A 57,671-nucleotide genomic window follows, 5' to 3' on the forward strand; every position below is an offset into this window, starting at 1 on the left:
TCCTGTGGTAATCCTATTCAGAACAAACAAAGACCATCAAGGATCAATATGAACACGAATACTTTCATCATTCGCCCGGGCCAAATGAGTTTGTCCGATTTGCGCGCAATCTGGCGTACGGCTTTGCCGCTGGCGTTGGACGCCAGTGCTTATGAAGCGATCAATGCCTCGTCGGCGACGATACAGAGCATCGTCAAAAAAGGCGATGCGGCATATGGTATCAATACGGGGTTTGGCAAACTCGCCAAGACCCGCATCCCAGACGAACAGCTAGAGTTATTGCAAAAAAATCTGATCTTGTCGCACTCGGTCGGTTCCGGCGAATTGATTGCTGACGACGTTGTGCGTCTGATCCTCCTGATGAAAATCGCTAGCCTGGCACGCGGTTACTCAGGTATCCGCGCTAGCGTGATCGACAGCATGATCACTTTGTATAACGCGGGCATCATGCCAGCGATCCCGGTCAAGGGCTCGGTCGGCGCGTCCGGCGATCTGGCTCCCCTATCCCACATGACACTGGCTTTAATGGGCGAAGGCGACGTGCGCGTCAACGGTCAATTGGTATCAGCAAAACAGGCACTGGAAAAAGCGGGCATTACGCCGGTCGTGCTAGCGGCAAAAGAAGGTCTGGCGTTGATCAATGGCACGCAAGTATCTACGGCGCTGGCGTTGAATGGTTTGTTTCTGGCTGAACGCTTGCTGGAGGCCGCGACGATTACCGGCGCCTTGTCTGTCGATGCGGCGAAAGGCAGCGATGCGCCATTTGATGCGCGTATTCATGCTGTGCGTGGTCAACCTGGGCAGATGGCGACAGCCAGCATTTATCGCGAATTATTGAGTGGTAGCGAGATTCGTCGTTCCCATCTGGTCAACGACGAGCGCGTACAAGATCCTTACTGCCTGCGCTGTCAGCCACAGGTGATGGGCGCCTGCCTGGATATCATCAATAACGCCGCCCGTACTTTATTGATTGAAGCGAATGCAGTGACCGATAATCCATTGGTATTTCTTGATACCGGTGAAGTGATTTCCGGCGGCAATTTTCATGCAGAACCTGTGGCATTTGCGGCAGACACACTGGCACTGGCCATTGCAGAAATCGGTTCTATTTCCGAGCGCCGTATTGCCTTGCTGATTGATGCGAGTCTGTCGGGTTTGCCACCTTTCCTGGTACCGAATTCCGGCTTGAATTCCGGCTTCATGATTGCACATGTGACAGCAGCAGCGTTAGCCTCAGAGAACAAATCTCACGCGCATCCTGCCAGTGTCGATACCATCCCGACTTCAGCGAATCAGGAAGATCACGTCAGCATGGCGACCTACGCCGGACGTCGTTTACATGAGATGGCGCACAACACTGCGACCATCGTCGGAATTGAATTACTGGCGGCAGCGCAGGGTGTCGATTTTCATCAGCCTTTAGAAACCTCGGCAAGCCTGGCAACGGTGCATCATGCATTGCGTCGTAAAGTTGCGTTCTATGACAAAGACCGCTTCTTTGCACCGGATATTGCCGCCGCAAAACAGATGGTGCTGGACGGTGAATTGAGCGCACAATGTCAGCATTTATACGCGCATCTTTATCTGGCTTAAGGATAAAAAAATACAAAATTTCATAAAATACGTGTTCAAATATTTTCATTAAATCAGTCATCATGCGTAAATGGACTAAACAAGACTATAAATCCATGCCTTGGAAAAACGGCGGTGGCAGCACTACCGAGCTGGCAGTTTTTCCTGAGGGGGCAAGTCTTGATCAGTTCGTCTGGCGCATCAGCACTGCGCTGGTTAGTAGCGATGGCGCTTTCTCTCACTTTGCCCGGATCGACAGAACTTTAGCGATCTTGTCAGGTGAGGGCATGACTTTGCATGCCGATAACGATGGCATTGCTGCCGGTGCCGCTGCTCCTCTTCGTGTGACCCTGACGCGCGACAGTGTGCCGTATTCGTTTTCTGGTGAGCTGCCGATCCGTGCAGAGCTATTGGATGGCGCGGTCTGGGATCTGAATCTGATGACGCGGCGTGATGTCTGTACCCATTACATGCAGCGTCTGGAAGCCGGTGAGCATCATGTTGTTGCTCAGGACGCACAGCAGGTTTTACTGTACTGCGCGCAGGGCTCCGCAGTACTGAACCGCGATGTGTCATTGCAGGAGGCTGACCTGGTTTTGCTCGAAGAGGATCATGAGCGCGTCGGCGTGCGCCTGGTGGTGCAGGCGAGCGAAGAGTGCCTGCTTTATCTGATGCGTATCAGCTTTCTCAATCATGCAGGAACCTAAGTCATGACACAGCTCTGGATCAATATTCATCTTGCTACGATGGTAGACGGCTATGGCGAGATTCGTGATGCAGCAATTGCCGTAAAAGACGGAAAAATCGTCTGGCTGGGTAAACATACCGATCTGCCCGATGCCTATCAAACAGCGCAGACCTATGACGGGCAAGGCTGCTGGCTTACCCCGGGCCTGATCGATTGCCATACTCATATTGTGTATGCAGGCAATCGCAGTGACGAGTTTGAAGCCCGTCTTAACGGCGTCGCTTACGAAGATATCGCGCGACAAGGTGGCGGTATTCTTTCCACAGTACGCGCAACCCGGCAAGCGACTGCCGAGCAGTTAATGCAAGCAAGTCTACCGCGTGTCCGTACTCTTTTGAAAGAGGGTGTGACCACACTGGAGATCAAATCCGGCTATGGCCTGGATCTGGAAACCGAGGCGAAAATGCTGCGAGTTGCCCGCCAGTTCGCCGTTGACCTGGCGGTACGGGTGCAGACCACTTTTCTTGGTGCACATGCCTTGCCTCCTGAGTATGCAGGGCGGGCGGATGATTATCTCGACGTAGTGTGTGAGCAGATGTTACCAGCCCTGGTTGCAGACGGACTGGTCGATGCGGTTGACGCATTTTGCGAAAAAATCGGCTTCTCTGCCACACAAACTGAAAAAGTATTTCAGGCAGCGCAGCGCCACGGACTGCCCGTTAAACTCCATGCAGAACAACTCTCAGATCAGGGCGGGGCAGCACTCACCGCACGCTATCAAGGCTTATCCGCCGACCATCTGGAGTATTTGTCTCAAACAGGTATTGATGCCATGGCGCAGCACGGTACAGTCGCTGTCCTGTTGCCGGGGGCGTTTTATTTTTTACGTGAAACGACATTGCCGCCGCTCGTCGCTTTGCGCGAGGCTCAGGTTCCTATGGCGATCTCTACCGACTGCAATCCCGGTACGTCACCCATGACTTCGTTGTTACTGGCGATGAATATGGCATGCACCTTATTTCGTATGACACCGCTAGAAGCGCTGGCAGGTGTGACAAAGCACGCAGCACGTGCGCTGGGCCTGCATCGCCAGATCGGTACATTGGAAATCGGCAAGGCCGCAGACTTCGCTTTATGGGCAATTGACCGGCCCGGAGATCTCGCTTATGCGATCGGTGGCAATCCTTGCACGGGCATTGTATTTGCGGGAGCGCCGCGCCTTGGTTAAACTAGAGCCTTAGCTTAACAAGGATCTACCGTGACGACATCTGCCAAAGCGACTCTGCAAACCAGCCTGCAAGCGCAATTGAAAAAAATCTGGCAAGGTCGTACAAGGAAAATCCTGATCGGCCTGCTGAGTGCTTTGCTAGTACTTGCAGCACTTAGCTGGTTACTCCTGCCATCCTATGTACAGCGTGTCGCGACAGAACAAGTACAACAACAATTAGGACGCAAACTAGAGATTGGCGCAATCCGCTTTTCTCCGTTCGCGCTGGCACTGACGGCGGATCAGGTCACTTTGTTTGAGGCAGATCAGAAAACTGCCGCAGTCTCAATTAAAAGTCTACTACTTAATCTCTCTCTGAGTTCTGCCTGGCACCAGGCTCTGGTGATTGACGAAGTCAGATTGAGTGAGCCGCATATCCATCTGGTCCGCACCAGCGGCAAGGATTACGGGCGTTATAATTTTTCTGACATTATCGATAAACTCGCGGCGCAGCCAAAAAGTCACGGTGCTCCTCTTCGGTTCTCGCTGGCAAACGTACAAGTGCAGAATGGTCGTATCGTATTTGACGATCAGGTCGTGACTAAACAAACCCATATTGAAGCACTGCAAATTGCCCTACCGTTTTTGTCAAACTTTCCGACCGAGGTAAATAGTTTCGTACAACCGATGCTGTCTGCCAAAATCAATGGCACAGCTTTTGAGCTGAAGGCGCGCAGCAAACCATTTGCAGACAGTCTCGATACGACCCTGGCGATTGATATTGATCGCCTGGATGTGCCGACCTATATTGCTTATGTTCCTGTGCCTTTGCCCTTGAAAATACAAAGCGCCAAATTATCAAGCAAGCTGGATCTGGTCTTTAGTCGTCAGCAACATCAGTCGCAAATGCTCCTGTCCGGCGAATTGACATTGCAAGATATCCGCCTGAACGACCCTACCGATGCAGCGTTGCTGCGTAGCGAAGCGATGACGGCGCAGCTCAAACAAGTCAATATATTGACTGGTATGGTCAATGTCGAGCAACTACAAATTGATGCTCCCGAAGTCTGGATTGATCTGGATAACAAAGGGCAAATGAACTGGGCGAAGCTGGGGAGCCACGGTCAATCTGCTAAGGACAAAAAACCAACGACGGCTAAGACAGTCATCGCCAGTGCATCCACTCCTACCTCGGTACCGGCATCGACATCGGCGTCGGTCACCGATAATAAAGCCACCTCCATATTCGCCTTGCATCGCTTGCAGCTCAACAAAGGTCAGATTCACTTTAGTGATGCCTTGCACTCATCGCCTATTAGCGCCATCAATGTAAATGCGATCACGTTAACGGTTAAAGAGTTTAGTACCGATCTTGCCTCTAAACCTGCCAATGTGTCACTCAGTCTGCAAACAGAGCAAGAGGCAAAGGTAACATTTGAGGGTGAGTTTAGTACAGCGAATAAGTTAGTCGATGGCCAGTTCACCTTGACGGCATTGCCGCTTGAGGCATATCAGGCGTATTTGAATCCCGTATTGGCCGCGACACTCGGGGGCAACTTCTCCATGCAATCACATCTGCATGCTCAGGATAGCCAGTGGCAAATCAACGACCTGAGTGCGCAACTCGCTGATTTTTCGATGCAGGCAAAAGCGAAAGGTGAGGGTGGCATTGTACTCAAGTCACTGGCTGTGAATAAGCTCAACCTTGATACAGTGACTAAGCGCATCACGGTAGCGAGTGTTGATATCGATGGCGTCAAAGCCGATATACAACGCGATCAGACGGCGCAATTTAACCTGCAAAAATTTCTGATCACTCACAAGACGCCGCTTGCCGATAAGACCGCAACTCCTCTGGCAACCCCGGTGGCAGTCACGATAGCCGCTCCGGTAGCATCCTCGACACTTAGTACCCCTGCCAGTATCGCTACTTCATCCGCAGATACTGCGGCGACAGGCATGCTTCAAGCTTTGCATGTTAAGTCGGAGACCCCGGATAAGAAAATCTGGCAGGTGAGTGTGCAGAATTTTGCGCTGACTGACAGTAATGTGAAGTTTGATGATTACTCGCTGTACCCAAGCGTGCATCTGAATGTAGATGGCATTCAGGCACAGGCAAGCAATCTCAGCAGCGATTTATCGCAAGCGGCCAGTTTGAAATGGAAGAGTGTTCTAAACCGCAAAGGTAGGCTGAATTTGAGTGCCGACGCGAGCAGTGGTCTGAAAAATATAACGATCGCACTTGACGCGCAGACTTTGCCAGTTGCTGCGTTTTACCCTTATTTTGCGCAACAAGTGAATGTCACGCTGAATCGCGGAGACGCGAGTGCTAAAGGCAAATTAAGCATACAGAATGACAAAGGACAAACACCCGCAATAAGTTATGAGGGTAATCTCAGACTTAGTGATTTTCATATGCTGGAGGGTAGTGATAACGAAGATTTTCTGACATGGAAAACCGTTGATATGGATGGCATCAGTGCCAGGCTGGGGAATGCAAAACCGAGCGTACTGCTAAAAAAACTAAGCCTGGTCGATTTTTATGCACGCGCCGTGTTATCTGATAAAGGTAAGCTGAATTTGCAGAATATACTGGTCAGCAAAACAACGGCGCCTGCTGAGGTACCAACCGAGAACGTAGCAACTGGTGTGAATAATTCGCTGGTAACGCCACTTACAGTGCCGCTTGCAAATTCGATGACGGTGACAGATTCCTCCATCGCTTCTGTCGCTGCGCCTGTATCACATTCCTCGTCCGGTGCCACGTCATCGCAGACGACAAATCCGCTGATCATTCGCATCGCTCAAACTTCACTGCGCGGTGGCAATATCAATTTTACCGATAACTTCATTCGCCCGAATTACACTGCGAACCTGACCGGCGTAAGCGGTACCATCGGCGCTATTGCTTCCGATAATCCGCAAGCAGCGACGCTAGAGCTGACCGGTAAAATTGACAATGATGCGCCCCTCGTAATTTCTGGTGCGCTGAATCCTTTATCGTCGCCGATTTTTCTCGATATCAAAGGCAGTGCCAGTGGGATGGAGCTGACGCGACTCACTCCGTATGCCGCGAAATATGCAGGCTATGCGATAGAAAAAGGTAAGTTATCGGTACAAGTTTCTTATCGAGTCGAAAACCAGCAATTAAAAGCAGAAAATGAGGTTCGCCTTGATCAATTGACCTTCGGTGAAAAAATTGATAGCCCGACGGCGACACATCTTCCGGTGCAACTGGCGCTTGCGCTATTGCGCGATAACGATGGCAAGATCAATATCAATTTACCGATTTCAGGATCATTGTCTGATCCGCAGTTCTCGGTTGGCGGCATCATCTGGAAAGTCTTTGTTAATCTCATCAGCAAGGCAGTAACTGCGCCATTTTCTTTGCTGAGTTCAGCATTTGGCGGCGGCGAGGAACTTGCCTATGTCGAGTTCACCCCCGGAATGGCGGCGCTCACGCCAGATGCCGTCAATAAACTCGATAGTCTGGCCAAGGCGCTCAATAATCGCAGCAGTCTGCGTATGGATATTCTGGGCAGAGTTGATGCGGCGACGGATGCAGAAGGTTTGCGCCGTACCAGCCTGGATAAAAAAATCCGGCACATTAAATTTCTTCATTTACAAAAGAAAAATCCTCAATTGACTCTGGAGCAGGTCAGTCTTGAGGACGGCGATCAAAAAGCCTATATGGCTGACGTGTATCAATCTGAGAAATTTAGCAAGCCGCGCAATCTCATCGGATTGGCTAAAGCATTACCTCAGGAAGAGATGGAGCGATTGATACTTGCCAATATCAGCGTAACTCCCGAGATTCTTCGCGAGTTAGCACAGCGCCGGGCAGATAATGTCAGAGATTATCTGGAGCAAAAAGCTGGCGTCAGCAAAGACCGCTTGTTTTTGATCGCACCGAAATTAAGTGCAGATGGAATTAAGGATAAAGGTGCGCCAAACCGGGTAGATTTTTCTGTCAAATAGAGCTTAGTTGCCTGATACAGGACATTCTGTTAGTCACTATTTGTGTCTCTACGGCTACTTTTTCTTTTTTACCTTCGTTTTTGCTGCTTTATTTTGTAACGAGTTCTGGTAAGCTTCTCTTGTGTCTATGTTAAGCATCTGTTGCTTGAACTAATTGTTGCCATCTGCTGGATGTATTGCAAAAATGTGCCAAAGAATGTTGCTAAAAACACTCAGTATTCCCGAACGCTGCCGTTGATTTGTCTCTGCGTCAAATTTGAGCGCAATATGACACGATGTTGTAATGTTCACTGGCTCTAATGCAGATCCAAACAGGTCAAAACAGGTCATAAATAGGTTCTGAGCAGGACTGAAACAGGCCTTAAGCAAGTGTGTGTAAGGATAGCCATGAGTGAGAACCCTCTGAATAAAATACTGTACGTAGAAGACGACGCTGACATTCAGACTGTGGCTCAGATAGCGCTGGAAGTCGTCGGAGGCTTCGAATTAATTAAATGCAGTTCCGGCAGCGAGGCGCTGGCAGCGATTCATGCCGGTGCCGTCCCCGATTTGCTGCTGCTCGACGTCATGATGCCGAATATGGATGGCCCGACGACGTTGGCAGAGCTGCGTAAGTTGCCTGCCACCGAAGCAACACCCGTTATCTTTATGACTGCAAAAGTGCAGTCTGTTGAGCTCGATTATTACAAATCTCTGGGAGCGATCGGCGTCATTGCTAAGCCATTCGACCCCATGGAATTATCCGGACAAGTGCTAAATCTTTGGCACAAAGGAAGCTAAATGGTAGCGGTGAATTCTAGCTTGCAGGCAAAATTGCAGGCGTTAGAAAATTTATTTCGTGAAAAGCTGCCCTCAAAAATCGCTGAGATGGACGCAGCGTTAACTCGTTTTTTACTCAACCCGCAAGATCATGATGCCCTGACTCTGTTACATCGTTTATTGCATACGATGGCAGGATCTGCAGGAACCTTCGGTTTTCCCGAGCTAGGTGTGGACGCCCGCGAGTTTGAAAAAAGACTGAAACCCTTGTTTGATGGTGAAGTCTGGACTAAGAAAACCTTGGGCGCGTATGCCAAAGAGTTGAGAATCTATTTTGACGGCGTTTTACTCTCGGCAGAAAATAAGGCCAGCAATGTATTGGTCGAAGAAACTGCAGAAAATTTCAAAGATAACGAAAGCTCCCGCCTAGTATACCTGGTCGACGAGGATAATGAAGCCACTCAGTCAATCAAAGTCCAGTTAGAACATTTTGGTTATGAAGTCGTCTTGATCAATCAGCTTAAATCACTGGCTATTGCAATCGCCACCCGTCGGCCTGACATCGTTGTGATTGAATACGGTTCGGTTGACGGAAGAATGGCCGGAGCGGAAGAAATCGCCAAGATTAAGCAACACGGGCGCTTCCATATTCCGACCATTTTTGTATCGAATTCCAGCAGCTTTGAACATCGTCTGCAGGCCGTGCGCTCTGGCGGCGATGGCTATTTCACCAAGCCGATTGATATCGTGGCGCTGACCGAGCGTATTGATGCGGTAGTCGGACGCGAGGAGCCGAGGGGCTATCGGATCTTGATCATTGATGATGATGTGGTGACGTCGGAATATTACAGTGTTGTGCTACGCAACGCCGGAATGAGTGTCAAGACCTTACATGACCCGGCGCAGGTGCTAAATGCGCTCACCGACTTTCGCCCGGAGTTAATCTTGCTGGATGTCTACATGCCCTTGTGTAGTGGCGTAGAGCTGTCGAAGATGATACGGCAGGATAATTCTTATCTGGATATTCCTATTGTTTTCCTGTCGAGCGAAAATGATATGGGCAAACAGCTGGATGCGGTCAAAGCAGGTGCGGATGATTTTATAACCAAGCCGATAGAGCCGCAGTTTCTGGTGGCGTCATTAACTACAAGAGCTGAGCGTTATCGTTTGTTACGCGCACTGATTATGCGTGATGGTTTGACAGGTTTATATAATCATACGGCGATCAAAGAAGAATTGTCGGCAGAAATTTCTATTGCCGGTCGTAATCAGACCCCGCTGGCGCTGGCGATTCTGGATCTGGATTTCTTCAAAAACGTGAATGATACTTACGGACATCCGGTTGGTGATCAGGTATTGCGAACTTTGTCGCGCCTGCTTAAACAGCGTTTGCGTCGCAGTGATATTGTGGGGCGCTATGGCGGTGAAGAGTTCGTCATTATTTTTCCGAGCACAACGGCGATTGTTGCTCGTCGCGTGCTGGAACAGATTCGTATAGCATTTAATAAAATTGAACAACATGCCGAGCAAGGTGGTTTCTCGGTCAGTTTTTCTGCGGGAGTAGCTGATTTGGAGTCGTCCGGTGACTCTGACGAATTATTTGATGTTGCGGATGCTGCTTTGTATCGGGCCAAACAAGGTGGCAGAAATCAAATTGAGTTAGCAATAATTCGCTAGTTCACTTATACACTCAATAGATTTAATTATCTTAACATGGCACAACATTCTCGATCATCAAGCCAGTCTCTAAGCGTGCTTGTTGTCGATGACGACTACTTTATGCAGCGTATGGCGGTTACGGTACTTGAGGCATTAGGCCACACGGGAGTAGTTGTCGATGATGGACGAAAAGCGTTGGACTGTTTGTCTAAGCGGCGATTCGATGTTGTTTTAATGGATGTCATGATGCCCGTCATGGATGGCCTTGAGGCATTAGCAGCGATTCGTGGGCGCGAGCATATGGGGAGCCGGCAACGTATCATTATGGTAACGGGACATGCTGAACCGACTGATCGAATGAGGTTGGAACAGGCGGGGGCGGATGGTTACATTAGTAAACCTATCGACATAGCGCAGTTGCTCCGCGAGTTAGATCGGGTAATGCTTTTTTAGCGACGCATATTTCCATGTAACACTGTTTCACCATTAACTCATTGAGTTAGTACAAAATATCGCTTACTGTTTTCCATAGGGCAACGTCAGCTCTTCCTCTTGTGTATTTCGACACACGCTTGTTAAGCGTAAGCGCTTACGCTTAACTCTCAAAAGGCAGCCAACATGACAAAAATAGTAAGAGTCAGTCCAGAAATGCAAAAATTTCTGGCTCCACCAGAGAGCGAAGACGCACCAAAAAACAGTTTTCATAACAGTGGATTCTGGACGTTCGGTGTTGTTCTCATGAGTAAGATGTCATTTAAGTTAAAAGCGCTGATGATTTGTCTGCTCTTTACCATACCTATGAGTTTTTTGGGATGGTCCTACTATACAACTACCTTTGAGAATATCGCTTTTTCTTCAAAAGAGCGCTTAGGCGTCGAGTACAACCGCCAGATTTTTCCTGTACTTAATTTGGCGCAGCAGTTCCGTAGAGATGCTGCTAACGCGGTAATTAGCGGTGTTGCGCCTCCAACTTTGGCTGAGGTTAAAGAAAAGCTTCAGGTAGCTCAACTGAAATTGGCTGAAACTGACAAGCGTCTGGGTAACGAGTTAGGCACTGCCAAAGCTTATGCCGCAGCACAAGAAGCTTTTGCTAAAGCAAATGCTGCCACGGGGGACACTAGTCTGGTGTTTAAGGCACACACTGCACACGTCCAGGCCTTACTCGATCTGATGTCGTCTGTAACAGACGCGTCGAATTTGACGTTGGATCCTGATATTGCCAGTTTTTATTTTATGGATGCTAGCTTGGTCAGAGCGCCAGACGTGATCGAAAATACAGCCAAATTGCGCGGCATTGGTATTCGCGTATTAAAATCCGGCGCCATCACTCCTGAGCAACAGCGTACTTTGAGCGAAATGATGGCGATTGCCGATTTTCAGGGAAGGAATATGAGTGATGGCCTGGATAAAGCTATCGCAAATGACAAAACCGTCGCAGCGACAATTAAAGCTAAAGAGACTTTGGCCAATATGACGAGTTTTTTTTCCTATGCCCGCAAAAATGTCATTGACACGGATGTCTATAATAGCCAGCTAGAAGAAGAATACCGGACATTAGCCAATAAAACGATTAATGACCAATATGCATTGACATCGCGTCTCTTGGATCAACTTGATGTATTGGTGGAGACTCGCGTTAAGGGCATGCAGTCTCATTTGTATGTGGTAACGTGTATTTTGATCGTTGGCGTATTACTGGCATTCTATTTTTTCTATACTTTTTATCTGGTGACTAGCGGCGGTCTTCGCTTAATCAGTCGACATTTGCAAGAAATGGCGGAAGGTGACTTACGCAAAGCACCATCCAAACCATTCGGCACGGATGAGTCAGCGCAAGTTATTGCTGATTTGCGCAATACTTATGATTCATTACATGAGCTGATCAGGACAGTGCGCCATTCTGCCCGTGCACTTCATGCTACCAGCGCTGAAATTTCTTCTGCCAGCTATGACTTATCTGCACGCACAGAGTCCGCAGCAGCCTCGCTTGAGGAGCAATCCGCATCCATGGAAGAAATTGGTACTACAGTCGAAAACACGGCGGAACGCGCGGAAATGGCGGCAAAGTTCGCGGCAGATAATGCTAGAGTTGCTGAGGCTGGCGGTCAGATCATTTCAACTGTCGTCCAGACCATGCAAGAGATTCATGCGTCATCATCAAAAATCAATGACATCATCGGCGTAATTAACGGAATTGCCTTCCAGACCAATATTTTGGCACTGAATGCGGCTGTTGAGGCCGCCAGAGCAGGCGAGGCGGGTAGAGGGTTTGCGGTAGTTGCCAGCGAAGTGCGCAATCTGGCGCAGCGCAGCGCGGCGGCGGCAACTGAAATTAAATCACTGATTTCTAATAGCGTTGATCAGATCACAGGCGGAACGAAGGTTGTCGAGCAAGCAGGTGTGACTATGGCGACCATGGTATTGAATGCGAAGCAGATTAACGAGTATCTTAGTGAAATTTCTCAATCTGCCACTGAGCAGGCGGATGGTGTATCCCAAGTAGGGATGGCAATCAATTCTCTTGATCAAGATACTCAGCAGAATGCTGCGTTAGTCGAGGAAACAACTGCTGCATCGGGAGCGTTGACGCAACAGGCTGAAACTTTACAACAAGAGATCGCCAAGTTCAGAGTGGCCTAGATACAAAGTAATGATGTTGGAATAAAAGTATCTAAAGCGATCCTTAGATACTTTTATGCAATAAGAACCAGGCAGCGTGTTGCCTAGTTTTTTACACAACATGTTATTTCAATTTGGTTGCAATTAATCCACGTACACTAACTAGCTCTAGTGATAGTGATCGGTTTGATTTTGGATTCCAACGGTTTGCCTTTGCGTGCACGTTTGCCTATATGGATACCTAGCGCATTGGCACTCAATACGACTTCCTGAGGTTTGGCTGCGCGACCGGTGCCTGAAACTTTGACCCCTTTTTGACTAATCGCCTGTGCTGCCAGCAGCTTCTCTTTTGGTTCAAGCTCCATCAGGATGACGCCACGACCACCGCTTGCGAGCTGCTTGATTTCAGCCAGGCCAAATACCAGCAGGCGACCTTTTTCTGATAAACAGGCAATCGCACTGGTGTCGTCTGCCACTAAGGTCGGCAGCAATGGCTCATCGCCTTCATCCAGCGTCATGAAGGCTTTACCAGCCTTCATGCGTCCAACCATGTCACCTGCTTTTGCGGTAAAGCCATAACCAGCGCTGGAGGCCAGTAACAGCGTGGATTCCGCCGTGCCAGCGAAGTAATGCAGAATTTTTGTACCGCTCGCAAGATCGATCAGGGTGGTGATTGGCACACCATCGCCGCGTGCGCCGGGTAATGCGGCGACCGGGACGGAATACACGCGACCGTTTGAGCCGAACATCAGCAACTGATCGATGGTGCGACATTCAAAGGTGTTATGCAAACTATCACCTGCTTTGAAGGCGAATTGTGCGGCATCATGGCCATGTCCGGTTCTTGCGCGAACCCAGCCTTTATCCGAGATGACGACGGTGACTGGCTCATCAATCACTTTTTGTTCTATCGAAGCACGTGCCGCTTCCTCGATCAGGGTGCGGCGCGCGTCACCATATTGCTTGGTATCGGCTTCGATTTCTTTGATGATGCATTTTTTCATCGACGCCGGGTTGTCTAACAGATCTTGCAAACTGGTTTTTTCCAGACGCAATTCTTCTAGCTGCTGCTGAATCTTGATTGCCTCTAAACGAGCGAGCTGGCGCAGACGAATTTCCAGAATATCTTCTGCCTGGATATCGGACAATCGGAAGGCATCCATCAATGCCGGTTTTGGTTCATCCGATTCACGGATGATCTTGATCACCTTGTCGATATTCAGCAGTACGGCTTCGCGGCCTTCCAGAATATGAATACGGTCATCTACTTTTTTTAGCTTGAATTGCGTACGACGGGTTACCGTTGTAAAGCGGAAGGTGATCCATTCTTTGAGAATGTCGAGCAAGCCTTTTTGACGCGGACGGCCATCGCCACCAATCATCACGAGATTGATTGAGGTCGAGGTTTCCAGCGAGGTATGCGCCAGCAGCATCTGCATGAATTCGGCCTGATCCTGATTTTTGGATTTTGGCTCTAATACCAGTCGCACTGCGGCTTCGCGGCCGGATTCGTCGCGTACTGCGTCGAGTACGGATAGCACGACTTGTTTCAGTGAGGCCTGCTCCGGCGTTAATGTTTTTTTGCCCAATTTGATTTTGGGATTGGTGATCTCTTCGATTTCTTCGAGAATCTTTTGTGAGGATACGCCGTGTGGTAATTCTGTAATGACGGCTTGCCATTGACCGCGGGCGAGTTCTTCGATCTTCCAGCGGGCACGTACTTTCATACTGCCACGACCAGCGGCATAGATATCGGCAATCGCGGCAGCAGGCGTAATGATTTGTCCACCACCAGGGAAGTCTGGTCCCGGAATCATGCTCATCAATTCTGCATGTTGCATGTGTGGATTACGGATTAGCGCAACGGCTGCTTTGGCGACTTCGCTCAGGTTGTGCGACGGTATTTCTGTCGCCATACCGACGGCAATCCCTGATGCACCATTCAGTAAGACGAAGGGCAAGCGACCGGGCAGTAAACTCGGCTCTTCAAAAGAGCCATCGTAGTTAGGCTGAAAATCGACGGTGCCGAGATCAATTTCATCAAGCAGCAAACGTGAGATCGGCGTCAGACGTGCCTCGGTATATCGCATCGCCGCGGCACCATCACCGTCCCGTGAACCGAAGTTACCCTGACCGTCGATGAGCGGATAACGCAGCGAAAAGTCCTGCGCCATCCTGACCATCGCATCGTAGACGGACTGGTCGCCATGCGGATGTAATTTACCCAGAACGTCACCAACGACCGTCGCCGATTTACGCGGTTTGGCGGTGGAGCTCAGGCCGAGTTCGTTCATGGAAAACAGAATGCGGCGTTGTACCGGTTTCTGACCGTCGCAGACATCCGGCAAGGCACGACCCTTGACGACGGAGATCGCGTAATCCAAATAGGCACGCTCTGCAAAACTTGCCAGCGTCAGGGTTTCGCCAACATCGCCGCCGTTACCACCGTTATCGTCATCAGGTGCCTGATCAAATAAATTTGCTTGTTCGCTCATAGTACTTTGTTGTGTTCATTATTTTAATTTCTGAAACAGATCCCGCAATATTCATGCGGGTTTTCAGCCATTTTCGCCTTGAGAGGCTCTAAATCATTGGGCGTTCCATTTATTTTTTTACGTGAACGTCAAATATCTGCTTCTACCTCATTGCCGTGCTCTTCCAGCCAAGCGCGGCGGGCAGCTGCTTCGCCTTTTCCCATCAGCATATTGAAACGTGCTTCAGAAAAAGCTTGGTCGAATTCGCCTAGCGCAACCGGTAGCAGGCGACGGGTATCCGGGTTCATGGTGGTTTCCCATAATTGTTCTGCGTTCATTTCGCCGAGACCTTTAAAGCGAGAAATCGACCAGGCACCATCTTTCACACCGTCTTTACGCAGCTTGTCTTCAATCGCAATTAATTCGCCTGCATCGAGTGCATATATCTTCTGAATAGGCTTTTTGCCGCGCGCCGGTGCATCGACACGGAACAGGGGAGGGCGAGCAATGCAGACGTGACCGCGTGCTATCAATTTCGGGAAGTGTCTGAAGAATAGTGTCAGCAGCAATACCTGAATATGTGAGCCATCAACGTCCGCATCGGACAGAATGCAAATCTTGCCATAACGCAGATTCGATAGGTCGGGATTGTCGTTGGGGCCGTGCGGATCAACACCGACAGCGACCGCAATATCATGAATCTCATTATTGGCAAACAGACGATCGCGCTCGGATTCCCAGGAGTTCAGCACCTTGCCGCGCAGAGGCAAAATTGCCTGGAATTCTTTGTCGCGGCCCATTTTTGCCGAACCGCCAGCAGAGTCACCTTCGACCAGAAACAGTTCATTGCGGGTGATGTCGTTTGATTCGCAATCGGTCAGTTTGCCGGGTAGCACGGCAACGCCGGAAGATTTTTTCTTTTCAACTTTTTGTGCTGAACGCAGGCGCGACTGCGCTTGCTTGATGACGAGTTCAGCAAGTTTTTTACCGAGATCGACATGTGAATTTAGCCACAGTTCTAGCGGTGGTTTGGTAAATGAGGACACCAGACGCACGGCGTCACGTGAGTTCAGGCGCTCTTTGATCTGGCCTTGAAATTGCGGGTCGAGTACCTTTGCAGACAGCACGAAAGAGACGCGGGCAAATACGTCTTCAGGCAATAGTTTCACGCCTTTCGGTAACAGTGAGTGCATTTCAGCAAAGCTTTTCACCGCACCGAATAAGCCTTCGCGTAACCCGGATTCGTGGGTGCCGCCAGCCGGTGTCGGGATCAGATTTACGTAGGATTCGCGTACCGGTGCGCCTTCTTCTGTCCATGCGACGACCCAGGATGCGCCTTCGCCTTCGGCAAATCCGTCAGCGTCTTTGCCTGCAAATTGTTCGCCCTCAAATAAAGGGATTAACGGTTCTGCGTGCGAGGATTGCGTTAAGGCTTCGGTCAGGTAGCCGCGCAGACCCTGATCGTATTGCCAGGTCTGCGTGTCACCGGTCTTGGTATTGATCAGGGTGACTTTGACGCCTGGCAGTAATACTGCCTTTGAGCGCAGCAAACGCTGCAATTCTGTTTGCGAGATATTCGGTGAGTCAAAATATTTGGCATCAGGCCAGATCGAGACACGGGTACCGCTTTTTTTGTCGCCACGACCAATAGGCTCGGATGTCAGCGGTTCTATCACATCGCCATGGGCAAAAGTCAGTTTATGCAAGCCCGCTTCGCGCCAGACCGTGATCTCTAACCGGGTGGAGAGCGCATTGGTGACAGAAACACCGACGCCGTGCAGGCCGCCGGAGAACGCATATGCGCCGCCACTGCCTTTGTCGAACTTGCCGCCAGCATGCAGACGGGTAAAGACGATTTCTACCGTCGGCACCTGTTCTTCGGGGTGTAAGCCGACAGGAATGCCGCGACCGTCGTCTTCGACCGTCACACTGTTGTCAGCGTTGAGTGTTACAACGATGTTTTTACAATGGCCACCCAGTGCTTCATCCGACGCATTGTCGATCACCTCCTGAATGATGTGCAAAGGGTTTTCAGTACGGGTGTACATGCCGGGTCTTTGTTTGACCGGTTCCAGTCCTTTAAGGACACGGATGGATGATTCGCTGTAGTCGGAAGGTGTGGTGTTTTTCTTAGTGGCCATGCAATAAATACGTTTGAGTTGTGGCTTGTGTTGAAAATTAGGTACTATTTCGCAAAATTTACAGGTGTTTGTAAGATTTCACTGTATTCTGGCAATCATTTTTTTGAACAACAGATGCAAGATACTGCTGTAAAGCTACTTCCCCTGATTGTTCATTTGCGGCTATTGTAGCTGCAATGTGTTGATGGATAAACGATGTCACAAAAATCTCCTACGATCGCTATTCGACTGATTGGATTTTTACCCAAAGAAGAAGATACTTTTTCCAGTGTTCTTGCGGTTCTGCGCGAGAAGGGGTATCGCTATCTGTGCCTCAAGGACGGCAGCCTGCAAGATCCCGATCTGTTTATCGTGAATGCCGAGGATATCAAGGCACTGGCGACCTTGTCGGATATTAATCCGGGCAACGCTCAGCCAGTCTTGCTGATTGGCAAGACTAAAGTGAGCTTGCCGTATGCCGTCATGCCTCGCCCTATCCGTTGGCGCAAATTATTTGATGTTCTCGATGAGCTGGTCGACGAGCGTCAGTTGTTGCTGACGACCCTGAGCGCCTATGGTGAGGTCGCCGTTCCTGAGCGCCGTCGCCGCGAGCGTCTTGATTTCGATCTGACCGATCCCGAGGTGTATAAAAAAATGCGCAGTACCGCCCCTCCTAAGGGCGGGATCCTGATCATCGACAAGGACATGCGTTTTCGCGATTATGTCGCTGGCATCATGGATCGTTATCGGATACCTGTCGGTATGACCAATGATGCTGAGAATGCGCTGGCGCTGGATGCAGAGTATAAATATGCGATGACGATGATTAATACGTCAACGCCGGATATTGATCCTTATGGCTTGTGCCGCTCGCTCAAGGAGCAGAATCATGACCGCAGAACCAGCGTCATTTTCCTGATCGATAAGACTTATGTTTACAACCAGGATTTTGCGCTCAGCGTGAATTGCGACGGTTTTTTAAATAAACCCTTATCTCGCACACTGGTCTTATCAACGATCAAAAAATTTCTGCGCCTGATGTAGGCTCCCTTAGCACTCAGACGGAGTTATTTATCATGCCAGTGCGCTTATTTACTCAATAAGCGCATACCTCTTTCCAAGCCCTCTATCGTGACCGGGAACATGCGGTTGTTCATTAGTTGCTTGATGATCGACACGGATTGACGGTATTGCCATAAGCCTTCCGGTTCTGGATTCAGCCAGATAAATTTAGGAAAGGTCGAGGTAAAACGTTGCAGCCACTGGGCACCGGCTTCGTCATTATTGTATTCAACCGAGCCGCCAGCCTGCAAAATCTCATACGGACTCATCGTCGCATCGCCGACGAAGATGACTTTGGTATCGGGTGTGTATTTGCGTAATACATCCCAGGTCGGGAATTTTTCTGCATTGCGACGGCGGTTGTTTTTCCATAGATAGTCATACACGCAGTTATGGAAATAAAAGAATTCCATATTCTTGAATTCGGTTTTCGCTGCGGAAAATAATTCTTCAGTACGTGCGATATGATCGTCCATCGTGCCACCGACATCCAACAACATCAGCACCTTGATGTTATTTTTGCGTTCGGGCTGCATTTTGATGTCGAGATAGCCGGCATTATTGGCCGTCGCTTTAATTGTGGCATCCAGTGCCAGTTCATCTTCGGCACCGTGACGGGCAAACTTACGCAGACGACGTAGGGCAACTTTGATATTGCGGGTGCCGAGTTCCCGTTCATCGTCATAATCGCGGAAGGTACGGGCCTCCCAGACCTTGACTGCCGTGCGATTGCCACCTTTCCCGCCGATGCGTATACCTTCTGGATTCTGACCGCCATTGCCAAAGGGCGATGTGCCGCCAGTGCCTATCCATTTGCTGCCGCCTTCGTGACGTTCTTTTTGCTCCTTGAGCAGTTCTTGCAACCGGTCCATCAGTTTGTCGTAGCCAAATTTTTCCAACGCAGCTCTCTGCTCATCGCTGAGTTCGCGCTCCATGCGCTTGGTCAGCCATTCCAGCGGAATTTCCGGATGCTTCTCAAAGATAGTATCGATACCCTTGAAGTAGAGACCAAAAGCTCTGTCGAATTTGTCGTAGTGCGTTTCGTCCTTGACCATAATCGTACGTGAGAGAAAGTAGAAGTCATCCATGGACATGCTGATCAAGCCTTCGTCCAGAGCTTCTAGTAGCATTAGAAATTCCTTGATCGAGACAGGAATTTTTGCATCTTTCAGCGTATAAAAAAAATCGATCAGCACGGCTTGCTCCTGCAAATAAGTTTATTGTCAGCGGTTTACTTCGCTTGGTATTTGTCGCGCATGTACTGCAAATTCTGTTTTACACCTGGCCACTCGTTTTCAATGATGCTGTACACCACCGTATCTCTGACCCGCCCGTCTGGCAAAATCATATGATTACGTAAAACAGCGTCGCGCTTTGCCCCTAGGCGCTCAATTGCCGCTTGCGAGCGATGATTGAACCAGTCAGTACGGAATTCTACGGCGATGCAGCCAAATTGTTCGAAGGCATGCGTTAGTAATAGCAGTTTGCACTCGGTATTAATTGCGCTGCGCTGTACACGTTGTGCGTACCAGGTATAGCCGATTTCCAAGCGTTTATTATTATGATCGATATTGCAGTAGCGCGTGGAGCCGACAATCTGACCCGTCGCTTTTTCTCGGATTGCAAACGGAATAGCTTTGGTTTGTTCCTGCATTTCCAAGGCGATATTCAACCAATTCTGTGCATTGTCAGGGTGAGGAACTGAGGTGAAAAAGAGCTTCCATAATTCGCCATCGGCGGCAGCCATCTGAATTTCCGGCAAGTGCTGCTGGGACAAGGGTTCCAGGCTAACGTGATGGCCTTGCAGGGTGAATGAACTGGGTTGCATATAGAGTAAGTCCTTGATGGTGAAAGCGGCCTTGAATAACAGCTTCTAGTGTTCCGATATTTTTGGCATGGGAACAGATACAATTCCTGATTATGATGACGAATACAACAAATTCACTATATTTTTGCTAGCTGGAAATGATTTTAGCAAATTGACATAATCGTTTTGTACAATACTTGCTAACTAAAAAAAAAGCAGTTATACTGCAAAGCTGTACAGAATTATGCGGCGTGGCAATCTTGTGAGGTCACTTTGAACCCGTCGCTCTTGACCACGTTTAGGAAATCTCATGGCAAATACCGCACAAGCACGCAAGCGTGCTCGTCAAGCAGTAAAACAAAATGCACACAACTCCAGCCAGCGTTCAACGCTGCGTACAGCAATCAAAGCTGTTCGCAAAGCGATTGAAGCAGGTGATAAAGCTGCTGCTGCAACAATCTTTCAATCATCAGTTTCAACGATTGACCGCATTGCTGACAAAAACATCATTCACAAAAACAAAGCAGCACGTCATAAAAGCCGTCTGGCTTCCGCTTTGAAAGCTTTAGCTTAATTATTTAAGTTTTTTGTGATCTGATGAAGATCACAATTAAAAAGCAGTGAATAAAAAACCGCAATCATGTATTGCGGTTTTTGTTTTTCTATTCCAGATTATGAATGTTTAATACATTTAATACATGGAATACTCAATACGTGGCGTTTGTGAACAGATTGGCGGACTCACCGCCATATCGTGTTATTGCAAAGGTAATCCGTCTATTTTGGTGCCTGGCTTTACGTTTTTCTGTTTAAACCATCCCTGATTCATTTCCAGTGCGTAGCGTACGGTCTTTTTTGCGCAATGCGAATCAGTTGTTTCTGGTTGCATGTCCTCGATATTCACTATTTTGCCTTCGCTATCAATAAAGGCAACGGAAAGCGGTATCAAGGTGTTTTTCATCCACATGCAGACGCCTGCCGGAGCGCCAAAATCAAATACCATCCCTTCGCTTGCACCCATCCGGGTTCTATTCATCAAGCCTTGCTGGCGATCTGCGTCGGTTGCAGCGACTTCTGCCTGAATCACATTAATGCCAATCGATAATTGTTTAATCGGGAGTCTGGTTTGTGCACTAGCGTAAGCGCTAGTCAAGGAGAGTAAGGTAAGAACAGTAAATTTGCGCAGGCTGGAGATTGTCATAAAAGTGTCAAAACACGAATAGAGTATGAGGAATAGTGAGCCGAACTTCTGGTGTCTTACAGAGCAAGTAAGGAAGTGGCTATGTTTTTGAAAGTGTTAGTGTACTACGCAGACAGATATTCTTTTTTTGCAGATACACTTTAGAAACAAAAAAAGGCAGGAAATCCTGCCTTTTTGAGAGCTGTAAATATTATTTAGACGTAGAGGCTTCGCCGGAGGCCATTGCACTGCCGCTAGCTTTTTTATGCTTCTTATGTTTTTTTGCTGGTTTGGCAGAGGCGTCACCCGATGCGGCTGCAGATGCAGCTGGCGCAGACGCTTTAGCAGAAGGAGCTGGTGCTTGAGCAAAAGCAGCAGAAGCAAACAGACCAGCAACGAGAGCGGCGATCAATTTTTTCATTTTGTACATCCTTCAATATTTTAGTTTGGGGTAGCGATTCAATCGAATCATGGTGAACAACGCAGTGTTCCAGGGCAAGGTTGACAGATATTTTTAATTTGTCCAGAAATACTCAAAATTATTTACCGTATTTGTCTTGTTTTAGTGCATTTGGATCTACTTTGATCCATGAGCCGGGCATTAGCGGGTGATTTTCCAGAGAAAAACCGCCTATGGCACTGCGTACTAATCTCAGTGTGGGCAAACCTACCGCAGCAGTCATGCGCCTGACCTGGCGGTTTTTGCCTTCGGTTAAGCTGATACATAACCAGCTGGTTGGAATATCTTCCCTATGGCGTATTGGCGGGTTTCTGTCCCAGATCCATTCCGGTGGATAAATATGCTTCACCTCACATGGCTTAGTAATAAAGTCGCCCAGATCTAGCGGGTTGCGCAATCTCTCCAAAGCGGCGGCATCCGGTTTGCCCTCGACCTGAACTAAATAGGTTTTAGCCTGTTTCAGATCTGGATGGCTGATCGCGTGCTGCAATTTACCGTCGTCCGTCAATAATACAAGTCCTTCACTATCCGCATCGAGGCGACCCGCGGGGTAAACCCCTGGCACATCCACATAGTCAGCCAGTGTCTGGCGAGAGGGATGCGCAGAAAATTGGCACATCACGTTATAAGGTTTGTTGAGTAATATCAAATTCATGGCGCTATGATAATCTGCGTTGTCCGGAAGGTGTAGATCCCGGTACTGTAAAGTTATGGCATCTAGTAAAATACTAGTGCATAATACGAAATGGTAGTCTTGTGTCTTATATAAGAGTAAATTTACCTGCATTTATATAGAGGCAGACAAGACTTGTTATGAGCGAAGCGCGACCCGCTAAATCGCCCAAATCTACGGAGAAAAAGATGTATCAACATATTAAAGTTCCCGCTGAAGGTAAACAAATTACCGTCAATGCTGATTTCTCATTGAACGTTCCAGACAATCCAATCATCCCTTTCATCGAAGGCGATGGCACCGGCGTTGATATCAGCCCAGTTATGATCAAAGTGGTGGATGCAGCCGTAGCTAAAGCATACGGCGGCAAGCGCAAAATCAGCTGGATGGAAATCTATGCTGGCGAAAAATCGACCAAAGTATACGGCCCAGACGTCTGGTTGCCGGAAGAAACGCTGAAAGTCCTGAAAGACTACGTCGTTTCCATCAAAGGCCCATTGACGACACCAGTCGGTGGCGGTATCCGCTCCCTGAACGTCGCTTTGCGCCAAGAGCTGGATCTGTATGTCTGCTTGCGTCCGGTACGTTACTTCAAAGGCGTCCCTTCACCAGTGCGTGAGCCAGAAAAAACTGACATGGTCATCTTCCGTGAAAACTCAGAAGACATCTATGCCGGTATCGAATTCGCAGAAGGCTCTGATCAAGTCAAAAAACTGATCAAGTTCTTGCAAGATGAAATGGGCGTGAAAAAAATCCGTTTCCCTGATACTTCCGGTATCGGTGTGAAACCAGTATCTCGTCAAGGTACAGAGCGTCTGGTACGTAAAGCAATCCAGTACGCAATCGACAATGACAAGCCATCCGTGACCATCGTTCACAAAGGTAACATCATGAAGTACACCGAAGGTGGCTTCCGTGACTGGGCTTATGCATTGGCCCAAAAAGAATTCGGCGCAGAATTGATCGATGGCGGTCCATGGTGCAAATTCAAAAATCCAAAAACAGGTAAAGAAATCACTGTTAAGGATTCCATCGCTGATGCTTTCTTGCAGCAAATCCTGTTGCGTCCAAATGAGTACAGCGTCATTGCGACACTGAACCTGAACGGCGATTACATCTCCGACGCGCTGGCAGCACAAGTTGGTGGTATCGGCATTGCTCCAGGTGCTAACTTATCCGATTCTATTGCCATGTTCGAAGCAACTCATGGAACAGCACCGAAGTACGCTGGTAAAGATTATGTGAACCCAGGTTCATTGATCTTGTCCGCTGAAATGATGTTGCGTCACATGGGTTGGTTGGAAGCCGCTGATCTGCTGATCAGCGCGACAGAAAAAGCAATCACGGTCAAGAAAGTGACTTACGATTTCGCCCGTCTGATGGAAGGTGCTACACAAGTATCTTGTTCAGGTTTTGGTGATGTCATGATCGAAAACATGTAATAGCAGCGTCTTTGCTTGTTTAGCAAAAAAGCCGGTTCACTGATGTTGAACCGGCTTTTTATTTGTGCAACTGACGTAATTAACGTAACCGACGTAATGATTACCGACAGAATGATGCCAGTTAATTTACTAAATTAATCTGCATGGCACGCGTCGCTCGAAAAAACGTAAAGCGACATCTTCAATCCAAGCTGCAAATGGCTATGTTCAGCCACACAACTTACCAATCACAGCACGGTCTGATTCAGCGCGAAGCGTATTAAATCTGCCTGTCCTTCAATATGCAATTTACGTTTGATATTTAGCCGATGCGTTTCTACTGTGCGAACGCTCAGGCCGAGCTCGCGTGCAATATGCTTATTCGACTTACCGGTCGCAATACTTTTTAAAATACATTGCTCTCTTTGCGTCAGAGTTTGCAAGGGACTTGCCGCTGTTGCCTGATTTTGCAGTCCTGAACTGAAATAATTTTTACCGGACATGACGCTTTCAATCGCGGTAATAATCTCTTCTGCTGGCGCTCCTTTCAGTACATAGCCTTTTGCTCCGGCCTGGATGGACTGAGATACGTATTCTGCCTTTTCGTGCATCGATAACATAATGACTGAAATACTCGGATATTCCTTGGCAAAGCGTGAGGTCAGTGTGATGCCGTTCACATTCCCCAAGTTAATATCCATCAGAATCAAATCAATTTTTAGTTTTGCGGCAAGACTAAGCGCATCCTCTGCATTGCCCGCTTCGCCTACGATATGAAAATGGGAAATAGTTTCCAAACGTGCTTTGAGTCCATCCCGGACTAAAGGATGATCGTCGACTAGTAATAAATTAATGACGCGAGGCACCGTTGTTTGCTGCATATTCATTACATACTCCTTGGAATCAGGGCGCTGACCCGGGTGCCGCTGGCATCCGAATGCAGGGCTAGTTGACCATTCACGGTGGCGAGACGTTCGCGCATATTGCTCAGGCCAATACCATGTTTCGGGTGGCTGGCGATACCGGGTACGTCAAATCCGCCACCGTTGTCGCTAATGATGAGATTCACCATGCGCTGATCACCCGATAAGTCGATATCGACTTGCGAGGCATTGCGTGCATGTTTGTGAATATTGGTTAAGGCTTCCTGAGCGATACGGAACAGTACCGTGTTGCTGACATCATGGAGGCCGCTAATGTCTCCTGTGATTTGCAGCCGTACAGGTAAGCCGGTGTCTTCCATGAACTCTTCCGCGAGGTGCTCGAACGCGACCGCCAGTCCCAGATCGTCTAGCATGGCAGGGCGTAAATCATGGGAAATCCGTCGTACCTCTCCCAATGTTTCATTTAATTGTGAGGTGGCACGAGTGAAGGACACACGGGCTGATTCTGTCTCTGTTTTAGGCAAGCCTAATTTGGCGATGCCAGATTCGATTTGCAGTTTGATCGAGACCAGTAACTGACTGATTCCGTCATGCAGATCGCGTGACAGGCGCGCGCGTTCATCTTCTTGTGAGCGCACAACGCTTTGTGCCAGGGCTTTTAGCTTGGCCTCCGCTACGCGTGATTCGCTGATATTTAATACCAGGCCAGAGACCGCAATCAATAAGGCGCTGATCACCGCGATACTGGTAATCCAGAACATCGTACTCTGGCTGTTCTTGGTATTCTGGGCATCGATTTTATTCAATGCATTATCGACGTCATCAAGATAAATGCCGGTGCCCAGCATCCAGCCCCAGCGATCCAGCGCAACGACATACCCTAGCTTAGGTGCCACCTTATGCGTCGATGGTTTTTCCCATAAATAGCGTACGGCACCGCCGCCTTCTTTCGCCTTCGCAATGAGTCTGCGAATGGTGAAATTGCCTTCGGGATCGGTCAAATTCCAGAGATCTTTACCGACCAGATCGCTTTGCCGCGGATGCATCAGATTTTTGCCCTGCATGTCATACAGATAGAAATAGCCATCATCGCCGAAATCGAGCTTGGCTAAAATGGCTTTAGCTTCTTCTTGTGTTGCTGCATTTTGTAAGGGGGCGTTATACAGATGAGAAATTGCCGCCACGCCTAGGTTCACATAATGCTTCAGTTCAGTTTCTTTGCTTGCCAGATAGGCTTGCTCGACCGTATTGCGCTGCTGTTGCGCAAGCAGGCTGGTCTGATAAAAAACCGCAAGTGCAATCGCCGCAAACGATAACAGCAGCGGGATGATCGCAAACATGATGATTTTATAGCGCAGCTTCATGTGGCTAGTGCGTGTTTCTGTATGAGTAGGGTGAAAGTCAGAGCGGTTATTAAAAAATGAAAAAGCCTCGTGACGGACGAGGCTTTCTTTTCTTGCTTGTATCGCTTTACGTCAGGTATTCCATTATTCGGTTGGTGGCACGTAGCCGGAGGCTGCATCTGCACCATCGCCAAAGAAATGTTTTTCCATTTGCGTTGCCAAATATTTACGGGCACGTGTATCCGCCAGATTCAGGCGATTTTCGTTGACCAGCATCGTCTGGTGTTTCAGCCAGCCTGCCCAGGCTTCTTTGGACACGCTCTCATAAATTCTCTTGCCGAGTTCACCCGGATACGGAGGAAAATCTAAACCTTCAGCTTCTTTATCTAACTTAATGCAGTGGACCGTACGGGCCATGGTAAAACTCCTATCAATCTTTGAAATAACGTCCCAGATTATAACTGCTTAATCAAGACCAGCGATTTACGCTGCCAGTTGTACATTTTTTGCCGGTCTTTTGGCAGATCATCGACAGATGCCTTGACGAAGCCGCGTTTCAGAAACCAGTGCTCAGTACGGGTCGTCAACACAAACAGCGAATGATAGCCCGCGCGCCGTGCACGTTTTTCCATATGCTTGAGAATGCGCTCACCATCTCCCTGGCTCTGTACATCAGGATTGACGGTCAGACAGGCCATCTCAGCCATTTTTTCAAACGGGAAAGGGTACAGCGCCGCGCAGCCAAAGATCACCCCATCATGCTCAATGACGGAGAAATAGTTGATCTCGCGCTCAATCAGTTCACGGCCGCGCTTGACCAGCGTACCATCGGCTTCCAGCGGCTCGATCAGTTTAATAATACCGCCGACGTCCTCAATCGTTGCCTCGCGCAGGCTTTCGAGGTTTTCGTGGCTGACCATGGTGCCGACGCCATCATGGGTAAATAATTCCAGCAGCGCTGAGCCATCCATTTGGTATGGCACGATATGCACACGAGGCACACCAGCGCGTGACGCCTTGATCGCGTGTTCGAGGTAAAAAGCCGAATCCGGTGGCAGATAATTTGCCTTGATCTCTTGCTCCGCCTGAACCGAGGACAACTCGCGTATTTCATCATTATCCTGATCCACCATCATCGGTGTCTCGCTGATGAAAATCAATTTATCGGCGCGTAATGAGGTTGCCGTAGCGACCGCCACGTCCTCCATCGTCAGATTGAACGCTTCACCCGTTGGTGAGAAACCCAGCGGCCCCAGCAAGACCAGGCTGCCAGCGCTCAGGATCGCATGAATCGTTTCATAGGCGACCTTGCGTGCAATGCCTGTCAGGCCAAAATCTACGCCATTCACAATACCGATTGGCTTTGCAGTCACAAAATTGCCTGAAATAATCCTGATCGCCGAATGCGCCATGGGCGTGTTCGGCAAGCCCTGGCTAAATGCAGCCTCAATATCGAGCCGTAATTCGCCGGCGGCCTCCTTTGAGCATTCGAGCGCTGCCGTATCCGTAATCCTGACGCCATTGTGAAAACTACCCTCGACATTGCGCAAAGCCAGTTGTTCTGCGACCTGCGGGCGTGAGCCGTGCACGATCACAATCTTGATGCCCAGAGCATGTAACAGCGACAGATCTTGCGCCAGCACCGGCAAGGCACCAGCCATCACCAGTTCGCCGGGAAAGGCCACCACGAAGGTTTTACCGCGGAAGGCGTGAATGTACGGCGCGACCGAGCGCAGCCATTGAACGAATTGAACAGGATTTTCCATGGGCAGATTATAATGCGCTCCGCTATGTCTGCTAATAATTCATCCAAAAATTCTCCCAAAAAAGCCACGACTGATTTACGTCAATTGCGTGATAGCCTGCGTCAGGCGCAACAAGTCAAGGCTGAGGAGGCGAAAAAGCCCGCTGCGACCGCGCCAGGCGGCCCGTCTGACAAGGCGCGTCAACCTGGTAGCTCAACCAGACCAGCGGCAAAGGTAGCCGAAAAATCTGCGCAAATCGGGACAAATGCCCCGTCTGAACGTGCGCTACCGTTTCGCAATCCGCCGCCTGTGATTACTTATCCCGAAGAATTGCCGGTATCGGGCAAGCGTGCCGAAATCGCCGAGGCTTTGCAAAAGCATCAGGTCATTATTGTTTGCGGTGAGACCGGATCAGGCAAGACGACCCAGTTACCAAAGATTTGTCTGGAGCTGGGGCGTGGTCAGAAGGGTCTGATCGGGCACACGCAGCCGCGCCGTATTGCCGCTTCATCGACTGCTAAACGGATTGCACAAGAGCTGAATTCGCCGCTCGGTGAACATGTCGGTTTCAAGGTGCGTTTTACCGATACCTTGACCAAAGGCGCGTCGGTCAAACTCATGACCGACGGTATTCTGCTGGCAGAAACGCAGACCGATCCGCTGCTCAGGCAATATGACACCATCATCATCGATGAGGCGCATGAGCGCAGTTTGAACATCGATTTCCTGCTCGGTTACCTCAAACAGCTATTACCCAAGCGCCGTGATCTGAAAATTATCATCACCTCGGCGACGATTGATGCGCAGCGCTTTGCCAATCATTTTGCAGACGATTCTGCCAATCCCGGCGGTCCAGAACCCAAGCTAGCACCGGTGATTGAAGTATCCGGTCGCCTGTATCCGGTTGAGGTGCGCTATCGCCCTGTGCAAGAAGATGACAAGGATAAAGGGCGCGACCTGATGACAGCGATCACGGATGCGGTTGATGAATTGTGTCGGGTTGGTTCTGGTGACGTGCTGGTATTTTTGCCAGGTGAGCGCGAGATCCGTGACGCTGCCGAAGCCTTGCGCAAGCATCATCCCGATCATGTCGAGATTTTGCCGCTATTCGCACGTCTGTCAGCACAAGAGCAAGAGCGTGTTTTTAAAGTCAGCAATGCGCGTCGCATCGTGCTGGCGACAAACGTCGCAGAGACATCGCTGACAGTACCGGGTATTCGTTACGTGGTCGATACCGGCCTGGCACGCGTCAAGCGCTACAGCTATCGCAACAAAGTAGAACAACTTCAGATCGAACCAGTTGCGCAGTCAGCCGCGAATCAGCGTGCTGGTCGTTGCGGCCGTGTCGCTGCGGGTGTGTGCATACGCTTGTACGAAGAAACTGATTACATCCAGCGACCAAAATTTACCGAACCAGAAATTCTGCGCTCATCCTTAGCTGCCGTTATTCTGCGGATGAAGTCCCTGCATTTGACGGATGTAGAAAGTTTCCCGTTTATCGAGCCACCACCCGGTCGGGCGATTGCTGATGGCTATCAGTTGCTGCAAGAATTAGGTGCGATGGATGAGGGTAATCAACTCACGCCGACTGGTAAGCAGCTCGCTAAATTGCCGCTCGATCCGCGTGTCGGACGCATGATTCTGGCGGCGCGTGACAATCAGGCACTGAGTGAAGTGCTGATCATCGCAGCCGCTTTGTCGGTGCAAGATCCGCGTGATCGCCCGATGGAAGCGCAAGCCGCCGCCGATCTCGCCCATAAAAAATTCGCCGATGAAAAATCCGAGTTCACTTCGTATCTCAAAATCTGGAAATGGTTTGAAGATGCGATAGAGCACAAAAAAACTAATCGCCAGTTGCAAGACAACTGTCGTGCGAACTTCCTCTCGCAAATGCGTTTGCGCGAGTGGCGCGATGTGCATAGCCAGTTGCTGACAATCGTCAAGGAGCAGGGCTGGCGCATGAATGAAGCACCAGCCACCTATGAACAATTGCACACGGCATTGCTCACGGGCTTACTCGGCAATATCGGCTATAAGTCCGATGAAGAAGCCCATTATCTTGGCGCACGCGCGATCAAGTTTTATATCTGGCCTGGCTCCACTTTAGCCAAAAAAGCAGGACGCTGGGTGATGGCCGCAGAGCTGGTGGATACCACACGTTTGTATGGCCGCTGCATCGCCCAGTTGCAACCAGAATGGTTGGAAAAAATCGGTGCTCATTTACTCAAAAAATCCTATGGTGAGCCACGCTGGGAAAAACGCACAGGACAAGTCTCTGCGTTCGAGCGGGCAAGCTTATATGGCTTAGTGGTGTATAGCCAGCGCCGCATTCAATATGGTTTGACACATCCTGCCGAAGCGCGTGAAATTTTTATCCGTGATGCACTGGTCGGCGGCGAGCTGGATACTCGCTTAGCGTTTTTTGCCCATAACCAAAAGCTGGTGCGTGAGATTGAAAATCTGGAGCACAAGTCACGTCGCCTCGATGTGCTAGTCGATGATGAATTGATTGCCGCGTTTTACGATAAGCATATCCCCGCTGACGTCTATAACGCGGTCTTGCTGGAGCAATGGCATAAGGACGCCATCAAGGAAAATCCTAAGCTGCTGTACTTGAACAAAGATGAATTGATGCGCCACGAAGCGGCCGGCATCACCACAGATCTGTTCCCGAAAACCATGCAAGTGAGCGGCGTCGCATTGCAACTCAGTTATCACTTCGAACCCGGCAGCCCGCGTGATGGTGTCACGCTCAGCGTCCCACTTTTTTCACTGAATCAAGTATCGGCAGAGCGCAGCGAATGGCTAGTGCCAGGCATGTTGAAAGAAAAAGTGCATTTGCTGATCAAGTCCTTGCCACAAAAAATTCGACGCCACTGCGTGCCGTTGCCGGAGTATGCCGCAGGTTTTTGTGAGCGCAATGAGTTCAGTACAGGGAATTTGCTGGATGTCGTGATTGCCGATATCCGGGAACAAACGGGTTTGCACTGTAAGACGACGGACTTCAAGTTTGAGACGCTGCCCGTCCATCTGACGATGAATTTTAAAGTCGTTGATGAGCACGGTCGTCAGCTTGATATGGGACGCAATCTGTCAAGCTTGCGTGCCGAATTCGGCGGACAGGCCAGAGAGAGTTTTCAACGGATCGCCTCTGCCGAAAAACTGGCGTTGCTTGACTCCGGGGCGCAGCTTGCTAATCAAACTACGAAGCAAACAGCAAACCAAACTGCCGGACAAACCAGTAAGCAGGCAAATCAGCAAACCAATGCCAAGTCTCATTCGTCAGATGCGTCTCGCAATCCGGCATCAAATCGCGCTGCTGTCACGCAATCCGCATCACAGCAGGCGAAGCTGCAAGAGAATCTGACTGCCTGGACCTTTGATGAATTGCCAGAGCTGCTGGAAGTTCAGCAGGGCAAACAAACGCTGATCGGTTATCCGGCACTGGTCGATAAGCTCACGCATTGTCATATCGAGGTCTTCGATGATCCCGATGAAGCGGCCCGTGTGCATCGCATCGGGATGCGGCGCCTGTTTGCTTTGCAGTTGAAAGAGCAAGTCAAGTTCCTGGAAAAAAATATCCCCGGCTTGCAGCAAATGGGCATGCAATTTATGGCCCTCGGCTCGCAGGAAGAGCTGCGTGATCAGATCATTCAGACTGCGCTGGAGCGCGCTTGTTTGCAACATCCGCTGCCAACCAATTCCGGTGAATTTAATAAGCGCCGCGAAGAAGGCAAGGGCAGATTAAATCTACTGGCGAACGAAATCGCCCGTCTCGCCGCGCAAATTCTAGGCGAGTATTACGGCCTGCCGAAAAAACTTCAAGGCATTAAAGCCCATGCCGCAGCAGAGCGCGATATACAAACCCAGTTGCAACAACTGATCGGCAAACGCTTTATCGCGGAGAATGACTTTACTCAGTTATCGCATTTCCCCCGTTATCTGAAAGCGATTACCGTGCGTCTGGAAAAATTACGTGCCGATCCGGCGCGTGATGCGAAATCACTGACGGAATGGAATAGCGTCGCACAGCCATGGCAACGCACGCCGCGTAAAACTGGAAACGATGCTGATCCTAAGTTGACGGAATTCCGCTGGCTGCTAGAAGAGTTGCGTGTGTCCTTATTCGCACAAGAATTACGCACGCCAATGCCGGTATCCGTAAAACGTTTGCAGAAGGTGTGGGAAAGTATGCAGCGCTGACCGCTGATGGCATAGAGCGGTGCATTTACGCGTCCTCACATTTGAATAGTTATATATTCAAGCATTGCAGTCAGACTGATAGCGTAAAAATAGACGTAACAGATAAGGGAGACGATGGATAATTCAGCGAATAAACTGACGGCTATCGACATCAATAAAAGTGCCGAAAGCCGGATAGAGGATGCGAAGCGCCAATTGATGGCAGAACTCAATGCATCCATCGACTGGTACCAAAAAGAAAGCGAATCCCGCGGCTGGCGCGCCCGCTGGCTGCGTGTAGCGATGATCGTCTGCGGTGGGCTGGCGACGATTACGCCGTCATTCTCGCAGATGGCAATATCGGACCGATGGACGATTTCTCCCTTGTGGACGTCGGTATTCATCGCCTTGACCGCAAGTTTGTACGCCTATGAAAAACTTTATGGTCATGCCGAAGCCTGGATGCGGTTTGTGCTGGCACAGCAAGAACTGGAGCGCTTGCGTGAAGAGTTTAGCTTGCACTGGCTGCAGCTATCCCTGAACCAGTCGCTGAGCCAATCACTAAACCAATCTGCCACGCCTGACGCCACGATCTGCATAGCCGAACTCCTGCGCGTCTCGACACACCGTCACGACATCGTCAAAAAAGAAACAGAAAAATGGACCAAGGCGTTTAAAGACGGATTGAAATCGACAACGCCCAAAACCAGTTCCAGTCCGGTAACTGACTAAGCGTTGTGCCAGCACCAGTTCCGCTTGATGTCCTCAAAGTTCAAGCGTCCTCGCCGGGGAGTGTGATGGCCGACTTGATGAATGCTAATAGAGACACATACTCCCCCTATTTATAAGTAAAATATGCCTTTATCCGCTTTATTCTATTGCGGATAAAAAATATACTGGGTAGGAGTATCATATAAAAGCATTCCTTATGCGGATAACCGGATTGTCTTTGCATTGGCTCTTCAGGCTGTTGGATATGGCGCAGCGCAGTTTTTTCTACCCTATTTCAGCAAGACGATCGCAAGATGTTTGCCCAGGTCAATCTTGCTCATCTACACCAAGCGCACTATTTGTGGCGTGTTTGGTAAAAGAATCACGGTCAAGTCAAAAAATAACATTAGAATAAGATTTCTCCCTTATTTTGCTGAATTGTCACCTCTATGCTGACGTCTCTTTTTAAAATGCACGCCGTATGAGCACCACTCTCTCGCCTTTGGTCAACTTGAGCGCGCAGGTGTATCACGTCTTGAGCGATTATTTTTTGCCGCTGGGTATTGCCATCGCATTAGTGCTATTCGTCGTGCTGATCGTATTTGGCCGTGGCAAAAACCACGAGCCCGCTTTACCAATATCTTTACCAGAACCAGAGACGCCGCCCCAAGACACCCGTACCCGCATCCTGATTGTCGATGACTCTGCAGTCGCCCGCGCCAAACTCGGCAAACTATTTGATAACGCAGGCTATAAAGTCGAACTTGCGGTCGATGGTGTCGAGGCGATGCATAAAATGGCGCAAGAATTTTTCGCGGTGCTGATCACGGATTTAGAAATGCCCAACATGAACGGTCTGGAGCTCATCGCCGCCGTGCTGGGCGGTATCGACACTGAGGACATGCCCATCATTGCGATCACAGGCCATGATGAGTTGCAGGCGAGGGTGCATGAGTACCAGGGCCTGTATGGCATCTTTAAAAAACCCTGGAACGACAGGGAATTATTAAAACGTGTTGAGGCGCTGGCGACTTTGCGTAAGCGACAGCATCTCGCCGCTACTTAATTGTATCTGGTTATTACTTCCTGAAAAGTCAATTACTCTGGTCGTTCGCACACTTCTTTTTGGTAAGAATCTAAGTCTTGTTGGAAACCTGCTTCTTCCCGATATAAACTAACTTTTTCTTTATCTAGTAATAAATAAACACTACAAGAATTTTTGTTACGTATGATTTGTGTGCCATATTTTTGCGGTTCGCCGTCTAATAATTTCAATCTGTCGTACATCATCGCAAAATATTTTCCTGACGGCTCACCTGACTTAAAACTATGTTCCAGGTTCACTAAAGCGAGTTCCATCAGTGGACGATCATTGATGGCATGCTGAGCAATAAAAAAGGCAGCTTTGCTTGCTTCTATCCCGACTTTATTTTCTGATGGCCAGCCAATCTGGCGAATAATCTTATTCAATCGTTCTGCATTGTAATGATCTGTAGAGAGCATTTTTTCTATCGTGCTTGGATTGTTAGCGATTAGATTTTTGCGAACAGCTTGATCCTGCTGAAACAAGGAGATTAGCTCTGTTGTTATTTCAGCTTTTTGGTCTGTTGCGCACGCTTGCTCTGTTCCAGTTAAATTCAGGCAAAGAATAAAAAGTAGAAGTAGTGCATGGGCTGAACATCTGCTCGTTAAAAAGTGAATCATTTTCTTGGCTTATTAAAATTGTGCGTCGCTTATTTTATCTTGACAGTTTATTCGCAAACAGTAGTTGATGTGTATTTTTTGTCATCACCCCGTCATACACAACTTATATCTTCTCAGTTCCATTCAACTGAGAGATTCCCATGTTGCCTTCACGTTCCTTGTCGTCCTATTTGCCTTTGTCCTTAGCCTGTTCTGCCACGGTCTTGCTCGCTGCATGTGGCGGCTCTAGTCCTGCCCCTTTGCTCACACTCAATGGTGACAAACCGATTGTGGTGGCGCATCGCGGTGCTTCGGGTTATTTGCCCGAAGAGACTTATGAAGCCTATGTCAAAGCGATTGAGCTCGGCGCTGATGCGATTGAGCCGGATCTCGTATCGACCAAAGACGGCGTGCTGATCGCCCGGCATGATCCTAATCTGGCGTACAGCACTGACATCGACAAACATCCGGAATTCGCCGCACGTAAAAAAACCATGAGCGTCGATGGTGAAGTGCAGACAGGCTGGTTCGCCAGTGATTTTACGTTTGCAGAGATCAAGACCTTGGGCGGCATCTCTACCGATGCAGAACGTCCGCAACAATACAATGGTCTGTATAAAATTGTCAGCTTTCAGGAGATTATTGATCTGGTCAAAGCCAAGAGCAAAGACACCGGACGCACGATTGCCGTCTATCCAGAAACCAAGAACCCCAGCTATCACCGCGCTCTGGGTTTGCCACTGGAAGACAAACTCATCGACCTGATCAACAAGGCTGGCTGGAACGATAAAACTGCACCGATCTATGTACAGTCTTTTGAGCCGGGCAGCCTGAAAGAGATGCGTAAAAAAGGCTTGAACACCAAGCTGATTCAACTGATTGATGCCGATGATGTCGATCTCAAGACCGGCGCGCTGACCTATGCGGCACCGTACGATCGTCCGTATGACTGGGCTTTGTCCGGCGATAAAAGATTATTCAGCGATATGGTGACGCCAGCCGGTCTGGCCGAGATTAAAACCTATGCAGACGGCATCGGTCCGTGGAAGCGTTACATCGTCAGCGTCAAGGGCACGGTAGGTGCCGATGGCAAAATTGTTGACGTCAACGGCGATGGCAAAATCAATGATGCCGACACCACAACCCTCGCACCAAGCACACTGATCAGCGACGCGCATAAAGCAGGTTTGCTGCTGCATCCTTACACTTTCCGCAACGAAAAGCGTCGTCTCGCCGCGAATTACAACGGCGATCCTAAGGCCGAATATATGCAGTTTTTCCGCCTCGGCGTGGATGGGATGTTTTCAGATTTCGCCGACACGGCACTGGCTGCGCGCGCAGATTATCTGAAAGAGACCGGCCGTTAATCCTGGCTATCTGATGCATAACAGGACCGTCGTGCAAGTGCATAGCGGTCCTGTTTTGCCTCTGCTCCTCAGTTGGCGACGCTCTGATTAAGGCGTAGTATCCCATTTCCTATGCCGCGATAGACAGAGATCAACGGTGTCAAACGATGCCAGTCAGATTTTGCAGCATAGCAAAATACGAATAACGACTCAGGAGATAAAAATGCATTATGTAGATGGATTTGTCGCCGCGGTACCTACCGCCAATCGCGACGCATATAAAAAATATTCCGAAGGATTTGCGGCAATTTTTAAAGAAGCAGGCGTCCTCCATTACGTTGAAACCTGGGGCGTCGACGTACCCGAGGGCAAGCTGACCTCGTTCCCGATGGCAGTCCAATGCAAGCCTGATGAAACGGTCGTGTTCTCGTGGATGACCTGGCCATCCAAAGAAGTCCGTGACGCTGCCTGGGACCAACTCATGAAAGACCCGCGCTTCGATCCTGCGGTCACTCCCATGCCCTTTGATGGCAAGCGCATGATCTTTGGCGGATTTGAAGTTCTCGTGAACCGATAATCTAAATAAGCCGCAATAGGCGCAGTCGCCACCCCAAGCACAGTGACTAATCCATGTGTGTAGCGGCAACATGACTAGCCGGTACTCCAGTCGGCAATCCAATCGACTAATCCAATCGATAATCTAATTGGTCAGTCAACGTCAGATAAACAGTGAAGACAATTCATGAAAAAAATCACACCCTGCCTTTGGTTCAACTTCAACGCCGAAGAAGCCGTCCATCATTACCTCAGTATTTTTAGTAACGCAAAAATTCACGAAGTATCCCGTTATGGCGACGCCATGCCTGCGCTTGCCGGTAAAGTGCTGACCATGCGTTTTGAGCTAGAGGGGCAGGAATTTATTGCCCTCAATGCCGGGCCACAATTTCCGTTCACTGAGGCGATTTCACTCAGCGTGGATTGTCAGGATCAGACAGAGGTCGACATGATGTGGAGCAAGCTCAGCGAAGGCGGCAGCCCCGGTGCCTGCGGCTGGCTCAAGGACAGATTCGGCCTCTCATGGCAGATCGTTCCGCGCCCGCTGATCGCTATGCTGAATGATCCCGACGCTGCCAAGTCATCCCGTGTAATGCAAGCGATGATGGCGATGAGCAAGATCGATATTGCCGCGTTAGAGCAAGCGTATCGCGGCGAATAAATACAGAGCCTGAAGTACCATAAAGTACCAACTTAATACGCAATTCCCATGCGCCTTTCAGACCAATTCTGGCTTGCAGGCCGCATGGAGGCTGCGGATAGCGTTGTACAGTTTAAAATGAGTTCTGCGAATAAGGATAGTTTTTCCCTTTTTTTAAACTTTTTAAACTTCTAAAACCTTGAAAAAACTTAGGATTTTTTAGCTGCCAGCACGCTGCCAAAACGGCAGCACAATGCGACCATTGCGTTTTGCCATTGCCAGTAACGCCAGCGTTACGAGCACCACCACAGCCAGCGCAATTGCCGATCCCTCGATACCAAATGCACCGCCGGTCAGCCAGTCAGGTCCATTCATTTTGCCGATATACAAGCCATTGCGTGCCGGATGTCCCGATACCGATACCGAAAAAATACCATCCTGAAAAAAATTCCAGGCCGCATGCATCGCAACGCATAACCACAGTCTGCCCGTCACCATGAACGCCGCCGCCAGCAACAATCCGGCTGCCGTGATGCTGGCAAAGCCAAGGACAGTAATATTGTCATTCACCAGATGCATCGCACCGAACACCACCGCCGATGTCAGCAACGCCAGCCAGCTTCCCAGTGATTGCTGCACCACGCGGAAGAACACCCCGCGCAACAGCATCTCCTCGACCATGCCGATGGTCAGATGCGTCAGCAAAGGGATCATGATCACATTCCAGGGCGATTTTGCCGTGATCTGAAATCCACCCAGCAAGGCAATCACACCCACTGTCATACAGACCATTGCCCCGCCAAGCACAAAGCCGGTGCTGAATTCACTCACGACACCCTTCAACGACAATTCAAGCGCTGAGCGCCTCTCAACTTTGCGCACATACCAGACATAACAACCATACCCGATAAAGGCACCGCATAACTGACCGATCTTGGTATACAACTTCTCATCAAAAAATTTTGACGAAGCTGCCTGGATTATCAAGAACGGCACCAGAAAACAAAACACCGCCAGCACAATACGCGTCAGCGGAAACTCGACAATACGTCGCCCCAATGAGATCGCTGGCGCGCTTGCCGAAGGGGCTGTCACGTTGCCTGCAATCGTGTCTGCAATGGGAGTAGATACGTTGGTGTCGTTGGTAGTCATGATGTGATCTGTCAGGTATCAGTGAGGCTTGGATCAAGTCTGGATGAGGCCCGAGAGAATAGTAGTTGTCGATGAAAAGGACTGTATCGTCACCCCGCATCGCAAACAAGCGCATTGCGACAAACTGCAAAATTCAGGGAACAGTTTGCAGAGGTTATCAGGTAGTCTGGTTGCCTGCCTTGATGATAGAGCGTGCGCGGATAGGATCTATTTTTATTGATGCGCTCTATTTATTCGGATCGATAAATTAGCAGACAGTAGGGTGCGCCGTGCGCACCAGTGATGCAGAAGAATGGTTGTTACGGGTAATGCAAATACAAAGCGGTGCGCATGGCGCACCCTACGGGCTAGCTGCATGTTCAGAGTGTCAGCCGAAGTCAAACGAAGCGACCTTAAGAAAATTAGCGTCAATCAGCTTACTTCTTCTCTACGGTATTGGATGATACCGCAGGCTTATTCACCGGCACCGCTGGATGTGACGACCAGACGACGCTGATGATCTTCCATTGACTGTCTGCATTTTTCATCATCTGCCAGGTCTCCACGCCGTAGTTCTCTACCTGATTGTCTTTCACAAATTCATAATCGAAGATTACCCAAGCAATGTGCCCGTCTTGGGTAATCTGAATATTGCTAAAGCGTTCGTCCAGATTGCCTTTATCCTTTGCAACGAATTGCGCAAAACTTGTATAACTGCTTGATCCAGTACCGTCAAAACTAGGGTCAAATTTCTCCCGCACAGAACGCACCATCTCCGGTGACGCTGGTGATTCAAACATCAGCTTGGAATGCAGCATCAGACCAGCTAGTTGTTTCAGATTCTTAGTCCGGATCGCCATCTGAAAATCCTGCGTCACTTGCGTAATCGCCTGTATATCCTCAGGTGTGCTTACACGTGCTCGTGTTGGAGTGTCGGCGAGGGCGATTGACGAGAGCAGAGTGCAAAATAATGCACAAAGAAACAACGTACGATGCATGGGAAATCTTTATATATTTTTATGAAAAATAGAAACGTAAAAAACTAAAATGGTATGCCTAAAGCAGGCATACCATTCATATCCTAAAATCTCTTACAGCAACTCTTAAATACTACTTCCTCTTCGCAACAATCCCCTCAATCTGATCCATGATGCTATTCATGCGCGCCACAATTGCTTTGTACGGTGTTGGCGTGGCGAGGTCGACGCCTGCTGCTTTTACTAGCTCATACGGATATTGCGAGCCGCCTGCTTTGAGGATGTTGAGGTAGTTGTCGCGTGCGCCGGGTTTGCCCTTGAGGATGTCGTCGGCGAACATGGTGCCGGCGGCGATTGAGGTGGCGTATTGGAAGACATAGAAGCGGTTATAAAAATGCGGGATGGCGGCCCATTCGATCGCGTACTGGTCGTCGATCTTGAGGATGTTTTGTGCGTCGCCGTGGTAGGTCTTGAGGATGTCGCCGTAGATTTTGGTCAGGGCTTCGCCGGTCAGGGATTCGCCTTTGTCGACCTTGGCGTGTACGGTGCGTTCGAAGTCGGCGAACATGGCTTGACGGAAGAAGGTGCCACGGATGCCTTCGAGTTCTGAGCCTAGATAGGCGAGGCGTTCTTCATCGGTTTTGGCGATCTTGAGCATGTGATCTTGCAGCAGCACCTGATTGGTGGTGGAGGCGATTTCTGCAGTGAAGATCGGGTAGTCGGAGGTGATGAAGGGCTGCGATTTATTCGCGAGATACGAGTGCATGCCGTGACCCCATTCGTGCGCGAGGGTGGAGACGGATTCGTAATCATCGTTGTGATTGAGCAGGATGTACGGATGGACATCGTAGGAGGTTCCTTGCATGTAGGCGCCGGAACGTTTTTTCGGACGCGGGTAGACGTCCATCCAGCGCTCAGTCACGGCTTTGCCCAGCGCTTTGACATAGTCATCACCGAGCGGTTTGACTGCGGCGAGCATCAGGTCGACACCTTGCGCAATCGGGAAATTCAGCGCGGCCTTGTCCTGCGCAGTGATCATCGGCGGGTAGATGTCGTAGTAGTGCAGGTCGGGGATGCCCATGAGTTTGCTACGTAATTTGAAGTAGCGATGCAAGGTCGGCAGGTTGGCGCGGGTTTGTTCGATCAGGGTGTCGTAGACGGCGCGTGGTAGTTTGTTGCCGTCCAGTGCCTGGGTCAGCGAGTCGGGGTAGTTGCGGACTTTGGCATAGACCGAATCTTTTTTCAGCATCTCGTAGAAGGTGACGCCGTAGGTCTGTTCATACGATTTCCATGTGGACCAATATTGATCGAACACTTGCTTGCGCATATTGCGGTCGCCGCTGGTGCGGTACTTGGTGTAAGCGGACTGGTCGAGCGTGATTTCTTTGCCCTCGACGCTGATCTTTGGCCACTGCGTATCGGAATTAGACAGGGTGGAATGCACGGCTTGCGCAGCATTGGCTGTCAGACCAAAGGCGGCGACGATGTCTTCCCCTTTGTTGTCGAGCGTGTGGCTGGCGGTGCGCAGGATGTCGTCCATCGGATGCGCATAGATTTTGAGCGAGGCATCTTGCTTCAGGAATCCTTGGATCTTCGGTGCACCGATGCGCAGGATCTCCGGACGTAGAAACGAGCTGGCTTCTTCGACCTTGCTCATCAGGATTTCGGCACGCTGGTTGATGTCGAGACCCGCGCTGTCGCCAGTGTTCTGATCATGCAGGAAGGACGCATAGTTAGCGAGTCGCGCCAGACGTTTTTGCAAATCCTGATTCAGATCTATACAGGCTTTAAAGCGTTTGACCGAGCTGCCGATCTGACCTTTGCAGGTATTGAATTCTTTTAATTGTGCATCGAGCTTGGCGGCGTCTTTGTCCCAATCGGCACTGCTGGCGTAGAGATCTTTCAGATTCCAGCGGTCGGCGTCGGTCTCTGCGTGGGCAAAGGCTGGCAGGGTGAAGGCAATCGCGAGGGAGAGGATGCTGCGCTGGAGAGATTTTTTCATGGCTGGTCGTCGGTTTGTCTGGTTGTTGTAAGTCGGGATGTCTCTGTCTGAATAAGCAATGCGCCTGACAGCTTTGTTCGCGAGTTGGTGGTGCGCAATGGCAATACGCACGGCAATACGGGACATAAGCGCCGTAGCACAAGCTTTGCCGCATTATTTTGTCTGAAAACCTGGCGTAAAAGATGTTTTTTTTGAAAATATTTTTTCTAAGGAATTAGACGGGCGCTTATCTTGGCGTGGGTGGGTTTGGATGAATTTTATTTGGGATGATGTTGGGCTGACTTTTGGGCGACTTTTGTCGGGTGGGGTGCGGACGCCTTTCTTCCGGGAGATGGAGAGGGGATGTTGTCCGGGGAGTCAGGGATTTTACATTTGCTCCAGCGTGTGAGCCTGTTATTTGCGGGTGCCATTTTCTACAGCTTCTTCCGACTATGTATCTGCTATCAGGACATGAGTCGATTGGTTATAATCTGCGTATGCGACTTTCTTTCCGACTTCGAACCTTCACTATCTGGCTTGCGTGCTGCGCATTGCTGTTGAATGTGCTGATGCCGTCGATGGCGATGCCGGTGCGCAGCCAGAGCGGCGCGTTGATCGAAATTTGTAGTGCGGTCGGGAATAAGTGGGTTGACCGTGTTACTGGTCAAGTCGTGAAAGTCACGTCTGTTCAGGCAGGCAAGAGTACTGGCGCTGCATCGGGACTCACACCGGACTCCGGTTCGCAGCAGGCGTCGTCGCATTGTGCTCTGTGTCTGTTGCATAGCGATGATCAGTTGTTTTTACCATCTGTCACTGCTGCTTCGGTAGTGCCGCGTTTTACGCAGACTTTTTCTGCGCTGTTTTATCAATCCCCTCAACCACTGTTCTCCTGGGTGAGCGCCAATCCGCGTGCGCCGCCTGTCTTGTCCTGAATCTCTGATGCTGCATGCCTAGCTGAGTTCGCTTTGCATGATGTTTTGCTGTATTCATTCAGGAAATTTATGTCTGACTATTTAAAAATCTCCGCCGCATGGCAGTGCGCTGCGGCTGATCGCTGTTTGTCTGCCACATTGCCCTTCAGGTTGTGCGAGGTGGCGCTATGACCTCACGTCGTGCCTTACTCCAATTCGGTACAGTCACTGCCGTGATGGCGACTATCGGTGGCGGTATCATCGCTGGTTGCTCGCGTTCTGCGCCGGTGTTTACCGGACTCGATATTACGGGGGCGGACTTCGGCAAGGTGCTTCATTTGCGTAGTCCTGATGGCGTTGTTCGCACGCTGGGTAGCTTTAAAGGACGCTATGTGATGCTGTTCTTTGGCTTCACTCAATGTCCTGATGTTTGCCCGACAGCCTTGGCGCGAGCGGTTGAGGTGCGCAAATTGCTTGGTGCTGAGGGCGACAACATTCAGGTCGTGTTTGTGACGATTGATCCTGAGCGCGACACGCCTGAATTGCTGCGGCAATACACGGCGGCGTTTGACCCCGGGTTTTTGGGATTGAGCGGTTCTGTGTCTGAAACGGAAGAGGCGGCGAAGGAGTTCAGGATTTTTTATAAAAAAATTCCTAGCGGCAGTTCTTACACCATGGATCACACCGCGATCACCTATGTATTTGACACCGAGGGGCGCATCCGTCTCGCACTCAAACATGAACAAACTGCCAGTCAGTGTGCGCAGGATATGCGCAGCCTGATGGCGTCTCACACTATTTAATGAAGGATCACATTATGAAAACGAGCATGAACACAATCATCAATATAACCACCAATACAGTCACCAGCACATTTACTTTTTCCCAAAGCCGTCTCCTTAGATTGGTTGGCGCAAGCGTACTCAGCGTTGCTGCGATATCAGCGCAGGCGCAAGTCACTGTCAAAGATGCCTGGGTGCGCTCTACCGTCAGCCAGCAAAAGGTGACGGGCGCTTTTATGCAACTGACTTCGGCGCAAGATGTGCGTTTGATCGAGGTGCGCTCATCTGCCGCTGCGACGGTGGAATTGCATAAGATGGAGATGGTCGACAACGTGATGAAAATGCGGGCTGTCCCAGCACTGGATTTACCAGCCGGGAAAGCTGTTGAGCTGAATCCGGGTGGATATCACGTGATGCTGATTGATCTGAAATCGCAGGTCAAAGAGGGCGATCTGATTCCTCTGACTCTGGTAGTCGAGGGTAAGGATAAAAAGCGCACGATGATCGAGATCAAGGCTGCTGCAAAACCGCTGAATCAGGCGGCGAGCAGCGCGATGCATCATTAATTTTTTTATCGACAGGAGTAGATCATGCAAGCGATTACCACCACCTCTCAACATGCTGAGACACCGGCACATGCGACTGCCTCGTTGACATTGAGTACCTTACGTTGTTTTAACGTGGCGGCGATTTGTGTTCTGGGTATCTGGCATGCTTATGCGTTTTATCTGAGTCAGTCCTTACGCCATAGCCCGCCATCACCAGTGATTGAATTTCAGTTAATAAACCAAGCGAATCACGCGGCGACAGGGAATAAACCAAACCTATCCATGAAACCGGCTACAACATCACTAAAAAGAGAATTCATATGAAGCAAATGACACAGATAGCAAACGTTGAACATACTAAAAACACTAAGCACATTAAGCACACTAAGCATATTAAGCACGCCCCGCTGATTCTAGTAGCGTTGGCGGCTTTGGTGGGCATGGTGTCGCCAATGGCGAACGCTCATGTCACGATGGAGCAAACGACCGCATTTACAGGTGCTTATCAAAAGCTGACATTTAAGATTGGTCATGGCTGTGAGGGCAGTGGCACCCATACCGTGAAAGTCACATTGCCTGATGGTGTGATGGGCGCCAAACCCATGCCCAAAGCGGGCTGGAAGCTGACTACCCAAGTTGAGGACCTGGCGACACCATATCAGTCACACGGTAAAACTATCAGCAAAGATGTGCGTGAGGTGAGCTGGTCTGAGGGACTATTGCCGGACGCGCATTATGATGAGTTTTCAGTTCAGGTGAAATTGCCGGATACGCCGGGTAAGTTGTATTTTAAAGTCACGCAGTTGTGTGAGCAGGGACGCTGGGATTGGGTAGAAATCCCGAAGGAAGGTCAAAGCAAAAAAGACTTAAAAGCACCAGCGCCGATGCTGGATGTACAGGGGAAGCAAGAGGCAGGACATCAGCATTGAGCGCTAGCTAAACAGGACTGACGCAAAACCAAACTCTCTCACCATAGCAACACCGAGGCACCGAGGCACCGAGGCACAGAGGCACAGAGAAAAGGCAGGAGTAAGCGGTGTTATGAGATATCGATTAATGGGTTTTTAGAGTTCCACAAACGAATCCGCAGGCTGGATGCGCCTGTTGGCACGAAAAACCTTTGGAAGCCGCATCCAGCCTGCGTGTTGCTTTGTAACTGCTTGGCAGTTTGTCGTTTTGCGTAAGTCCTGATGAAGAAACAAATTATCAAATTATCAAATAAAAAACGCCGCTGAATTAGCGGCATTTTTTTATATGTTGCAGATACCAGTGATCAGCGATTGGTGCGGGACATAAATACCAGACGTTCAAACAGGTGCACGTCCTGCTCATTCTTCAGCAAGGCGCCATGCAGCGGTGGCACGGCAAGTTTGTTGTCTTTGCTACGCAGAGCTTCGAGTGGAATATCTTCGGCGAGCAAAAGCTTGAGCCAGTCGATGAGTTCGGATGTCGATGGTTTTTTCTTGAGACCATTGACTTCGCGGACTTCGTAAAAGGTTTGCAGGGCAGCGGCGAGCAGGTCGCTTTTGAGTGTAGGGAAATGCACATCAACGATTTTTTGCATCGTCTCTTTTTCCGGGAACTTGATGTAATGGAAGAAGCAGCGGCGCAGGAAGGCGTCTGGCAATTCTTTTTCATTGTTCGAGGTGATGATCACCAGCGGACGATGTACGGCACGCACCATTTCGCGGGTTTCATAGACGTAGAATTCCATGCGATCAAGTTCGCGCAGCAAATCGTTAGGAAATTCAATATCGGCTTTATCGATTTCATCAATCAGCAGCACGACCGGCTCATTGGCTGTGAAGGCTTGCCACAACACGCCTTTGACGATGTAGTTGTGAATGTCCTTGACGCGCTCGTCACCGAGCTGCGAGTCGCGCAGGCGTGATACGGCGTCGTATTCATACAGGCCTTGCTGGGCTTTGGTCGTGGATTTGATGTGCCATTGCAGCAGTGGCATATTCAGCGCGGCAGCGACTTCTTCGGCCAGCATAGTTTTGCCGGTACCGGGTTCGCCTTTGATCAACAGCGGGCGTTGCAGTTTGAGGGCAGCGTTGACTGCCAGTTTCAAATCATCGGTCGCGACATAGTTTTGTGCGCCGTCAAAGCGGGTTGCTTGTGTCATGGTGTGATTGGGGGTCAGATGTGAATGTATATTGAGCAGATGAAATAGCGGATTGCACTGGGATTGAGTATAAGCGAGAACGGGAGGTCTTGTGAACGGCTGTGCTATTTTGACGGTATTGCTCTGTGTTTGACGCGGGGTTGTTGTGCTAAAGCATAAAAAAAGACGGACTTTCGATCATGGAGGACAGCTATTTTAGGTAAATTTGATTGTAATCAGCTAAAATACTGTGTTGGATCAAACCGCCCTTTCGATAATTCTATCCTCGCTATTATGAAAAAATTGTTCGCACTTCTCGCCCTGGTGAGCGTTACCCAGGTTGCCGCTGCGGCAGATGTGGTTGGCAATGCCAAGGCTGCTGAAAACAAAGTTGCCATGTGTATTGGTTGCCACGCCATCGCTGGTTACAAAGCAACTTATCCTGAGGTATTTCAAGTGCCGATGATTGGTGGTCAATCTGCCAAGTACATCGAAAGCGCGTTGAAAGCCTACCAAAAGGGCGATCGCAAACACCCGACGATGCGTGGTATTGCTGGTAGCTTGTCTGATCAGGATATCGCTGATTTGGCTGCTTACTATGCTCAGCAGAAATAAGCCTACAAAAATAAGAACAGGAGCAATCATGAAAAAGAACACATTACTGGCCTTATTGTTGACGACTTTGTCGGCAGTGTCTTTGTCCGCTGTCGCTGGCGGAAATATCGAAGCAGGTAAAGCCGCCGCTGAAAAAGCCGCTTGTTTCTCTTGCCACGGTAAAGACTACAATTCCCCTATCGATCCTAGTTACCCAAAACTGGCTGGTCAACACAAGGACTACATCGCTCACGCGCTGAAAGCTTATCAACACGGTGCTGATGCGCCAAACGGCCGTGGTAACGCGATCATGGGTGCACAGGCAAAAGCTTTGTCAAACGCCGATATCGAAAACATTGCAGCGTACCTGAATAGTTTGCCAGGCAGCATCGTCATGCGTAAGTAATTGCAATTATCTCGTCTGTTCGGTTAGTGTGAGTGAGCAGATTGTGATTGTAGATTGCAGATTGAGTTTTCAGTATTAAAAAAGCCACGAGAAGTCGTGGCTTTTTTATCGCTTGCGCCGCTCAATAAAATAAAAAATGCCGCTTAATTAACGGCATTTTTTTGAGGATTTTTACAGAGCTTTGGCGCGCTGGTCGGGCGAGTTTTAGCGGTGTATGTGGGAGCTGCTTTTTTTGAACCGTATCAGCGTGCCCGTAGATTGAGGGCGTCAATATAGGCTGCGCCATCTGGCGGCAGGCCAGTACGTTGCGAGGTCCAGATCATTTCACCGAGACATTCCATGATCTGGTGATGGGCTTCGTGTTCTGAGTTAGTTTTTTGCGTCAAACGCTGAAACGCGAAACGGACACCGGCAGGTTGGTCCACCGAGATCTGTTCGCTAATCGTCAGATGCATGGACAGATGCAGGAAAGGATTGGTTTGCCCCTGATCAACGCTGTAATCGGCGGCTAGTGCCGCATCAAGGTCGCCCAGAATCGAATGGTATTCGGGATGTTGATTCAACCAGTCGGCAGCGATGCTTTCTAAGGGCGTCAGGATTTCTCTGGCAGTCGATTTGCGGTAGGTTTCGCAGAAGAAGCGGCGTACATCGTGTTGGCTAGGTGTGAACATGGTAAAACTCAAAATCCGGGATGCGCGTATTGTACTCGGCTCTGCAAATAGCCGCCCATTCGTCTCCCGATAGCCCACCTTGAGTTACTCTCACCGGCAGGCGAGTTGGTGAATGCATTGACAGTTTCAGGTATGATCCGCAGCTTAACCTCACCTGGAGATTTCATCATGCTGACTCAAGAACATCTGGATACTTTGTTCACCACTGCACGTACGCATAATGCCTGGCAGGATAAGCCTGTCAGCGATGCGCAATTACAGCAGATATATGATTTGATGAAGTGGGGGTCTACCTCAGCGAACTGCTCTCCGGCCCGCGTGATTTTTGTGAAGGGTGCCGCAGAAAAAGCTAAATTACTCGACTGCATGGCACCGGGTAATGTGGAAAAAACCAAGACAGCTCCAGTGACGGCGATCATTGGTATGGATATGGAATTTTACGAGCAGTTACCAAAAATTTTCCCGCATGCTGATGCACGCTCCTGGTTTGTCGGTAACCAGCCTTTGATCGATGCGACGGCTTTCCGTAATTCGTCTTTGCAAGGCGCATATCTGATGCTGGCTGCGCGTGCGATTGGGCTGGATTGCGGCCCTATGTCTGGCTTTGATCCGGAAAAACTGAATGCGACATTCTTTGCCGGTACATCGGTGAAGGTGAATTTCGTTTGCAATATCGGTTATGGCGATGCAGACAAAGTATTTCCGCGCTCGCCACGCTTGAGTTTTGATGAGGCATGCAAGATAGTCTGACGGATCGCTGTGCCCGCAGTAGCCGGGCACATTCTGCTGTTGTAAATGGGATATGGTGTTGTGTGGTGTTACGCTGAATTAAATTAAATTAAATTAAATTAAATTAAATTAAATTAAATTAAATGCAATTTAGTTTTAAGCGCCCTTTGGTAAGGGCGTTTTTTGTTTGTATTCGCAGAGGTCAGCGATCATGCAGTTCCAGCATTTGGGTGTGCGTGCAAGACAGGTATAGCGACCATGCAGAATCAGCCAGTGATGGGCGTCAAGTTTAAATTCATCAGGCACAAACTTGAGCAGCTTCTCTTCGACGATATCGACGTTTTTGCCGGGTGCAATTCCTGTGCGGTTAGAGACGCGGAAGATGTGTGTATCTACCGCAATCGTCGGCTCGCCAAAGGCGGTGTTCATGACGACATTCGCTGTTTTTCTGCCGACACCGGGCAGTGCTTCTAATGCCTCGCGCTCCTTCGGTACTTCACTGCCATGCTGATCGATCAGGATCTTGCAGGTAGCAATCACATTTTTTGCTTTGGTGCGAAATAATCCTATCGTTTGAATATACGGAATCAGTCCTTCTACATCGAGTGCAAGGATTTTTTCCGGTGTATTGGCTACCGGATAGAGTTTGCGTGTTGCTTTGTTGACGGAGACGTCGGTGGCTTGTGCGGACAGCAATACGGCGATCAATAATTCGAACGGACTTGTGTATTCCAGCTCGGTAGTCGGATGCGGATTTTGCGCTTGCAAGCGACTAAAAATTTCATAGCGTTTTAGTTTATTCATGACTTGTTCTTATCCGTGTCGGCATCAAGTTTTTTCAGACGGGCGCGCTCGATGGCGGCGGCGATGATCGCTTTTTTGCGATCGCGCTCTGCACTCTCTGCGGCGCTTAATGCTGGTTCGTCTGCTAAGGCGGCTAGTTTTGCCACCGCTTTGGCGGCGAGCCTGTCATCATTTTCTTGAGCGTCTCTTTTTAATCGTAATTCACGTGCGTGAAAATGCTGACGAGCCTGATCCGCCTGATCTGGCGTCCACGCATTCCAGCCCGTTTTGCCCGGCGTGACATCGACCATGCTAATGCAGTCGACCGGGCAGGGGGCGACGCAGAGGTCGCAGCCAGTGCAGAGTGACGGTAATACGGTGTGCATTTGCTTTGCCGCGCCAAGTATTGCGTCAACGGGACATGCCTGAATACACAGCGTGCACCCTATGCAATACGCTTCATCGATCACCGCGACGGGTCGCACGCGTTCCAGACCATGACTAATGTCGAGGGGAATACGGGGTTTGCCCAAGAGCTGCGCGAGGCGATTGACGCCTTCTTGCCCACCGGGCGGGCATTGGTTGTAATTCGCCTTACCCTCAGCAATTGCCTCGGCATAGGGACGGCAGGCAGGATAGCCGCATTTGGTGCACTGCGTTTGCGGTAGCAAATTTTCTAATTGGTCTGCGAGGGTGGGTGACACGTGCTTTTTCTATGGAATAGCGAAGATGCCTATTATCCTTGAAACAGCAACTTGTCGGGCGGTATTGCTGTTGCTGTGAGGACAGTCGAGCTGTACTTGCTCTGTTGGGTCATCAGTTGAACCGAGGGGGGAGTGGCTGTCGGAATTATTTACAGTCAGTCAGACTACTCTCTTTAAAGCAATATTTTCGTGCTTCGGCTGGCGCTGCTCGATCGTCGTCGCACAGCAAAAGATACGTATTTTTTAATCAAGCACAATTTTAAAAATATGAATAAATACTGTCTTGGTAATCGCCAACAAATGATGCTCGTCGTGCGCTAAGTCGTGCCAGTGTTGAGTTTTAAGCGATTGTCAGTATTTTTTCGATGTCATTAATGGCGTGTTTGAACCCGGGCTATCGGATTGGGGTGAGAACTGTCCTTTTTTTGTAAAGTACGCTAATGACAGTCTCTGGGAAATATGGAATGGAATTTGCATTACTGACTGCATCTAGTGTTATTAACTCAATTTTTCGCCAATTTCTTAAAGGAAATCACATGAAGCTCAAGTCTTTGTTTGCAGCCTTAGTCATCAGTCTCGGTGTCGCCTCAAGCGCATCTGCCATACCAACGGCATACGGTGCCAGCGGGACACCAAATCCAACACTCTATAGTTTCGTTGCTACTACGACTGGCGATGTCTTAGCTTATTTTGCTGATTCGACCGCAGGTTACACGAATACCTTGAGCTTACTGGTGAATGGCGTTGATACAGGTATTAGCGGTTTGAATAATCACACGTCGGTTTATGGGCAAATGCTGAACTTCGGCACGGTGAATGCAGGCGATAGTCTGGTGTTCCGTCTGAATGTCTTGAATAACGGCGATACCTGGTTCTCACAAAAATCACTGAACTCTGATGGTGTCAATCATATTTACTCGAGTTCTTACGCTGGAGATATCGCAATACCGGCAGGTGTTTATGTGGCTTTTGAGGATTTGAGAAACGGTGGCGATTACAACTACCATGACGAAAACTTTGTGTTTACCAACGTCAGCAACGCGCAGGCAATTCCTTTGCCTGCAACACCATTGTTATTCGGCTTGGGTCTGGGCGTGCTGGCACTGTTTGGCAAACGTCGCCAACAAGGCTGATTCGCTCAGAAGAGCACACTGGCAGATAACATTATCTGACCTTAAATAAAAAAACCGCTTGGTCTTAAGCGGTTTTTTTGTAAGTGCTTGCGGTGCATCAGAGCATCGCAAGCTAATTTCCGAGCATCATTGGTTGAAGGGAAGATTAACGATGTTCCTGAATGAACGCGCCGATTTTCGGTGCGATAATTTCGCGCCAGCGGCGACCGGAGAAAATCCCGTAGTGACCACAACCAGGTGCGACGAAATCCTGTTTCATCTTGGTCGGTATGCCGCTGCACAGATCATGTGCAGCCTGCGTTTGTCCCGGACCTGAGATGTCATCGAGTTCGCCTTCGACAGTGAATAGGGCAACGGTTTTAATGTCCTGTGGGCGCACTAATTTGCCTTCGACTTCCCATGTGCCTTTAGGTAGATTAAATTCCTGAAACACGGTTTTAATCGTTTCCAGATAGTAGTCTGCTGGCATATCAAGAACGGCATTGTATTCATCATAGAATTTACGATGCTGCTCCGCTGATTCATCATCACCTTGTACCAGATGCTGGTAAAAATCCCAGTGACTTTGCGCATGGCGATCAGGGTTCATGGCGACGAAGCCAGTGTGTTGCAAGAAGCCTGGATACACTTTGCGGCCATAGCCTGGGTAGTTGGCTGGCACGCTGTAGATGACGGTATTTTCAAACCACGAAAATTTCTTTTCGGTGGCAAGATTATTGACTTGTGTCGGTGATTTGCGTGGATCAATCGGACCGCCCATCATGGTCATCGTTTTTGGCAGTTTCGGGTCTTTGGCGGTTGCCATCAAAGAGATCGCGGCAAGTACCGGTACCGTTGGCTGACACACAGAAATGACGTGTACATCCGGTCCGAGCAAGCGAATAAAATCTTGAACGTAGTAGATGTAATCATGCAAATGAAAGGTACCTTCGCTAAGCGGCACCATCCGCGCGTCGGTCCAGTCGGTAATATACACATCATGTTGCGGCAACAGTCCGCGTACGGTGTCGCGCAGCAATGTTGAATGATGGCCGGACAGCGGCGCAACCAGCAAGACAGTTGGTTGCTTGAGTTTGCTCAGCTCTTTTTCAGGCAAATTCTTTTTGAAATGCAGCAGTTTGCAAAATGGCTTGATCACAGCAGTGCTTTGCACAACTTCTACCGTTTGTTTGTCGACGGTAGTTGTTGTGATGCCGAATTCTGGTTTTTCGTAATCTTTACCGAGGCGGAACAGCAACTCATAACCCGCAGCGATACGCTGTGCATAAGGAGAGTGCGCCAGAGGAGAAACAGGATTGGTAAATAGCTTCGATGATGCTTCTGCCCATTGTGTCATCGGGTTCAGAAAAGCGCGGTTCAGTTCATGAAGTTGATAGAGCATAATCGTGTCTTTCGGATAGGTGTATCAATTCAAGATTAGAAAAAGTAGTCTAGCTTGTTGCAATGCATCATAAACCAGATTTAAAACTTTGTCGCAGCTGTAGCCAAATCGCTGTTGCCGCGATGTAAATTACTGTTAAATCTTTAATCTTAAAACAAGGAAATATTTTCCCCTGCCAGCTAGTCTTGTTGTGCGACAGCATCTCAGATTTTCTCCAAATGAGTGATGAGAAATAGTCAGACAGGTTCAGACATATTCAATTTTGTTCAGGTGGGTATTTAGGTAGATAGTCAGATATTAATTTAATTCAATCCTCCGTGCAGAGCTTGGTTCGGACACTGTCTGGACATAAAAAAACCGCAGCACAAGCTGCGGTTTTTGATGAAAATGTCAGAATTAGTCGAAGACTGGTGTTTCTACACCTAAGATTTTGTGCAGTTTTGGTGAGGTCGTCGTGTATTGCATGTGGATTTTCTTTTCAGGGAAAATATACGGTGCCGCACCGAACGCTGCCAGCGCTGCCTCATGGAAGCCTGACAAAATCAGTTTCTTTTTGCCTGGATAGGTATTGATGTCACCGACCGCGAAAATACCCGGTACGTTGGTTTCAAACTTCTCAGTATTGACGACTTTTAATTGTTTACGCTCGATGTCGAGGCCCCATTCAGCGATAGGGCCGAGTTTTGGCGACAAACCGAAGAACACTAGCAAATTGTCCAAAGGCATACGACGCGTCACACCATCAGCGCCGGTGACTTTGATCTCGGACAGTAGATCGTCTTTGGTTTCAATACCGGTGACCTGACCAATCGTCAATTGCATTTCAAAGTTCTCGCACAGCTCTTTCATCTTCGCAACGGAAGCCGGTGCCGCACGGAAATCGTCACGACGATGCAGCAGCACGACGGACTCAGCCTTGCCGACCAGATTTAATGCCCAGTCGAGTGCAGAGTCACCACCACCGCAGATCACCAGATTTTTGCCGTGGAACTGACTAGGATCTTTGACGCGATAGAAGACTTGTTTATTGTCAAAGGCTTCAATGCCTTCTACTTTCAATGTGCGTGGCTGGAAGGAGCCAACGCCAGCAGCGATGAAAATCGTTTTGGTAATGAAGCGGGTACCTGTCGATGTTTCCAGATCAAAGCGGCCATCTTCTCGACGTGCAACCAGCGTCACTTCCTGACCCAGATGGAAGGTCGGTTCAAACGGCTCGATCTGTTTCAGCAGATTGTCGGTCAACTCTTGTCCCGTGCAGACGGGCACAGCAGGGATGTCGTAGATCGGTTTATCCGGATACAGCTCAACGCACTGACCACCAACGACGGCGAGTGAATCGATGACGTGTGCTTTGATTTCCAGCAGACCTAGTTCAAAGACCTGAAACAGCCCGACCGGACCAGCGCCAATGATCACGGCATCTGCCTCGATCACTGCATTGACTGGATTTGTTTTATTGTTTTCCATACGACTTGGTATTTCCTGATTTTCTTGCGAGCGAGAATAAGTGAGTCGGTAAGCGCATTGCAGCGCACTTACCGCGATAACCGATTAACGTTCCAGATACTGCAATTTATCTTTAACATCTTTCCAGTCATCGGCATCTGTCAATGGGCTGATTGTTTTGGTAATAGATGGCCAGCTACGGATCAGATCAGCATTGATCTTAATGAACTGTTGTTGATCCGCTGGTACATCTTCCTCGGCATAGATTGCATTGACCGGGCATTCAGCCACGCAAACAGCGCAGTCGATGCATTCGTCTGGATCAATTACCAGGAAATTGGGACCTGCGCGGAAGCAGTCCACCGGGCATACATCCACGCAATCGGTATAGCGACAACGGATGCAGGATTCGGTCACAACGTGGGTCATAACAGTCCTTCTTTAAGTATTCGGGGGTATTAAGGCACAACCATCAAGTGCTATGGTTGCAAAGCCTTGTATTTTAAGGCAATTTCAACTAACTCACAAATTAGGCTTAGATAAATTACGAATAAGCAAATACGTTGTCCGCATTGCTTGTCCTGCCAGAGTCAACTGATAAGATGCTAGCAAATCGTCGAACCGAGGGTTTGATATGTATCTAGTTATGTCTATCTGCATTTAAAAGCCGGACTGTCGGATGAAATTTTTTGATTGCTGGGAAATTGTTGTAATTGGCAAAATTTTATCTCTTATTTCCGGCTACCATGCGTATCCCGTAAATCTCGTTTCTGTTAGCTACTTTCTGCGGTTCATCATGACAATAAAAAATATCTTAATGATACAAACACACGTTATCCGCCCGGCAGGATTTGTTTATTTATTCGCTTTGTTTTTTCTGTTGCTCCCCGCGCTGAGCTTTGCGGGTGATTTGCAGGGTTCTACTTTGTCAGCATTGTGGAGCGTCCCTTTTGCAGGTGTACTGATATCGATTGCCTTCGCTCCCATGCTGATGCCGGCGATCTGGCACGCGCATTTCGGCAAAATTGTTGCTGGCTGGTCGCTGGCCTTTCTGCTGCCTTGTGCCTATGTGTTTGGCGCGGATGTGGCCTCGGGCAGTGTTGCACATACGCTGTTTGCTGAATACCTGCCGTTCATGATTTTATTGAGTAGTTTGTTTGTGATTGCTGGCGGTATTTGTCTGAACGGTAATCTGCATGGCACCCCGGAATTGAATGCAGGCCTGCTGATGCTCGGCACCTTGCTGGCGAGCGTCATGGGCACGACTGGTGCTGCGATGCTGCTGGTACGTCCGCTGATCAGGGCCAACGACAATCGCCGGCATGTGAAGCATGTCATGGTGTTTTTTATTTTTCTGGTGGCGAATGCCGGTGGTGCTCTGACGCCGCTGGGGGATCCGCCTTTGTTCCTCGGGTTTTTACAAGGAGTGGATTTTTTGTGGACGTTGAAACATCTGGCACAGCCTACTTTGTTTTTATGTCTAAGTTTGCTGGTGATCTTCTACCTGATTGATCGCCACTACTATCATAATCGCGAGGAAGAACGCCCGTTACAGCTCGATCCGACGCCGGATTCGCCTTTGTCGATTGATGGCAAATTCAATTTTTTATTACTGTTTGGCGTGGTCGCTTTCGTTTTGATCAGCGGCTTGTGGAAATCCGGAGTCAATATTTTGGTTCTCGGTGTTTCCATTGCGCTGGAAAACGTGGTGCGTGATGTGGGATTATTGTTATTACTCGTTACGTCGCTGAAGCTGACGCCCGCCAGTGCCCGTCTGGGCAATGAATTTTCCTGGGCGCCGATGGCAGAGGTAGCAAAAATATTTGCCGCTATTTTTATCACCATCGTGCCAGTAATTACCATGCTTAAAGCAGGCGAAGCAGGCGCTTTTTCAGCGGTGATTCATGTGGTGTCCGATGCGCAGGGACAGCCGGTCAATGCGATGTATTTTTGGGCCAGCGGCTTGCTGTCATCGTTCCTGGATAATGCGCCAACCTATTTGGTGTTCTTTAATACGGCAGGAGGGGATCCGGTGGCATTGATGGGGCCGCTCGCCGGTACGCTGGCAGCGATCTCTTGCGGCTCGGTGTTTATGGGTGCAAATAGTTATATTGGCAATGCCCCTAACATGATGGTGAAGGCGATTGCTGAGCAACGCGGGATTGTGATGCCCGGCTTTTTTGCCTATATGGCCTGGTCTTGTGGCATCTTGCTGCCTTTGTTCGCTTTGATGACTTTCCTCTTTTTTTAGGATGACAATGAAACCCGCTATCTTAGTAACCCGCGCTGTTTTTCCAGAGATTTTGCAATTGCTATCGCAGCATTTTGAGGTGGAGTCGAATCAGGAGGATGTGATTTTTTCACCCCAGGAACTGGTGACGAAATTACAGGGCAAACAGGGCGTGTTCACAACTGCGAGCGCTCGTTTTAATGTCGAGCTGTTGCAGCAATTACCTGATCTGAAAATGATCGCCCAAATGGCGGTTGGTTACGACAATATTGATGTTGCAGCTTGCTCGGCTCATCGGGTGATGGCGAGTAATACGCCGGATGTCTTGAATGAGACGACCGCCGACTTCGGCTGGGCATTATTGATGGCGACTGCGCGCCGTATCACCGAGGCTGAACATTGGCTGCGCGCAGGGCAGTGGAAAAAATGGTCGTATAACGGCTTTCTCGGTGCTGATCTGCATGGCTCGACCTTGGGCGTGATCGGCATGGGACGCATCGGTCAGGCGATTGCACGGCGCTCGATGGGCTTTGATATGCGGGTCGTCTATCACAATCGCTCGCGCTTAGATCCTGAGCAGGAGGCACGTGCGAATAAGGCTAATTATGTCAGTAAAGAAGAGTTGCTGCGTACGGCAGATCACGTTGTGCTGGTCTTGCCTTATTCAGTAGCGTCGCACCATACGATAGGTGCCGATGAGCTCGCGATGATGAAGCCGACGGCGACTCTGGTCAATCTGGCGCGTGGCGGAATTGTGGATGATGTGGCCTTGATCGCCGCTTTGCGGGCGAAGACGATTGCCGCAGCAGGTCTGGATGTGTTCGAGAATGAACCGAAATTTCATCCGGATTTTTTAAGTCTGGAGAATGTCGTGCTGACACCGCATATTGCCAGCGCATCCGAGGCGACCAGGCGGGCGATGGCAGGATGTGCTGCGACGAATCTGATTGCTGCCTTGGGTGGCGAGCGTCCGCCCAATCTGTTGAATCCGGAACTCTGGCCGACGTCATAATTCCAAACAGATACAGGGTAGGAGTATAGTCATTTTTATGCCATATTGCGCAATACTGACGGCGTGAATAAAAAATACTCCCCCTATATTCCTGTTTTTTTGCTTAGTCTTTCAAACCATTAATCAGGTCGACATAATCTTGCATCGCCGCTTCTTTTGTGGTTCCTGTCAGCGCAGCCCATGCATCGAATTTGGCGCGGCCGACGAAGTCAGTAATACCTGGACGGTCACCCGTTGCATCACCGGCACTGCCTTGTTTAAACAGGGCGTAGATTTTTAGCAGCGTCATATTGTCAGGGCGCTCTGGCAGGTTTTTTGAATCAGTTAAGGCTTGAGTGAATTGGTCTTGCAGGCTCATACGCTACTCCTGTGGGATGAATCGGAAACAGCAAAATAGCATACTCGGCCTACCCGCCAAAGCAGATCCCTAGAGGGAATCTTCGGACGTCAACCGTGCTTGTTTTGGGAAGTCTGAAGTGACAATTTGCTTGGGTGATGTTTTGATCTGGCCGCCGAGTGCTTAAGCGTGAATGTGACTCTGAGCGCGGATCTGAACGTGGATGTGTGATTATGCGTTCGAGTATTTGCTCTCTGCGAAAGCCGCCGTAAGGCCGCTTTCGCTCAATTACTGACAGTTCAAGTCGATTCAAGTCAGCTCAAACTAATGAATAGTCGGTTCAGCACCGCAGCAGGCTTTGTATTTTTTTCCGCTGCCGCAAGGGCAGGGATCGTTACGACCGACTTTCGGGCCATCGCGTTTGATGGTGGCAACGCCGGATTTGCGTAATGGCGCCCAGAATCGGCGGATTTCTGGAATCGCTGCTTCAAGTTCGATTGCAAGCTGATGACATTTTTGTGGCGTGTCGACCAGCGTCACTTCCTCTTCTTCGATTTCTTCTGCACCTAACAAATAAATCGGGCGCAATAGCGGTGCAATTGCTGATTCGTAGATCGGTTCCCACTGTTCGTCGCGTAGCTGCATGCCTTCCCAGAAGCCCCATGCCCAGGTTTCGCCATCGATGAGTTCTTTGCCATCTTGCTCCATCACGCAGAACAGCGGCTCAAATTCTTGCGGCGCGACTTCAAATGTGATCTGGATTTCATTCATAAAACGGGCGATCAGCGTAGTGATGCGCTCCATTTCTTTGGGTGTCTTGAATTTCGGTTCAGCCTGATCTGGCAAGCCCCAGACCAGCGGCAGCCATTCGGTCATCGGAATCATCTCTGGCCCGATCGCAATCGCTGTCAGGTAGCCGTGCAGCGCGTCCATGGTCATACCGTCATCGCCGACGCGGTCAGACATCAAAAATTTGTCCAGTTCGTTAAATTCTTTATCGCTGAGAGGTTCGTCGAGATGCATGGCTAGAGTCGTGAATG

52 protein-coding genes are annotated in these 57,671 nt (G+C 49.4%); 28 read left to right on the plus strand and 24 right to left on the minus strand.

Features of this window, described 5'->3' with window-relative positions; genetic code table 11:
* Positions 1 to 48: 48 nt before the first annotated feature.
* The 8 genes from hutH (at position 49) to ACO0K3_RS07585 (ending at position 12,503) form a co-directional block, all read left to right on the plus strand.
* Positions 49 to 1,593 (plus strand): histidine ammonia-lyase, encoded by a 1,545-nt coding sequence (gene hutH, locus ACO0K3_RS07550; RefSeq protein ID WP_422983356.1) that lies wholly within the window; start codon positions 49 to 51, stop codon positions 1,591 to 1,593.
* A 62-nt stretch (positions 1,594 to 1,655) separates the two neighbouring features.
* Complete coding sequence (locus tag ACO0K3_RS07555; RefSeq protein ID WP_422983358.1) at positions 1,656 to 2,279, plus strand: HutD family protein; 624 nt, start codon at positions 1,656 to 1,658, stop codon at positions 2,277 to 2,279.
* 3 nt (positions 2,280 to 2,282) lie between these two features.
* Positions 2,283 to 3,488 carry an imidazolonepropionase gene (gene hutI / locus ACO0K3_RS07560; protein WP_422983360.1) on the plus strand — a complete coding sequence of 402 codons (1,206 nt, stop codon included), beginning with the start codon at positions 2,283 to 2,285 and terminating at the stop codon, positions 3,486 to 3,488.
* A 30-nt stretch (positions 3,489 to 3,518) separates the two neighbouring features.
* Positions 3,519 to 7,445: a DUF748 domain-containing protein gene (locus ACO0K3_RS07565; RefSeq protein ID WP_422983362.1), complete on the plus strand. Its 3,927-nt coding sequence runs from the start codon at positions 3,519 to 3,521 to the stop codon at positions 7,443 to 7,445.
* 387 nt (positions 7,446 to 7,832) lie between these two features.
* Positions 7,833 to 8,225, plus strand: coding sequence for a response regulator (locus tag ACO0K3_RS07570; protein WP_422956175.1), 393 nt, complete (start codon positions 7,833 to 7,835; stop codon positions 8,223 to 8,225).
* The gene (locus ACO0K3_RS07575; RefSeq protein WP_422983364.1) at positions 8,226 to 9,881 is read left to right on the plus strand and encodes a diguanylate cyclase; all 1,656 of its coding nucleotides are present in this window, start codon (positions 8,226 to 8,228) and stop codon (positions 9,879 to 9,881) included.
* A gap of 36 nt (positions 9,882 to 9,917) precedes the next feature.
* Entirely contained in the window at positions 9,918 to 10,316 is a 399-nt protein-coding gene (locus ACO0K3_RS07580; RefSeq protein WP_422983366.1) for a response regulator, read from the plus strand.
* 165 nt (positions 10,317 to 10,481) lie between these two features.
* Complete coding sequence (locus tag ACO0K3_RS07585; RefSeq protein WP_422983368.1) at positions 10,482 to 12,503, plus strand: methyl-accepting chemotaxis protein; 2,022 nt, start codon at positions 10,482 to 10,484, stop codon at positions 12,501 to 12,503.
* A 137-nt stretch (positions 12,504 to 12,640) separates the two neighbouring features.
* Here ACO0K3_RS07585 and parC read toward each other — a convergent pair whose 3' ends face one another.
* Positions 12,641 to 14,977, minus strand: coding sequence for a DNA topoisomerase IV subunit A (gene parC / locus ACO0K3_RS07590; RefSeq protein ID WP_422983370.1), 2,337 nt, complete (start codon positions 14,975 to 14,977; stop codon positions 12,641 to 12,643).
* Between the two features lie 128 nt (positions 14,978 to 15,105).
* A complete protein-coding gene (locus ACO0K3_RS07595) occupies positions 15,106 to 17,097 on the minus strand; it encodes a DNA topoisomerase IV subunit B (RefSeq protein WP_422983372.1) in 1,992 nt (663 codons plus the stop codon).
* A 195-nt stretch (positions 17,098 to 17,292) separates the two neighbouring features.
* Here ACO0K3_RS07595 and ACO0K3_RS07600 point away from each other — a divergent pair, with 195 nt between their 5' ends.
* Positions 17,293 to 18,120 carry a response regulator gene (locus tag ACO0K3_RS07600; RefSeq protein ID WP_422956169.1) on the plus strand — a complete coding sequence of 276 codons (828 nt, stop codon included), beginning with the start codon at positions 17,293 to 17,295 and terminating at the stop codon, positions 18,118 to 18,120.
* Between the two features lie 44 nt (positions 18,121 to 18,164).
* Here the strand turns inward: ACO0K3_RS07600 and ACO0K3_RS07605 are convergent, their stop codons facing one another.
* A complete protein-coding gene (locus ACO0K3_RS07605) occupies positions 18,165 to 19,334 on the minus strand; it encodes a vWA domain-containing protein (RefSeq protein ID WP_422983374.1) in 1,170 nt (389 codons plus the stop codon).
* 35 nt (positions 19,335 to 19,369) lie between these two features.
* Positions 19,370 to 19,966 (minus strand): GNAT family N-acetyltransferase, encoded by a 597-nt coding sequence (locus ACO0K3_RS07610; RefSeq protein WP_422983376.1) that lies wholly within the window; start codon positions 19,964 to 19,966, stop codon positions 19,370 to 19,372.
* 289 nt (positions 19,967 to 20,255) lie between these two features.
* On the opposite strand from ACO0K3_RS07610, the gene rpsT reads away from it, so the two are divergent.
* The gene (gene rpsT / locus ACO0K3_RS07615; RefSeq protein ID WP_262835777.1) at positions 20,256 to 20,519 is read left to right on the plus strand and encodes a 30S ribosomal protein S20; all 264 of its coding nucleotides are present in this window, start codon (positions 20,256 to 20,258) and stop codon (positions 20,517 to 20,519) included.
* Between the two features lie 183 nt (positions 20,520 to 20,702).
* Here the strand turns inward: rpsT and ACO0K3_RS07620 are convergent, their stop codons facing one another.
* The 3 genes from ACO0K3_RS07620 to ACO0K3_RS07630 all read right to left on the minus strand — a co-directional run bounded on the left by ACO0K3_RS07620 (position 20,703) and on the right by ACO0K3_RS07630 (position 22,240).
* Complete coding sequence (locus ACO0K3_RS07620; RefSeq protein WP_422983378.1) at positions 20,703 to 21,146, minus strand: DUF192 domain-containing protein; 444 nt, start codon at positions 21,144 to 21,146, stop codon at positions 20,703 to 20,705.
* A 190-nt stretch (positions 21,147 to 21,336) separates the two neighbouring features.
* Positions 21,337 to 21,546, minus strand: a complete 210-nt coding sequence (locus tag ACO0K3_RS07625; protein WP_422959804.1) for a hypothetical protein — start codon at positions 21,544 to 21,546, stop codon at positions 21,337 to 21,339.
* 118 nt (positions 21,547 to 21,664) lie between these two features.
* Positions 21,665 to 22,240, minus strand: a complete 576-nt coding sequence (locus ACO0K3_RS07630) for a pseudouridine synthase (protein ID WP_422983380.1) — start codon at positions 22,238 to 22,240, stop codon at positions 21,665 to 21,667.
* Between the two features lie 206 nt (positions 22,241 to 22,446).
* Here ACO0K3_RS07630 and icd point away from each other — a divergent pair, with 206 nt between their 5' ends.
* Positions 22,447 to 23,700, plus strand: a complete 1,254-nt coding sequence (gene icd / locus ACO0K3_RS07635) for an NADP-dependent isocitrate dehydrogenase (RefSeq protein ID WP_262835780.1) — start codon at positions 22,447 to 22,449, stop codon at positions 23,698 to 23,700.
* 227 nt (positions 23,701 to 23,927) lie between these two features.
* Here the strand turns inward: icd and ACO0K3_RS07640 are convergent, their stop codons facing one another.
* The 4 genes from ACO0K3_RS07640 to argA form a co-directional block, all read right to left on the minus strand.
* Entirely contained in the window at positions 23,928 to 24,566 is a 639-nt protein-coding gene (locus ACO0K3_RS07640) for a response regulator transcription factor (protein ID WP_422983382.1), read from the minus strand.
* Positions 24,566 to 25,927: a cache domain-containing protein gene (locus ACO0K3_RS07645; protein WP_422983384.1), complete on the minus strand. Its 1,362-nt coding sequence runs from the start codon at positions 25,925 to 25,927 to the stop codon at positions 24,566 to 24,568. The genes ACO0K3_RS07640 and ACO0K3_RS07645 overlap by 1 nt, the downstream gene beginning before the upstream one ends.
* Positions 25,928 to 26,050: 123 nt before the next feature.
* A complete protein-coding gene (locus ACO0K3_RS07650) occupies positions 26,051 to 26,323 on the minus strand; it encodes an oxidative damage protection protein (protein ID WP_422956161.1) in 273 nt (90 codons plus the stop codon).
* A 38-nt stretch (positions 26,324 to 26,361) separates the two neighbouring features.
* Positions 26,362 to 27,672, minus strand: coding sequence for an amino-acid N-acetyltransferase (argA, locus tag ACO0K3_RS07655; RefSeq protein ID WP_422959800.1), 1,311 nt, complete (start codon positions 27,670 to 27,672; stop codon positions 26,362 to 26,364).
* Between the two features lie 24 nt (positions 27,673 to 27,696).
* Between argA and hrpA the strand changes: the two genes are divergently transcribed.
* From hrpA to ACO0K3_RS07670, 3 genes are all read left to right on the plus strand, one after another.
* Positions 27,697 to 31,854, plus strand: coding sequence for an ATP-dependent RNA helicase HrpA (gene hrpA, locus ACO0K3_RS07660; protein WP_422983386.1), 4,158 nt, complete (start codon positions 27,697 to 27,699; stop codon positions 31,852 to 31,854).
* Between the two features lie 114 nt (positions 31,855 to 31,968).
* On the plus strand, positions 31,969 to 32,565 hold the full coding sequence (locus ACO0K3_RS07665) for a DUF4231 domain-containing protein (RefSeq protein ID WP_422983388.1): 597 nt from the start codon (positions 31,969 to 31,971) through the stop codon (positions 32,563 to 32,565).
* Positions 32,566 to 33,025: 460 nt separating this feature from the next.
* Positions 33,026 to 33,610: a response regulator gene (locus ACO0K3_RS07670; protein WP_422983390.1), complete on the plus strand. Its 585-nt coding sequence runs from the start codon at positions 33,026 to 33,028 to the stop codon at positions 33,608 to 33,610.
* A 32-nt stretch (positions 33,611 to 33,642) separates the two neighbouring features.
* On the opposite strand, the gene ACO0K3_RS07675 is transcribed toward ACO0K3_RS07670, so the two are convergent.
* The gene (locus ACO0K3_RS07675; RefSeq protein WP_422983392.1) at positions 33,643 to 34,248 is read right to left on the minus strand and encodes a DUF6624 domain-containing protein; all 606 of its coding nucleotides are present in this window, start codon (positions 34,246 to 34,248) and stop codon (positions 33,643 to 33,645) included.
* A 140-nt stretch (positions 34,249 to 34,388) separates the two neighbouring features.
* Here ACO0K3_RS07675 and ACO0K3_RS07680 point away from each other — a divergent pair, with 140 nt between their 5' ends.
* The 3 genes from ACO0K3_RS07680 (at position 34,389) to ACO0K3_RS07690 (ending at position 36,789) form a co-directional block, all read left to right on the plus strand.
* The gene (locus ACO0K3_RS07680; protein WP_422983394.1) at positions 34,389 to 35,594 is read left to right on the plus strand and encodes a glycerophosphodiester phosphodiesterase; all 1,206 of its coding nucleotides are present in this window, start codon (positions 34,389 to 34,391) and stop codon (positions 35,592 to 35,594) included.
* Between the two features lie 202 nt (positions 35,595 to 35,796).
* Positions 35,797 to 36,150 carry a DUF1428 domain-containing protein gene (locus ACO0K3_RS07685; protein WP_422983396.1) on the plus strand — a complete coding sequence of 118 codons (354 nt, stop codon included), beginning with the start codon at positions 35,797 to 35,799 and terminating at the stop codon, positions 36,148 to 36,150.
* A 165-nt stretch (positions 36,151 to 36,315) separates the two neighbouring features.
* Positions 36,316 to 36,789, plus strand: a complete 474-nt coding sequence (locus ACO0K3_RS07690) for a VOC family protein (RefSeq protein WP_422983398.1) — start codon at positions 36,316 to 36,318, stop codon at positions 36,787 to 36,789.
* Positions 36,790 to 36,987: 198 nt separating this feature from the next.
* Here ACO0K3_RS07690 and ACO0K3_RS07695 read toward each other — a convergent pair whose 3' ends face one another.
* The 3 genes from ACO0K3_RS07695 to pepF form a co-directional block, all read right to left on the minus strand.
* Positions 36,988 to 37,920 (minus strand): lysostaphin resistance A-like protein, encoded by a 933-nt coding sequence (locus tag ACO0K3_RS07695; protein WP_422983400.1) that lies wholly within the window; start codon positions 37,918 to 37,920, stop codon positions 36,988 to 36,990.
* Between the two features lie 416 nt (positions 37,921 to 38,336).
* The gene (locus ACO0K3_RS07700; RefSeq protein ID WP_422983402.1) at positions 38,337 to 38,897 is read right to left on the minus strand and encodes a YybH family protein; all 561 of its coding nucleotides are present in this window, start codon (positions 38,895 to 38,897) and stop codon (positions 38,337 to 38,339) included.
* 112 nt (positions 38,898 to 39,009) lie between these two features.
* Positions 39,010 to 41,004 (minus strand): oligoendopeptidase F, encoded by a 1,995-nt coding sequence (pepF, locus tag ACO0K3_RS07705; protein ID WP_422983404.1) that lies wholly within the window; start codon positions 41,002 to 41,004, stop codon positions 39,010 to 39,012.
* 350 nt (positions 41,005 to 41,354) lie between these two features.
* Here pepF and ACO0K3_RS07710 point away from each other — a divergent pair, with 350 nt between their 5' ends.
* The 5 genes from ACO0K3_RS07710 to ACO0K3_RS07730 all read left to right on the plus strand — a co-directional run bounded on the left by ACO0K3_RS07710 (position 41,355) and on the right by ACO0K3_RS07730 (position 44,027).
* Complete coding sequence (locus tag ACO0K3_RS07710; RefSeq protein ID WP_422983406.1) at positions 41,355 to 41,789, plus strand: DUF2946 domain-containing protein; 435 nt, start codon at positions 41,355 to 41,357, stop codon at positions 41,787 to 41,789.
* A 167-nt stretch (positions 41,790 to 41,956) separates the two neighbouring features.
* A complete protein-coding gene (locus ACO0K3_RS07715) occupies positions 41,957 to 42,571 on the plus strand; it encodes an SCO family protein (RefSeq protein ID WP_422983408.1) in 615 nt (204 codons plus the stop codon).
* 14 nt (positions 42,572 to 42,585) lie between these two features.
* The gene (locus tag ACO0K3_RS07720; protein ID WP_422983410.1) at positions 42,586 to 43,116 is read left to right on the plus strand and encodes a copper chaperone PCu(A)C; all 531 of its coding nucleotides are present in this window, start codon (positions 42,586 to 42,588) and stop codon (positions 43,114 to 43,116) included.
* A gap of 24 nt (positions 43,117 to 43,140) precedes the next feature.
* The gene (locus ACO0K3_RS07725; protein ID WP_422983412.1) at positions 43,141 to 43,422 is read left to right on the plus strand and encodes a hypothetical protein; all 282 of its coding nucleotides are present in this window, start codon (positions 43,141 to 43,143) and stop codon (positions 43,420 to 43,422) included.
* Positions 43,419 to 44,027 carry a YcnI family protein gene (locus ACO0K3_RS07730; RefSeq protein WP_422983414.1) on the plus strand — a complete coding sequence of 203 codons (609 nt, stop codon included), beginning with the start codon at positions 43,419 to 43,421 and terminating at the stop codon, positions 44,025 to 44,027. The genes ACO0K3_RS07725 and ACO0K3_RS07730 overlap by 4 nt, the downstream gene beginning before the upstream one ends.
* 344 nt (positions 44,028 to 44,371) lie before the next feature.
* Here ACO0K3_RS07730 and ACO0K3_RS07735 read toward each other — a convergent pair whose 3' ends face one another.
* Positions 44,372 to 45,226: an AAA family ATPase gene (locus ACO0K3_RS07735; protein ID WP_422983416.1), complete on the minus strand. Its 855-nt coding sequence runs from the start codon at positions 45,224 to 45,226 to the stop codon at positions 44,372 to 44,374.
* Between the two features lie 273 nt (positions 45,227 to 45,499).
* Here ACO0K3_RS07735 and ACO0K3_RS07740 point away from each other — a divergent pair, with 273 nt between their 5' ends.
* Positions 45,500 to 45,820, plus strand: coding sequence for a c-type cytochrome (locus ACO0K3_RS07740; protein WP_422959785.1), 321 nt, complete (start codon positions 45,500 to 45,502; stop codon positions 45,818 to 45,820).
* Between the two features lie 28 nt (positions 45,821 to 45,848).
* A complete protein-coding gene (locus ACO0K3_RS07745; protein ID WP_422956138.1) occupies positions 45,849 to 46,205 on the plus strand; it encodes a c-type cytochrome in 357 nt (118 codons plus the stop codon).
* Between the two features lie 242 nt (positions 46,206 to 46,447).
* Here ACO0K3_RS07745 and ACO0K3_RS07750 read toward each other — a convergent pair whose 3' ends face one another.
* Entirely contained in the window at positions 46,448 to 46,876 is a 429-nt protein-coding gene (locus ACO0K3_RS07750; RefSeq protein ID WP_422983418.1) for a DUF1841 family protein, read from the minus strand.
* Positions 46,877 to 47,041: 165 nt separating this feature from the next.
* On the opposite strand from ACO0K3_RS07750, the gene ACO0K3_RS07755 reads away from it, so the two are divergent.
* Complete coding sequence (locus ACO0K3_RS07755) at positions 47,042 to 47,626, plus strand: malonic semialdehyde reductase (protein WP_422984033.1); 585 nt, start codon at positions 47,042 to 47,044, stop codon at positions 47,624 to 47,626.
* A gap of 135 nt (positions 47,627 to 47,761) precedes the next feature.
* On the opposite strand, the gene nth is transcribed toward ACO0K3_RS07755, so the two are convergent.
* Both nth and rsxB read right to left on the minus strand, forming a co-directional pair.
* A complete protein-coding gene (gene nth, locus ACO0K3_RS07760; RefSeq protein ID WP_422983420.1) occupies positions 47,762 to 48,409 on the minus strand; it encodes an endonuclease III in 648 nt (215 codons plus the stop codon).
* Positions 48,406 to 49,092, minus strand: coding sequence for an electron transport complex subunit RsxB (rsxB, locus tag ACO0K3_RS07765; RefSeq protein ID WP_422983422.1), 687 nt, complete (start codon positions 49,090 to 49,092; stop codon positions 48,406 to 48,408). Before rsxB ends, nth begins: the two co-directional genes overlap by 4 nt.
* A gap of 536 nt (positions 49,093 to 49,628) precedes the next feature.
* On the opposite strand from rsxB, the gene ACO0K3_RS07770 reads away from it, so the two are divergent.
* Positions 49,629 to 50,225 carry a DUF4114 domain-containing protein gene (locus tag ACO0K3_RS07770; protein ID WP_422983424.1) on the plus strand — a complete coding sequence of 199 codons (597 nt, stop codon included), beginning with the start codon at positions 49,629 to 49,631 and terminating at the stop codon, positions 50,223 to 50,225.
* A 145-nt stretch (positions 50,226 to 50,370) separates the two neighbouring features.
* Here the strand turns inward: ACO0K3_RS07770 and ACO0K3_RS07775 are convergent, their stop codons facing one another.
* From ACO0K3_RS07775 to fdxA, 3 genes are all read right to left on the minus strand, one after another.
* Entirely contained in the window at positions 50,371 to 51,606 is a 1,236-nt protein-coding gene (locus ACO0K3_RS07775; RefSeq protein ID WP_422983426.1) for a polyhydroxyalkanoate depolymerase, read from the minus strand.
* Positions 51,607 to 52,002: 396 nt separating this feature from the next.
* Entirely contained in the window at positions 52,003 to 53,073 is a 1,071-nt protein-coding gene (locus ACO0K3_RS07780) for an NAD(P)/FAD-dependent oxidoreductase (protein ID WP_422959778.1), read from the minus strand.
* Between the two features lie 84 nt (positions 53,074 to 53,157).
* Entirely contained in the window at positions 53,158 to 53,481 is a 324-nt protein-coding gene (gene fdxA, locus ACO0K3_RS07785) for a ferredoxin FdxA (RefSeq protein ID WP_422983428.1), read from the minus strand.
* A 388-nt stretch (positions 53,482 to 53,869) separates the two neighbouring features.
* Here fdxA and ACO0K3_RS07790 point away from each other — a divergent pair, with 388 nt between their 5' ends.
* The gene (locus ACO0K3_RS07790; protein WP_422983430.1) at positions 53,870 to 55,303 is read left to right on the plus strand and encodes a sodium:proton antiporter; all 1,434 of its coding nucleotides are present in this window, start codon (positions 53,870 to 53,872) and stop codon (positions 55,301 to 55,303) included.
* Between the two features lie 7 nt (positions 55,304 to 55,310).
* Entirely contained in the window at positions 55,311 to 56,294 is a 984-nt protein-coding gene (locus tag ACO0K3_RS07795; RefSeq protein WP_422983432.1) for a 2-hydroxyacid dehydrogenase, read from the plus strand.
* Between the two features lie 103 nt (positions 56,295 to 56,397).
* On the opposite strand, the gene ACO0K3_RS07800 is transcribed toward ACO0K3_RS07795, so the two are convergent.
* On the minus strand, positions 56,398 to 56,652 hold the full coding sequence (locus tag ACO0K3_RS07800) for an acyl-CoA-binding protein (protein WP_422956130.1): 255 nt from the start codon (positions 56,650 to 56,652) through the stop codon (positions 56,398 to 56,400).
* Between the two features lie 303 nt (positions 56,653 to 56,955).
* Positions 56,956 to 57,654 carry a UPF0149 family protein gene (locus ACO0K3_RS07805; RefSeq protein WP_422956129.1) on the minus strand — a complete coding sequence of 233 codons (699 nt, stop codon included), beginning with the start codon at positions 57,652 to 57,654 and terminating at the stop codon, positions 56,956 to 56,958.
* Between the last annotated feature and the right edge of the window lie 17 nt (positions 57,655 to 57,671).

The organism is Undibacterium sp. Rencai35W, assembly GCF_049340185.1.
Taxonomy (GTDB): domain Bacteria; phylum Pseudomonadota; class Gammaproteobacteria; order Burkholderiales; family Burkholderiaceae_D; genus Undibacterium.

Bases quoted from the DNA above. Each gene is read 5' to 3' on its own strand.
- ACO0K3_RS07730 (WP_422983414.1), top strand. From the start codon at position 43,419: ATGAAGCAAATGACACAGATAGCAAACGTTGAACATACTAAAAACACT.
- ACO0K3_RS07715 (WP_422983408.1), top strand. From the start codon at position 41,957: ATGACCTCACGTCGTGCCTTACTCCAATTCGGTACAGTCACTGCCGTG.
- icd (WP_262835780.1), top strand. From the start codon at position 22,447: ATGTATCAACATATTAAAGTTCCCGCTGAAGGTAAACAAATTACCGTC.
- ACO0K3_RS07580 (WP_422983366.1), top strand. From the start codon at position 9,918: ATGGCACAACATTCTCGATCATCAAGCCAGTCTCTAAGCGTGCTTGTT.
- ACO0K3_RS07650 (WP_422956161.1), bottom strand. From the start codon at position 26,323: ATGGCCCGTACGGTCCACTGCATTAAGTTAGATAAAGAAGCTGAAGGT.
- ACO0K3_RS07745 (WP_422956138.1), top strand. From the start codon at position 45,849: ATGAAAAAGAACACATTACTGGCCTTATTGTTGACGACTTTGTCGGCA.
- ACO0K3_RS07795 (WP_422983432.1), top strand. From the start codon at position 55,311: ATGAAACCCGCTATCTTAGTAACCCGCGCTGTTTTTCCAGAGATTTTG.
- ACO0K3_RS07680 (WP_422983394.1), top strand. From the start codon at position 34,389: ATGTTGCCTTCACGTTCCTTGTCGTCCTATTTGCCTTTGTCCTTAGCC.
- ACO0K3_RS07595 (WP_422983372.1), bottom strand. From the start codon at position 17,097: ATGGCCACTAAGAAAAACACCACACCTTCCGACTACAGCGAATCATCC.
- hrpA (WP_422983386.1), top strand. From the start codon at position 27,697: ATGTCTGCTAATAATTCATCCAAAAATTCTCCCAAAAAAGCCACGACT.
- ACO0K3_RS07585 (WP_422983368.1), top strand. From the start codon at position 10,482: ATGACAAAAATAGTAAGAGTCAGTCCAGAAATGCAAAAATTTCTGGCT.
- ACO0K3_RS07790 (WP_422983430.1), top strand. From the start codon at position 53,870: ATGATACAAACACACGTTATCCGCCCGGCAGGATTTGTTTATTTATTC.
- ACO0K3_RS07725 (WP_422983412.1), top strand. From the start codon at position 43,141: ATGCAAGCGATTACCACCACCTCTCAACATGCTGAGACACCGGCACAT.
- ACO0K3_RS07735 (WP_422983416.1), bottom strand. From the start codon at position 45,226: ATGACACAAGCAACCCGCTTTGACGGCGCACAAAACTATGTCGCGACC.
- hutI (WP_422983360.1), top strand. From the start codon at position 2,283: ATGACACAGCTCTGGATCAATATTCATCTTGCTACGATGGTAGACGGC.
- ACO0K3_RS07555 (WP_422983358.1), top strand. From the start codon at position 1,656: ATGCGTAAATGGACTAAACAAGACTATAAATCCATGCCTTGGAAAAAC.
- fdxA (WP_422983428.1), bottom strand. From the start codon at position 53,481: ATGACCCACGTTGTGACCGAATCCTGCATCCGTTGTCGCTATACCGAT.
- ACO0K3_RS07720 (WP_422983410.1), top strand. From the start codon at position 42,586: ATGAAAACGAGCATGAACACAATCATCAATATAACCACCAATACAGTC.
- rpsT (WP_262835777.1), top strand. From the start codon at position 20,256: ATGGCAAATACCGCACAAGCACGCAAGCGTGCTCGTCAAGCAGTAAAA.
- ACO0K3_RS07645 (WP_422983384.1), bottom strand. From the start codon at position 25,927: ATGAAGCTGCGCTATAAAATCATCATGTTTGCGATCATCCCGCTGCTG.
- parC (WP_422983370.1), bottom strand. From the start codon at position 14,977: ATGAGCGAACAAGCAAATTTATTTGATCAGGCACCTGATGACGATAAC.
- ACO0K3_RS07575 (WP_422983364.1), top strand. From the start codon at position 8,226: ATGGTAGCGGTGAATTCTAGCTTGCAGGCAAAATTGCAGGCGTTAGAA.
- ACO0K3_RS07695 (WP_422983400.1), bottom strand. From the start codon at position 37,920: ATGACTACCAACGACACCAACGTATCTACTCCCATTGCAGACACGATT.
- ACO0K3_RS07690 (WP_422983398.1), top strand. From the start codon at position 36,316: ATGAAAAAAATCACACCCTGCCTTTGGTTCAACTTCAACGCCGAAGAA.
- ACO0K3_RS07610 (WP_422983376.1), bottom strand. From the start codon at position 19,966: ATGCAACCCAGTTCATTCACCCTGCAAGGCCATCACGTTAGCCTGGAA.
- pepF (WP_422983404.1), bottom strand. From the start codon at position 41,004: ATGTCCCGTATTGCCGTGCGTATTGCCATTGCGCACCACCAACTCGCG.
- ACO0K3_RS07570 (WP_422956175.1), top strand. From the start codon at position 7,833: ATGAGTGAGAACCCTCTGAATAAAATACTGTACGTAGAAGACGACGCT.
- ACO0K3_RS07710 (WP_422983406.1), top strand. From the start codon at position 41,355: ATGCGACTTTCTTTCCGACTTCGAACCTTCACTATCTGGCTTGCGTGC.
- ACO0K3_RS07740 (WP_422959785.1), top strand. From the start codon at position 45,500: ATGAAAAAATTGTTCGCACTTCTCGCCCTGGTGAGCGTTACCCAGGTT.
- ACO0K3_RS07620 (WP_422983378.1), bottom strand. From the start codon at position 21,146: ATGACAATCTCCAGCCTGCGCAAATTTACTGTTCTTACCTTACTCTCC.
- ACO0K3_RS07775 (WP_422983426.1), bottom strand. From the start codon at position 51,606: ATGCTCTATCAACTTCATGAACTGAACCGCGCTTTTCTGAACCCGATG.
- ACO0K3_RS07670 (WP_422983390.1), top strand. From the start codon at position 33,026: ATGAGCACCACTCTCTCGCCTTTGGTCAACTTGAGCGCGCAGGTGTAT.
- argA (WP_422959800.1), bottom strand. From the start codon at position 27,672: ATGGAAAATCCTGTTCAATTCGTTCAATGGCTGCGCTCGGTCGCGCCG.
- ACO0K3_RS07685 (WP_422983396.1), top strand. From the start codon at position 35,797: ATGCATTATGTAGATGGATTTGTCGCCGCGGTACCTACCGCCAATCGC.
- ACO0K3_RS07780 (WP_422959778.1), bottom strand. From the start codon at position 53,073: ATGGAAAACAATAAAACAAATCCAGTCAATGCAGTGATCGAGGCAGAT.
- ACO0K3_RS07750 (WP_422983418.1), bottom strand. From the start codon at position 46,876: ATGTTCACACCTAGCCAACACGATGTACGCCGCTTCTTCTGCGAAACC.
- ACO0K3_RS07805 (WP_422956129.1), bottom strand. From the start codon at position 57,654: ATGCATCTCGACGAACCTCTCAGCGATAAAGAATTTAACGAACTGGAC.
- ACO0K3_RS07675 (WP_422983392.1), bottom strand. From the start codon at position 34,248: ATGATTCACTTTTTAACGAGCAGATGTTCAGCCCATGCACTACTTCTA.
- ACO0K3_RS07630 (WP_422983380.1), bottom strand. From the start codon at position 22,240: ATGAATTTGATATTACTCAACAAACCTTATAACGTGATGTGCCAATTT.
- ACO0K3_RS07640 (WP_422983382.1), bottom strand. From the start codon at position 24,566: ATGAATATGCAGCAAACAACGGTGCCTCGCGTCATTAATTTATTACTA.
- ACO0K3_RS07600 (WP_422956169.1), top strand. From the start codon at position 17,293: ATGTCACAAAAATCTCCTACGATCGCTATTCGACTGATTGGATTTTTA.
- ACO0K3_RS07800 (WP_422956130.1), bottom strand. From the start codon at position 56,652: ATGAGCCTGCAAGACCAATTCACTCAAGCCTTAACTGATTCAAAAAAC.
- ACO0K3_RS07770 (WP_422983424.1), top strand. From the start codon at position 49,629: ATGAAGCTCAAGTCTTTGTTTGCAGCCTTAGTCATCAGTCTCGGTGTC.
- hutH (WP_422983356.1), top strand. From the start codon at position 49: ATGAACACGAATACTTTCATCATTCGCCCGGGCCAAATGAGTTTGTCC.
- nth (WP_422983420.1), bottom strand. From the start codon at position 48,409: ATGAATAAACTAAAACGCTATGAAATTTTTAGTCGCTTGCAAGCGCAA.
- ACO0K3_RS07665 (WP_422983388.1), top strand. From the start codon at position 31,969: ATGGATAATTCAGCGAATAAACTGACGGCTATCGACATCAATAAAAGT.
- ACO0K3_RS07625 (WP_422959804.1), bottom strand. From the start codon at position 21,546: ATGAAAAAATTGATCGCCGCTCTCGTTGCTGGTCTGTTTGCTTCTGCT.
- ACO0K3_RS07700 (WP_422983402.1), bottom strand. From the start codon at position 38,897: ATGCATCGTACGTTGTTTCTTTGTGCATTATTTTGCACTCTGCTCTCG.